Genomic DNA, 57,671 nt, shown 5'->3' with positions numbered 1-57,671 from the left:
CTTTGTAGCAACATTGCAAAGGTTTGTTAACACTTTGTAATTATGTTGCATAAATTCGGCTTTTGCGCGCCAATCAGAAATTATTTTTATGCTAATGCACGTATATTTCGTTTATCATCCTGCATTTGCTATCGAAGCCTGCTTGGCTTCGTCAATACTATGCAACTAAGGCTGCATCACAACATGATGAATTCACAGATTTTTGAACGCGAAATAGCGATTGCAAACAACTATTCAGCAACACCAAATGAACTCGACGGGAAAGTCATTTTGATCACCGGTGCTGGCGATGGAATTGGAAAAGCCTTGGCGACTACCTATTCCGCGCTTGGTGCAACTTGCATTTTATTAGGTAAAACTGTCAGCAAACTCGAGGCAGTTTATGATGAGATTGTGGCCAGTGGTGGTCCCGAGCCGGCGATTGTCCCTTTAGATTTAAAAGGGGCTACTCCGCAGCATTACACCCAAATGGGTAGCACTATCATTGACCAATTTGGTCACTTAGACGGTGTGGTGCTCAATGCCAGTATTCTAGGCGCGTTGTGTCCGTTCTCAGAAATTTCAGCAGAGGAATACAATGATGTTATGCAAGTTAATGTCAATTCTTCCTTTGCACTAATGCAAGGCGTATTACCCGCTTTAAAGTTAAGTGATTTAGGCGCTTCAGTAATTTTTACAACGTCATCAGTTGGCCGTAAAGGACGCAAGTTTTGGGGTACTTACAGTATTTCTAAATTCGCGACTGAAGGGATGATGGAGGTTTTGGCCAACGAGTACTCCCCCAGCCGGATCCGCTTTAATTGTGTTAATCCGGGTGGCACTCGCACAGCAATGCGAGCCAAGGCATTTCCAGCAGAGGACCCGTCACAGTTAAAAACACCTGACGATATTATGCCAACCTACTGCTATTTAATGAGTAGCAAAAGTGCACAGGTCAGCGGGTTAGTATTTGATTGCCAACCGAAATAGCGACGCGTTAGCCAACGCCGAACACACAAACGCAATGCATAAAAAAGCCAGCACATAGCTGGCTTTTTTATGCATATAAATATGCGGCATCTAGTTACCGCCTTCAGAATTACTCCATGTATCGCGTAATCCGACAGTACGATTGAACACCAAACGCTCTGACGTCGAGTCATTATCAACACAAAAATAACCTGTGCGTTCAAACTGAAAAGCTTGTAAAGCCGTCGCAGTTGCCAGTGAGTGCTCAGCGAATCCTTGCACTACCGCTAGTGATTCGGGATTGATAGTGTCAACAAAGTTTTCTGCACTTGCAGGGTTTGCTTGATTAAACAAACGATCATACAAGTTGAATGTTGCTGGAATGCCGGTTTTAGCGTCAACCCAGTGAATAACACCTTTAACTTTACGTCCATCAGCAGGGTCTTTACCTAATGTATCTTTATCATAGGTACAATAGATAGTAGTCACTTTACCATCAGGAGCAGTGTCAAAACGCTCTGCTTTAATCACATATGCATTGCGCAAACGCACTTCTTTACCCAGTACCAAACGTTTAAACTTTTTATTGGCGGATTCGCGGAAATCTTCAGCTTCAATCCATAGTTCTTTGCTAAACGGAACAGCACGCGTCCCCATAGACTCATCACTTGGATGATTTGGGGCATTTAGCATTTCACCGTCACCGTGGTAATTTTCAATCACGACTTTAATTGGATCTAAAACTGCCATTGCGCGTGGAGCGTTTACGTTAAGATCATCGCGAATACACGCTTCCAACATGCCCATTTCAACCAAGTTATCCATCTTGGTAACGCCAATACGTAAACAAAACTCACGAATAGAAGCAGGCGTGTAACCACGACGACGCAGTCCAGCGATGGTTGGCATCCGAGGATCATCCCAACCATTCACGTGCTTTTCATCCACTAGTTGGATCAGTTTACGCTTACTTAATACTGTGTATTCTAAGTTAAGGCGTGAAAACTCATACTGACGGGGTACCGCTGGAGCGCTTATATTTTCAATCACCCAATCGTACAAGCGGCGATTATCCTGAAACTCCAAAGTACACAATGAATGCGTGATTTGCTCAATAGCATCCGAGATACAGTGAGTAAAGTCATACATTGGGTAAATACACCACGAGTCACCCGTTTGGTGGTGATGAGCGAATTTTATCCGATATAGCACAGGATCGCGCATACACATAAATGAAGAAGACATATCTATCTTTGCACGGAGGCAACATTCCCCTTCCTTGTATTTACCCGCGCGCATCGCTTCAAAATGAGCTAGATTCTCTGCAACGCCAGTCTCTCGATATGGGCTGTTGGTTCCTGGAGCCGTTAAAGTTCCGCGCATCTCACGAATGGTATCCTGCGATGAGAAATCAACATAAGCCAAGCCTTTCTCAATTAACTCAATCGCAAACCCATATAAGGCATCAAAATAGTCTGAGGAGTACCGCTCTTTGCCATCCCACTCAAAGCCTAACCAATGCACATCATTTTTAATCGCGTTTACATAATCGATGTTTTCTTTTTCTGGATTAGTATCGTCAAACCGCAAATTACAGCTGCCTTGATAATCTTGCGCTAAACCGAAATTCAGACAAATCGATTTAGCATGTCCAATGTGCAAAAATCCATTGGGTTCAGGCGGAAAACGCGTTCTTATTGTTTGATGCAAACCTGATTGCAGGTCCTTATCAATGATTTGACGTACAAAATTGGTCGGACGATGCTCAGTCTCGGCCATTTAGGCAATCCTCAAAGTGAAATGGTTAGTTCTCGACCGCGCAGTATACCATCGCTCAGCGTTTACGATAGCGATTTATAACATTTCTATCAAAGTCGTTGCGCTAATGAATTGTGCTGTTGTATAAAAAAAGGAATCGATGGTTAGTACAGGCAGTTATTTTGGCAGTTAAAGACAAAGCCACTTCATTCGACATCGCGCACAAGGCTGGAGTTTCTCAGTCTACGGTTTCCCGCGCCTTGAGCAATAGCCCCTTGGTCAATCAAGAAACCCGTGAACGCGTACAGCGCATTGCTCGCGAAATGAATTACAAGGTCGACAAAAACGCCAGCAACCTGCGTAAACAGCGCAGTTCAACAATTGCACTACTACTGTTTGAAGATCCCTCGCCGGATGACTCACTAATCAATCCTTTTTTCATGTCGATGTTGGCAAGTATCACCCGTGCTTGCGCTGCAATTAATTACGATTTGTTGGTGTCGTTTCAAAATATGAACAGTGACTGGCATGCCGAATATGAAGACACCAATAAAGCCGATGGCCTCATTTTGTTGGGCTATGGCGATTATTTAGATTACCGCGATCGATTAAATCAATTGCAAGAACAAGGCACACACTTTGTACGCTGGGGTGCGCATGATAGCGAGTATCCAGGCATTTCGGTTGGCTGTGACAATTATCAGGGCGGCGCTTTGGTCACTCAACATTTGCTAGATCAAGGTGCAAAGTCGTTTGCTTTCATTGGTACCGCGGGTCAGAGAGCACCAGAATTTATGGCGCGCTTTCAAGGCCACATAGATACCCTTGCAGCAGCCAATTTACTTGCCACAGAGGCGGTTCAATATAATGCAGTTTCAACCGAAGAAGCTGGCTTCTCTGCCACTGAGAAAATGCTAAAAGCTGGGATCAAACCCGATGCACTTGTTTGTGCGAGCGATTTAATCGCGGTCGGAGTAATAAAATGCCTCAAATACCATGGTATCCAAGTACCCAAAGATATGCTGGTGAGTGGGTATGATAATATTCCAATTTCAGCCTTTACTACGCCTACCCTAACGACTGTTCAACAAGACACCAAACGGGCTGGAGAACTCCTGGTGAATCACTTAGTAGAGCTAATTAACAATCGCGAAGTTGCCGATTATTTAATGCCAGCTGATCTGGTAATACGTCAATCCACTATCCGCGATTAGCGACCGATTATTCGGCCGCGTGCAAGTCGCATTAAGTTGCTGAGGTTTCCTGTCCTTCGCGCACAAGAAATACTGACGCAGCGGCCAATAGCATAGCAACTCCGGCCAGAATGATGATGTATTTGGCCTCGTTTTCAAACACGGAACTTAAAATCCAACCAGACAACAAACCCGACACGATTTGAGGTGCCGCAATCGTGAAGTTAAAGATCCCCATGTAAACACCCGTTTTATTGGCGGGTAACGATCCTGCCAATATGGCATAAGGCATGGCCAAAATTGCAGCCCATGCGATCCCAACACCAATCATTGGTAACAGCAGGTTTACCGCGCCCGCTGGCACTTCAACTTGGGTAATCAAAAGGTTAACTTGGACAGGGGTTAAATCTTGGAAAAACATAAAGCTAATATAGCTGATACCGCCTAGCGCGAGTGAGCCTGCGTAAACGGTCTTACGCCCTAGTTTATCCGCGAGCTTTGCGAGAAATACTGAAAAAACAGCTGCGAATAATGAATAAGCAGCAAACATTATCCCAACCCAATCTCCCGCTGCGCCTTTCGCTTCTACAATATAATCAGGCACTACAGAGACCGATTTAAGGTAGGCGGGGTCGAACCATTGGGTTTCTACGCCCCATATGTGCTGCGTAATCGCTGGCATGGTATAGACCCACATAATAAACAAAGCAAACCATGAGAAAAACTGCACCACGGCTAACTGCTTCATGGTCGTTGGCATGGTTAGCATTAGCTGCCAGAAATTAGCCAACTTCTGACCTAATGAAGTTTTAACCGCGAGTTCTTTTTCAATCTCAGCATGGTCCATGCCTTTGTAACGGTAATAATCTTCAGGTGCATATTCCTTGGTGCGGACCACAGTCCAAATAACCGAGCCCAATAATACTGTTGCGCCAATATAGAACGCCCAGACCACAGATGGAGCTACCTCGCCCGCTTGAGCGGTGTTTTCCAAGCCAACAACATTGGTCAGAACAAAAGGTAAAATCGAACCCACAACGGCGCCAATATTAATCAATAACGATTGTACCGAATAACCAATATTGCGCTGCTTAGCTGGCACCATATCGGAAACGAGCGCACGAAACGGTTGAAAACACACATTAAACGAAGCATCCATTAGTGCTAGCATCAGAGCACCAAAAATCATAGGCGCCATAAAAGCAACAAATAGCGGAGCGTTTGGCATTAAAAACATACCAATCGCAGCGGCTATTGCCCCAGCTAAAATAAATGGCCGACGACGACCAAGGCGATTCCATGTACGGTCAGATGCTGCACCGACGATGGGTTGCACGATCAAGCCCATAATTGGCGCGACCAACCAAAACAAACTTAAAGAATGCAAGTCTGCACCTAAATCAGACAAGATCCGACTGACGTTAGCGTTTTGCAAAGCAAAACCAAACTGCACGCCTAAGAAACCAAAACTGACATTCCATACCTGCCAAAATGAAAGCTGCGGCTGGTTCGATTGATTCATGCTGTATACCTATTATTATTTCGCTTCTTGTTGATGCGAATTGTGTCCCGTGGAATGTGCCATAATCTTTAACACCAAATTAACAATGCAGTCTAACCATGTCGCCGTAAAAATACTATTCAGCTGCATACGTATTCAATTGCAAACCGTATTCGCAATTTATCTGGCGCACGGTTACATTAGCTTTAATCGCATTTAAAAAGGTTTTTCAGTGAGTATTAGGAAACCCTCGTTATTAGTCGTTGGCGGTGGCACAGCCGGTTGGATGACAGCGGCTCTGCTTCAGCATCACCTGGCCCCAGCGGGTTTTACTATCACTTTGGTTGAGTCACCCGACGTTGGTATCATTGGAGTTGGTGAAGGTTCTACGCCACAATTAAGAAATTTTTTTAATTTGCTGGGAATTGCGGAAAGCGCTTGGATGCCTGCATGTGATGCCACATTCAAAAATGGCATACGCTTTAACCAATGGATTGCTAAACCGCAAAGCACTTATTTCCATCCCTTCCCTTCACTCACTGACAAATTCACGGCTGGCGCGTTTTTGCTCAATTGTCATCAACGCCAAAATGGCATAACCAGTTATACCCAACCCGATGATTTCTTTCTTGCGGCGTATTTATCGGCGCAGGGAATGAGCCCCAAATCGACGGATCCAAAAAGGGCACCGGCGATTAATTACGCCTATCATTTTGATGCGATTAAGGTAGGCCAATTTATTCGTCAGCACTGCGTAAACGCGGGTGTCCAGCACATTACTGCGCATGTTGATAGCTGTCGAAAATTCCCCAACGGTTCAATCCAAAGCGTTATTTTAGCCGATGGCGATGAGCTGAGTGCAGATTGGTTCTTCGACTGCACAGGCTTTCGCGGACTACTGATCCAAGAAACATTAAAAACCCCGTTTATCTCTTTTAAAGACAATCTATTTAACGACCGTGCAGTTGCCATTGGTTCCCAGCGCTGTACCCAACTCTTACCCCAAACCACGGCAACAGCATTAACTCATGGGTGGGCTTGGCGCATTCCCTTAACTACCCGCACCGGAAATGGCTATGTGTATAGCAGTGATTTTTGCGCGCCAGAAACCGCTGAACAGGAATTGCGCCAACATTTAGGTCTCCTCGATGGTGAGGTAGACGTCCGCCATCTCACGATGCGGGTCGGTCGTTGTACAAATACCTGGGTTAACAATTGTATTGCAGTAGGCTTGTCACAAGGGTTTATTGAACCTTTAGAAGCCACAGCCCTGCACATCGTGCAAGAAACCGTCGAAAATTTTATTAGTGCGTTTAGCGCCGGAGACTATGGCGCTCAACATCGCGAACAATACAACCAAGTCATTAATGCCCGCATTGATGGAATTAGGGACTATATTGTCTGTCATTACCAAGCCAGTAACCGCGCAGATAGCGATTATTGGCAAGCCAATACGCACAATACCCAACGCTCTGACTCACTTAACGCAATTCTTGATGTATGGTTTCAAGGCGGCGACCTAACTGCAGAAATCAATCGACAACAAATTGCGCATTACTATCCCGCCGTTTCATGGCATTGCTTACTTGCCGGTTATGACTGTTTTAAATCTAACCAGCACGCAGTCCCCAATGCTAAGGATGAGGCAGTTTTTCAGCGTATAGCCGAACTAGGGAGAGCATTTCTGCCACATCAGTCCAGTGTAATGGAAACCTGATCGCGCAAAGAAAGTTGCACGTGCAGCTCAGCTGTTTCACTGTGCCATTGCACCTCTTCACCGTGCGTAATCGAATAGGCTTTTTCATTGATACTTACACGCTGTGGAGACTGCTGAAGGCCATGCACAATCACTTTAATAGCGCGCTTCTCAGGTTGCCCTGCATACTCGCCAGTGACATTTAAGGTTAACTTCAGTTGCGGCGAATAAGTCGCTTGCATGTGGATAGATTGATAATTCATGCGGGTAACATTGCTAGGATCTGTGCCGTCGTCATCATACAACATGTATTCTGATGCTTGTTGCGCAGGATCAACGTAGAAATGCACATCCATAGTCTCGGTCGAATAATTATCTAATGAGTCAACCGGCGCAACCATTGGTATAAAGGCTCCGGCTTTAACAAAAACCGGTATCTGATCCAATGGTGTAGCTATGCTATGCGTTTTACCGCCTGCTAGTGCAGTGCCATGCCAAAAATGATACCAATGCCCCTTTGGCAGCTCAACATCGACGAGCTCAACTCCAGCATGGGTGATGGGTTGTATTAGCATCGATTCACCAAACAAGTATTGCCGGGTATTCTCAAGCGCGGCTTCAGCATGGTGTAACATGACGGGTCGCATAAAGGGTAAGCCTGTAAGGCTATTTTCATAGGCCAATGAGTAGATATAGGGCATGAGTCGATAGCGCAGTTTCACAAACTCGCGCACATGACTTTTCACCGGTTCGGGATGAAACACCGGTTCTGGCGCAATATGATCTTGCGCGTGAGGGCGATAGACAGGGGTAAATACGCCAAATTGCATCCAGCGGGTGTACAATTCAGCATCAAAGCGTTCACCGCCAGCAAAACCGCCGAGATCCGAGTGGGTATAGGCAAGACCAAACAAACCCATTTGCAACGCAAGCTCGACTTGCGATTGCAACCCACCCCACTCACGACTTACATCGCCTGTCCAAGGGATCATGCCATATCGTTGAGAACCGACAAATCCAGAACGCATCATAACAAAGGGACGCTGTGTTGGTTCTAGAGCTAATTGACGCTCATACACCATTTTAGCCCATTGGTGACCGTAAGCATTGTGCAGCTCGTCGCCTGTCGCCGGTTCACCATTAAGCCGATGAATACTATCAGCAGGATGCACTTCGGGCTCACCCAAGTCGCCCCACCAACCAGCAACGCCTTGTCGTGCTAGTCGTTCATAGTAGGTCCAGAACCAATCTTGTGCTGCCGGATCAAATACATCAACCAATCCGGTGTTGCCAAAATAAAAATCAAATCGTCGCGGCGCTCCAGCCAAATTTCTAGCCAACGCATCATGCTCTACAGCACTATCCCACTGACTGGAAGAACGCAGAATAAATGGCTCAGTAATAACAATGGTTTTGACCCCCTGCTCACGCAAAGTTGCTATCATCTTCTCTGGTTCAGGCCAAGCGTTACGATCCCAAGTCAAATTACCCATATGACCTTTGATGTCCGGGCCAAACCAATAGAGGTCAAGCACCACTGCATCAACGGGAATATCCTGGCTGCGAAATAAATTAATGGTGTCTAGAGTTTCCTGTGCATTGCGATAACCAAACCGAGAAGCAAAATTACCCAGTGCCCAGCGTGGTGGTAAGGGTTGACGACCGGTAATCTGAGTCACTTCGGAGATCAAACCAGCATAATCGGCGGCGGCTGCCACGATGTATGCAGTGCGCCCAGCCACAGCTTCAAACTGTAGTACATCGCTTTCGGTATGCCCGATATCCACAAAACCATTGGCCGAATTATCAAATATGAGCGCATATTTTTTAGACGACATCACGGCGGACAAGCTGTAGTACATTTGTGTCGACTCAGTGGTATACCCGTAGTGCGCGCGGTTGTATAAAGGTAAGCGATGACCACGACGGTCCATCCCCAATACACGTTGCCCTGCGCCCATAATTTGCTCATCATCGCTCAGCGCAAAACGAAACCCTTTGATCGTCTCTTGATTAATTAAACCACTTTCTTCGGAGAGTAATAGTTGCCCTTTACGCCAATAACTCAACTTAAACGGCTGACGCTGGATGTGTACTGTTAGATCGGATAAATGCCATAACCAACCATCGGAAGCCTCTTCGAGTTTATTTTTCACCCGAACATCGAGTTCAGGATCTAAGGCAAACGATGGCAATTGACGTACATTTTGGGGCTGATACCAAACCGCTACGGCACCATCAGTTAATGCCTGCAATTCGACTTTATCTTTGCCCAGCTGTATCTGCAGGGATTGTTCATTATGCGAGATAGCAGTGGCGACATTAGCTTGCGCTAAAACACACCAGCCTAGATAAAACGCGAAGAATAATCCGCCGGTTCGGCACCATTGCCGAAATGAAAAACCCTGCATATCTGTTACTCGTAGTTAAATAAAAAATTCAAAGCAGTTTCAAACTGCGCTGACCAAAGTGCCTCATTGTGCTCACCATCGGGCACTAACACGGCCCTGATTTGATTCGGATGAATCGCTTGTTGGGCATACACCGACTGCATCCGTTGCCAACCGAGAAGCATTGAATCCCCTTCTTTGGCACCCATGATGGTAAATACGCGTTGCTTAGGATTTAATTTTTGCTGCTGAACTAGGCTAAAAGCCTCCTCGGCATACCAAAATGACGGTGAAAAAACACCTGCCTTGGAAAATACATCAGGGTACTGATGGATCGCGTAGTGGGACATAAGACCGCCCATTGAGCTGCCCATGATGGCGGTATTATCAGCCCCGATTAAAACCGGATAATTGGACTCAATGTAGGGTTTGACTACCGATAGAATAAAAGCCAGATAGTCATTGCCGAGGGCGCTGCCATATTGTTCGTGGTCCCACGAGCTTAATTCACGTATTCGATTTTCGCCTCCATGGTCAATCGCAACGACCATAGGCACTGGCAAACCTAACTGTACGCGATTATCCAATATTTCATCAACGCGCCACTCTTCGACATACGCAGTGGCCTTATCGAACACATTTTGTCCATCATGCAGGTATAAAACCGGTACCGGATTAGCAGCACTGGCAGTCTGCGGCAAATATATCCGTACTTTCCTTATTTGGTCGTTATACGGCATCCGTAATGTGTTAATCACAGAGACCCGATTTGATGCCGTTGACTGTATTTGATCTGCCGCCTGGGAGACGTTGCTCCCTAACTGGCTTGCTAACCAAGCGATAACGAAAAAGTGGGTAAATTTACTCATTACGCGACTTTAATTAAAATTCCAGCACGCGCGAGCCTAATGCTCCCAGCGAAATCTGTACCTGCGCATTCCCCTCCGCAGCTACGACTAGCGTGAAATCATCACCACTTAAATGGTCCTGCATTGGGTATTCCCCTGCAGACAAGCCCCAACGACTAACCAACTCGGCTGGAATATTTAACAAAAACGCTTTGCTATCCTCAGTAAACTGGCTGATCACTAACAAACGTTTTTCATCCGTCCAGCGCGCAAAAGCCAGTGTTTTATCATCATAGTCAGATGCTTGGTTGATGTTTGCGGCATGCAGGCTTTGATATTCACCCTGCATGGTCGGATGTTCAGCAGATAAGCGCATCACCTTGATATAAAACTCGCGCAATTCAAGCTCTGCGCTAGACAGCGCCCCGCCATCGAACTTTCCACCGTTCATCCAACGTTGATGTGCCGGAACACCTGCATAGTCAAAAATGGTGGTGCGTGTTGGGTCGCCAAAACCAGTCTCTTCGCTGCCATCTTCACCCACGTCCTGACCGAAATATAGCATCGTGGGTGAACGGCTGATTAATGCTGATACAACCAGCGCGGGTTTACCTTTTTGAGAGTCTCCAGCAAAGTCTGGGCTGGCAATGCGTTGTTCATCATGGTTCTCTAAAAAGTGCAGCATATGCGCTTCAATATCGGCTAAACGCTCTTGCGTTTCCACCAAGGTTTGCGTATCACCGTGCCCCTGCATCACAGCCTTGAGGCTGTCGTAAAACTCAACTTTGTCATACAGATAATCCATCTTCCCCAAGTGTAGATAATCCCGATAAAGATGCGGTTGATAAACCTCAGCCAAGAGAAAGGCGTTGGGATTTTTCATTTTGATGGAAGAGTTTAGAAAAGACCAAAATTCAACCGGTACCATTTCCGCCATGTCATAGCGGAAACCGTCGACGCCTTTATCCAACCAGTAATGCACAATATCGTGAAACTTATACCAGCTATCAGGCAATGACTTGTCTTGCCAAAATGCATAATGGGCGGTGTAATCTAACGCTTTATACTCTTCAGGCAAGCGAGGAAAATCATAAGTTCCATCAGGACGAACGCCATAATTAACTTTAACCGTCTCATACCAATCATTCGCATCAGGTTGCGCTGCACGCGCTCCATTGCCGGTCCATTTTGCTGGCGATTCAGTAAACGCTCCGTCAGCCAATGGGTGCGGGTCTCCGCCTAGTGGCTGATAGCCTTCGGCCGCTGGCACTTTGAAATCTTCGCCGACCACATAATAAAAGTTATTATCGCGGGCATATTCGACACTGGTGTCATCATTGGCACCGAAATCGGCAATGCCCTCTGGCGCAGACAACGATTCATATGCACGTGCCACATGGTTTGGCACGATATCGATGATGACTCGCATACCATGAGCATGCGTGCGTGCAATCAGCGCTTCAAATTCAGCTAGTCGATTAGCAGGATCATCTGCCAGATCGGGATTAACATTGTAATAATCTTTAACCGCATAAGGAGAGCCCGCACGGCCTTTAACCACATCAGGGTCGTCAAGAGAAATGCCGTACGCAGTATAATCGTTGATCACGGCATGGTGTGGAACACCGGTATACCAAAGGTGAGTCGTACCCAGTGCCTTGATCCCAAGCAAGGCTTCATCAGTAAAATCACTGAACTTGCCAACTCCGTTGGTTTCAATCGTGCCCCACGGTTGGTTGGTGGTATTGGTATTGCCAAAAAGTCGGGGGAATACTTGATACACCACAGGTTTGCCCTGCACGGAATGGGTTTCCATCACTTTCGGCTCCTCGACAACTAACGTTGACTCAGACTGCTGTTGTGCCGGAGTGCAACCGAGCAAAATAGATGCCCCCATGATGACACTCCCAACAACAAGATTGAGTCGCTGCTTACTTGATCCTACGCCACTGCCAGTTGGAATTTTTCTTATCACCATGGGTTGCTCATGAGTTGCTCAACAGAAATTGGCAAGTAGCATACCCGTTAATGAATTGTTAACTCAATCTGCATACGTATGTAGAAAGTAATTTAGTCTGATTTTGACATTGAGCGTAGAGAGAACTCTTTAAATTAGCATTAAAAGAGCGTGTAGATAAACGCTGCCAGTGAAGACTGTTGAGTGGCAATGACCACTGCCCCTAATAACGCCATGATGACAACGATCGGAAGTAACCACATTTTTTTACGTACTCGTAAAAATGCCCACAGGTCCTGAAAAAACTCCAACATTGCTTAAAATGGCTCCTCTAAGTTAGCGGCTTTCGGCGGCTTGTCGCGCTTTAGCCAATAGCTCTCGGCTTGCTCGACAGGCTTGGTCTGGTAGGTTAGTTTGCCAAACAATCGCAGTACCAATCCTAGAGGCATGATAAGCACAAAAAAGATGAGTGCAAGGATCAATTGCGTATTCATCCAACCAAGAATACTGGCTATGACTATCCATACCACGTAACAGGGATATAATAATACGGGCACAAGCAAAGCCGAGCTTAACAATATTCCACTAACAACCAATGGCCATAACGGCATGACATGCCCAAGCAGCCATGGGATGATTAAACAAAAGAATAAAGGAAACGCAATCGCCATTTGCCACGCAAATTGACGCAAGGCCTTGCGATCATCAGCCGCAGCCATCGGTAAGCGAATCGACATAAACCAATTTTTCATGTTTTAGTCCTTTTCAAACGTTACGGCTTTCGCTTTGTCTATCTCAGCTTGAGGCTGTGCTGATTTTGCCAAAACCCAATTCCCCATGACCAAATAATCCATATCGGTGGCGAGAAAACACCGGATGGCATCAGCAGGCGAGCACACAGGAGGCTCGCCTCTAACATTAAATGATGTATTAATGAGTACCGCTGTGCCCGTCGCTTGCTCAAACGCTGTCAGAAGTCGATGCAAACGTGCATTCTGCGTTGCCTCAACGGTCTGCAGACGCGCCGAGTAATCGATATGAGTAATCGCAGGCAACGTTGAACGGACCTCGTTTACCTTATCGAGACCAGTTTTCTTAGCAGTTGCTTGCTGCGCGCGGTGCAAATCTTCTTTTACTTGCGCCGTTAGCAGCATATACGGGCTAATCCCCTTAAAATCAAAATACTCGTCAGCTTTTTCAGCCAAAACGATAGGCGCAAACGGGCGAAATGATTCGCGCTGCTTGATTTTAACGTTCATCTGCCGCTGCATAGAGGTGCTTCGTGCATCCCCCAGGATTGAACGATTCCCTAACGCTCTAGGGCCAAATTCCATGCGACCTTGAAACCATCCAACGACCTTATCTGAAGACAACCAGTTTACCGCCTGCGTAAACAGTTCATCATCATCTAAATGCTCTGCAGGTAAAGACAAATGATTAATCGCGGCCGCTATTTGCTCATCGTCAAACTCTGGACCAAGATATGCTCCCTGCATGGAATCCCGCAATGCCTCTTCGTCGCTGTCGCGGGGGTTATCAAAATAGGAATACCAAGCCTCTAGAGCTGCTCCCAATGCTCCGCCTGCATCACCAGCAGCAGGCTGGATCCATATATCATCAAAGCCTGCATGCGCCAGAACTTTAGCATTTGCCACGCAATTTAACGCCACGCCGCCCGCTAAACAAAGTTGTTTCGCGCCGGTTAAATGTTTCGCGTGCTGGGCAATTTTGATCACAACCTCTTCCGTGACCACTTGAATGGAACGCGCCAAGTCACAATGTTTTTGAGTGGGTGTTGAATCTGCGGCTAAAGGCTCAGCCCCAAAGAGTTCATGAAAGTGACGATTGGTCATTACCTTGCCGACCGCATAATCAAAATAACGCATATTCAGGCGAAAACTGCCGTCAGGTTTAACGTCAATCAGATGTGCGTATATTTGCTCGACGTATGAAGGCTCTCCGTAGGGCGCTAGCCCCATAAGCTTGTATTCGCCCGCATTGACACGAAATCCACAATAATAAGTAAAGGCTGAGTACAGTAATCCCAGCGAGTGAGGAAAATGGATCTCTTCCAGCAACGTTAATTCGGCTCCTCGGCCGTGCCAAACCGACGTTGTGGCCCACTCGCCGACGCCGTCTAAACATACAACTGCTGCGTCTTGAAACGGACTCGGGTAAAAAGCCGAAGCTGCGTGACTTTGATGATGTTCGGTAAAAAGTAACTTAGGTAATGGTGACTTGGGATCTGACACGATCGAGCGCAACTCTCTGCGCAATAAACTTTTTAAATATAGCTTTTCTTTTAGCCAGATCGGCATCGCTTTGGTAAAGCTCAAAAAGCCTTTTGGCGCATGTGCCAGATAAGTTTCCAGCAAACGCTCAAACTTCAATAGAGGTTTATCGTAAAACACCACGGCATCAAGTTGTTGAATATCCATGTCAGCTGCAGCCAAACAATATTCAATCGCAAGACGTGGAAAACGTGGATCGTGTTTTTTGCGTGAAAATCGCTCTTCTTGCGCCGCTGCGATTATATTCCCATCAACCACGATACAGGCTGCGCTGTCGTGATAGTAGGCCGAAATACCGAGGATTTTCGCCATCTAGATTCATTTACAAACACAATACTTGCGACGCATAATGACCGATAAGATATTGTTATTCAATCCTATCCCGACTAACCTCGGTGTTTTTAATTACCTTTAAGTAGTTTGATTGTGGCAAATAACCAACGCGCTACCCGTCCTGTGTATTATCTGATCATGTTGGCGCTACCAGCGTTGGTCTTACTCGGTGCAGAAGGCGCTTTGCGGTTATTCGGTTTCGGCCAGCACTATCCATTATTTATTCCCACGACGCATTCACCAGGATTACTGCAACCCAATCCGGCAATTATCCAGCGCTATTTTCACCACCCAGCAGCAGCTCCTAATGTAGCGCCAGACACCTTTATTTTCACTGCACAAAAACCTAAAGATACACTTCGCTTAGTCGTCATGGGAGGTTCGACGGCAGCAGGATTTCCTTATGGTCGTTTCGGCTCACCTACGGGTATGCTGCAACATCAACTGAAACAGCTATACCCCGAGCGTGACATAGAGGTTATTTCAGTTGCTATGGCCAGCATCAACAGTTACGCGTTACGCGATTTTAGTGCCGAGGTTGCCGCGCTAGAGCCCGACGCGGTGCTGATCTATGCGGGTCACAATGAATACTTAGGGGTTATGGGCGTAGGCTCGGTGTATGCGGGTGCGGGTGGCCACTTAAGTAACTTAATGTTGCTCAATTTAAAATCATCGCGCTTATTTCAATTGTTGCAATCGTTGCTCTACCCAGCGCCGAATAAAACGGCAATACAAACGGGCAGAACCGTAATGGCGACAGTCGCAAAAGACACCCATATCCCCCTAAATTCCGAACTGTACAACGCTGGAATAGCCCAGTTTCGCAATAATATGCAGGCGGTTATTAAGACCTTTCAAGAACACGGAATTCCGGTCTATCTGAGTAATCTGGTTTCTAATGAACAACACCAGCCCCCTTTTGAAAGTCTGCCTGAAAGCGCGGGGTTATCGGCCTCTGCTAGGTTAAATTTTAGTGTTGCGAATGAACGCTTTAACGCAGGCGAAGTGAAACAAGCTCACCAGTTTTTTCAAACTGCCCGAGACCTCGATTTGTTGCGCTTTCGAGCACCTAGCCAGATCAATACAGAAATAGCCCGTCTTACCGAAGCAGACGGAGTGTATTTAGTTAACAGTGAGCAGATAGTACGTGACGACACAACGCACGGAATTATTGGCAAAGTACATATGCTGGAACACCTGCATCCTACAGCGCGAGGTTACTTTAAACTGGCTTATGCATTCCTACTGAGTCTGCAACGGCATGAATTATTGCCTTCCGTCTCTGATTTTTCACCCGAGTCGCTGTGGCAAACAATTCCCTTAACCGAGGTGGACCATCAATTTGCTGAATTGAAAGTTCAACAACTGATTTCAGACTACCCTTTCCAAGCTGCTCCTGTGCCATTTAGCTTACCTGTACCAGACAATGATATTACCCGCTTTGCTATTGCCCGTTTTAATGGACAGGCATGGTTGGAACAACAAAGCGCCCTTTTAACCTATTATCAAGAGCAACAAAACCCACTTCGGGCTGCTACCGTAGCAAGTGTCATGGCAGATGCCCTGCACGCCAACCATCAAGCAGAGAACGCTGCGAGCCAACTGTACCGTCAAGCCAATCAATTGACTCTAAGTCAATATCATGCGCGCCGCGCGGTTAACTTGGTACCTACATCGTTTGCGTATCGTATGCACTACGCGCAGGTCCTATATTTAGGCAACAATCTGAGTGCAGCGCGTTTGCAATTGCGCAAGGCGTTAGAGATTGAGCCTGTGAATCCGCAGGCAAAGCACTATTTGCAGCAAATTAACCAGCAAATGGCAGGACAATAATGCAAGTGAACTCTAAAGTTTGGCTGTTCAGAGCGATCATGTTGTGCATTCCCTTCCTGTTTTTTATTCTGTTTGAATTGAGTTTGCGTCTGCTTTCTATCACGCCGCCTACCCCGTTATTTATTGATAATCCTGCACATGCGGATTACCAACTGCCACGCCCGGATGTCTTAACACGCTATTTTCCACCTCAGAGCGGTGCGCCAAATGTAACCTTAGAAGCCAATTTTTTGCTCAAGCAAAAGCCTGCCAATGGTTTTCGAATCTTTGTGCAGGGAGGCTCAACGGCTGCGGGTTACCCTTATGGATTAGGGGCATCGCTAGCGGGCATGCTTGATCACCGACTCAAAGCCAGTTTACCCGGGCGCTATGTAGAGGTGATAAATACCGCATTATCTGCAGTAAACTCGCACACGCTATTGGACTTAGCGGATGAGATTATTGCTCAACAACCTGACGCAGTCGTCATCTATGCGGGGCACAATGAATACCTTGGCGTACTTGGCGTGGGTTCTAATTTCACCTTGGGCGAACAATACTGGTTAACCCGTGCCATGCTGTGGTTAAAGGATTTGCACACTTACCAATTACTACAACGCGTTATTTACGCACTTAATCCACCAACAAACCAATCCTCGAATGAACAATCGCGACGAACGGTTATGTCGCAAGTCGCTAAGCACCAAAGTATCGAGAAGGATTCAGCACTTTATGCAGCCGGGCTTGAGCAGTTTTCAAGCAATATGCAGCGCCTTATTGCTCGGTATCAAGCGGCTGGGATCCCTGTTTTTATCAGTACAATTGCCAGTAATCTTCGCGATCAGGCGCCCTTTGCCAGTCAACCAGTCCCCAATGAGTTTTCCCAAGTCAAGGCAACAGTGACTGCACCCCAAGCGCTAATTACGCTGGCGACTCAATGGCAAGATTCAACGTCTGCGGATCTACACTATCAGCTAGCCAAAGCGTTTGAGGCCACAGCTGACATGCAACGCGCTAAACATCATTACTTATTGGCCAAAGAGCACGACTTATTGCGTTTTAGAGCACCCGAAGCAATCAACGCTATTATAAAATCCTTGGCGCAGGAATCTGGCGTGTATTTGGTTGACGCATTAGCGGCATTGGAGCAACGCAGCAAAGACCAGATCATCGGGCGCAATTTAATGCTCGAACATTTACATCCCAACGTACCTGGCTATTTTGTGATTGCAGATGCCGTGTATCAAAGCATGTCGCAGTCTGGTCTATTTCGCCCCTGGCAAACAATTGATACCACTACAGCATGGCAACGGCGCCCTCTCCTGCCTGCTGAAGAATATTTCGGGTTCGCAAGCATAATAACCCTGATGGCAGACTATCCATTTACCGATTCGCCAAAGCCCGTCGCATTACCCCCACCGAATGATTGGCAGCAGACTTTAGGTTTACAGCAGTTTCGTAAACAAATTAGTTGGCTGACCATGGCGCAGCAATCGGCTCAGCGTTATCAAGCTGAGACCAATCTAAACATGTTGGTCAAAACCTCACAATTAATCGCTGATGCACTACCGCACGACCCAATAGCGAATGCTAAAGCGGCTGAACTACTTGTTCAGCAGCAACGCACAACAGAAGCGCTTTTCTATGCACTACGGGCTCAACGCGCTGGCGATGTCAGTCCCTCTACGCTCAGGTTAATTGAAACACTTAGCAACTGAATGGTGCATTAGTGGTGAGAATAGAACATAAAACGGACAGGCCTATGCCACACTATTAAAATTGAGCTCCGATTGATTAACCCTACCTAAATTAGTGTTATTCATCCTTATTAATCACATTAAAACAAGTATTTAGAACTAACGTAAAGCTGCATTTCTTAGACAAGATAACAGTAGTCTTTTCGTTTGCTACACTGATACACTCAGCAAAACAATTTGGAAATTGATTATGCGAATAGCTGTTCTTTCACGGAACCCAAAACTTTACTCAACCAGACGCTTAGTAGAAGCTGGCCAGGCTCGTGGTCATCAGGTTGATGTAGTAGACACTATGCATTGTTACATGGACATAACCAGTAACCGCCCATCAGTGCGCTATAAAGGTAAACCATTACCCAAATACGATGCCGTGATCCCGCGCATCGGCGCATCGGTGACTTTTTACGGCACATCGGTTGTGCGTCAGTTTGAAATGATGGGCACATTTTCTATCAACGAATCAGTCGCAATCAGTCGTTCGCGTGATAAATTACGTTCATTGCAACTGCTCTCGCGCAAAGGAATTGGGATGCCGCGTACCGGCTTTGCTAATCACCCTGACCGCATTGATGACTTGATCAAAAACGTTGGTGGGGCACCCGTTGTCATCAAGTTGTTAGAGGGAACGCAAGGGATTGGTGTGGTACTGGCAGATACCGCCAAGGCGGCCGAAGCTATCATCGAAGCCTTTATGGGGATCGGCGCCAACATTCTGGTGCAGGAGTACATCAAAGAAGCTGGCGGTGCGGATATTCGTTGCTTGGTTGTAGGCGGTAAAGTCATCGCTGCAATGAAACGTCAAGCTGCGCCAGGTGAGTTTCGTTCTAACCTGCATAGAGGGGGTTCAGCGAGTATTGTGCGCTTGTCTCCGGCAGAGCGCAAAACCGCTGTTGATGCCGCCAAAACCATGGGTTTAAACATGGCTGGTGTGGATATTTTACGTTCGAAAAACGGTCCGGTTGTGATGGAAGTTAATTCGTCACCGGGCTTAGAAGGGATTGAAACCGCAACTGGGAAAGACGTTGCCGGTATGCTGATCACTCACATCGAGAGTAAGATCAGTACGAAGACTAGCACCAAGACTCGTGGAAAAGGGTAATAAATGAGTGCTTTAGTCATCAATGGTCAATCCATCAAGCCAGGGGAAACCAAGCGCCTAGAGCTTCCCTTACCGCCGTTATACACGGACACACACATGTCAATTCCGGTGCATGTGCAGCGCGGGAAACGGCCAGGACCAACCCTGTTCGTTAGCTCAGCCATTCACGGTGACGAGCTCAATGGTATTGAAATCGTTGGGCGACTGCTTAAATCACGCAGTATTAAAAATCTACGCGGCACGCTGATCGCTGTCCCTATGGTTAATGTGTATGGCGTGCTCAATCAAAGTCGTTATCTACCCGATAGACGTGACCTAAATCGAAGTTTTCCGGGCAGCAAAAAAGGCTCGCTGGCCGGGCGCATTGCCAACTTATTTTTAAAAGAAATTATCAAGCAATCAGATTACGGAATTGATCTGCATACCGGCGCCATCCATCGCAGCAACCTCCCTCAGATCAGGGCCGATCTGGATGATGAAGAAACCTTTGCCATTGCCAGTGCGTTTGGAGTACCGGTCATGCTCAATGCCGATATTCGAGATGGGTCGTTACGTCAAGCCGCCGGTGACGTTGGAGTAAAAGTGATCTTGTATGAAGCGGGTCAAGCATTACGCTACGACGAATTTTCGATTCGCGCAGGTGTAAAAGGCATCGTTAATGTCATGCGCGAAATTGGCATGCTGAATAAACGTAAAGCGAAAGGCCGAGATATCAAGCGCTTTATTGCGCGCGAGAGTGGCTGGGTAAGAGCCACAGAAAGTGGTTTTGTGCATCATATCGCGCAATTAGGCGATCATGTATCTAAGGGCGATACACTTGCACGTATTTCTGACCCCTACGGCACAGACTTAGATTTAGTGACCAGTCCAGCAGAGGGTATCGTCATCGGCAAACAAAATATTCCATTAACGCAAGAAGGTGAAGCGATGTATCACATTGCGTACTTCTCCAAACCAGATAGTGTGGCTGAGCACGTTGAATTACTGCAAGGTAATTTAAGTGTCGAAGCGCCAACACTCGTATATTAGTTGAGATAATTGCATGAGAATGGTTAATAACAAACACATTGTTGGTTCTTTAGAGCTCTGCAACCTACCAGAGCTAACCATAGAAAACCTTAACATTCGCGTGGATACCGGAGCTGCGACCTCTTCATTACATGTCGATAACCTAGAAGAATTTCAACGTGATGGTGAGGAATGGGTCAGTTTTGACATCCACCCTAATATCCATAATGTTGATGAAATTGTGCGTCGTGAAGCTAAGGTGAGTGCGGTTAAAAATATTAAAAGCTCAACCGCCACCCGTGAACGACGTTATGTTATTGAAACCGATATTGTGATTGCCGGAATGCGCTGGCAAATCCAATTGACCTTAACCGACCGCTCGGAAATGACTTATTTAATGTTGCTTGGGCGTGAAGCCATGAGCGGGCGTTTGGTGGTTGATCCAGAACACGAGTATCTGTTAACCCAACCTGAATAAACGCCTTTTTAAAACCGTTTTATTCTGGCATTTGAATGACCTTGATCACATCCTGAATATGCGTCTGTTGCGCTTGTTTTAAATAGCAAGCGTAGACCTTCAAAGTTGCTGTTGATACCTGGTGTTGTTTTGGCTCAAATCCCCATTGCGCTACGCTGGTCGTCATCGGCAAAACTACTGCACAATTTTGCTTATACGCTAAGCTACCCGCTAATCGCAGTGAGTTGGTTTTAAACAAACTGTGACGACATTGCACAAATTCGATTTGCAGTGCATCTAATAATTTAGATGGATAATTAACTTGAACACAGGCATTCAGCTCCCCTGACTCTGCTTCACTATTGAATAAGGCGAGCGGTACCTCTAACACGCACACTGATTCAATATCATCAGATTTTAACGGTTCAGTTAAGATACCAATATTTAACAAACGCTCATGCAATTGGCGTGAAATCACATCTGCAGTTTCTGTGTTTATACTAATGACCTGCTGTGGTATTCGTTGTTGCACATACGTACCTAACTGTTCAGATAAGAGCTCTGCAACTAACTCATTAACGCCAATCGCAAACGTTTCAGGTGATATCTCTGCAACAGAACTACGACTTTGCGCCAACAATTCAACCACATGTTTTGCATATGGCAATAAACGCTCACCGGCTAATGTCGGTTTGATATGGTTTCGCGTGCGTTCAACAAGTTCTACCTTGTAGTATTCTTCCAATGAACGAATACGCGCACTGACCGCGGCTTGGGTAATGAAGAGGTTTTCGGCAGCACGGCCGAAGTGGCGAGTGTTACAAACTTCGATAAAAGTGGAAAGAAAACGAGTATCCAAAACAATACAAATTAAGTCATTCGTACTGTCAGTATCTACGTTCAAACATATTCAAGCAAGGGTATCTCGATAAAAAGATACCCTAGTTACTCACGACGCTCGACTATTGCGCGTATTCTGGATAATCACCACCATGTCGCTTCTGCTCCCGATGGAAGCGCCCGCGCTTAGATTCCTTTTTTTTGCCTTTACCCAAATCTTCGTAATCGTCTTCGTACTCGTCGTCGAATCGCTTATGTTTCTTGTTCATCTCTTTATGTAATAGCTTTATCCACGTTGGATACGCTCAAGATAGCGCTTTGCATCGCAAATTAAAGCAAATTGTTTTATTCGTTATGATAAATATTTTTTATCGAAAAAGAATGCATTGCTAGTCTAACACTAGCGTCCGTTGCACAATTTTACACCCCAACGATTCTAAGTTCTGCTATTGATTTGCGGTCTCGCCACTGAGTAAGTTGTTCCCAGGCTAACTGCAAAAGCACGCTAAGTAATTGGTGTCTTCACATTGGTGACTAATTGAATACACAAAAAAAAGGCTGCAGTTGCAGCCTTTTTTATTCTCAAAGCACGTTACTGCTGAGTCACGGTCACTTGAGGTGAACCGCGCTCAGGGCCAGTTACCTTAAACTCAAAGGTCGCTGTCTCTGTGTCAATTCGCAAGTTATTGTTGCTGGTCGCCATATTAAATGGCACTCCAACTGACACTTCGTTGCTCTCACCATCCGGTGCACCAAGATTCACTGTAGACCAGTCATCACTGGCTACTTTGAATTCAACTGCGCCACCGCCAAGTGAGATATCAACCGAATAAACACCATCGCCTTGATAGACCAACTCATTGTCAGTTCCCCAACCATTCATGCCACCGCGCACGAATACTGGCGTACTACCAAAGAATTGCTCTTTGAATACCCGCAACAATGGATTTTCTGGTGCAGCATTATCCCATGCAAATACATAGGAGTCAGCTTCAGTAATCTCGATGTACAAGTTGTCATTTGATGGTGCTAGTTGTGCGGCTTCACCCAAGTCAACGCGCTTGTCAGCGTCATCACCGCTGGTGGCACCTAAATTGACTGTCGCCCAATCGTCAGTCGCCACCTTAAACTCATAAGTAGCAACGTCTAAATCAGCCGCAACGGTGTACAATCCATCTCCTTTAAAGGTAAACGGATTATCTGTTCCCCAGCCGTTCATGCCGCCACGCAAGAACACCGTGTTGTCGAAATACGGGTCTGCTTTGCTGACTGTCAGTAAAATTTCACTGGTATCAGATGCGTCCATCGTGAACTTATAGCTGGTTGTAGTTACCGGCGTGAAGGCTAAGTTATTATTGCTAGTTGCAATCACCTTAGTTTCATCTTCCGTCACTGCTGTAGGTTCACCGTCTGGTGCGCCTAGGTTAACCGTCGCCCAGTCATCCGAAGCCACTTTAAACTGAACTTCTTCACCGGCTGTTAGGTTTACTTCAACGCTGTAGATGCCATCACCTTGGTAGACCATTGCATCATCTGTTCCCCAACCGTTCATACCTCCACGTAGGTACACCACGGTATCACCGAACGGAACTACATCTGGAGCGCCTGCAGTCGCGTAAGCAGACAAACCATAGCCTTGTGCACCCATTTGTGGCTTAACAAATACCGCCATGGTTAATGCTGGGATAGTAAAGGTACCACTGCCCTCATCACCTTCTGCAAAGCTAGCACTGCGGACCATAGGATCAACTGAACTAGCATGAATCGAATGTAGTTCGAAACCAGTTGCCGTATTAACAGTGATTGATTTTTCCTCATAACCACTGTTTACCGCTACCACAATCGCATCATGCATCGGATCGATATCAGTCAACATGATATCGCTATCCGGCGTAATACCATCATCAAGGCTCATGAGGATGAGGCCTTGCTGTTGACGGCTGCCAATATTGTGGAAGCCTAGACGCTGAATAATGTCTTGCGCTGTAGTTAGGCGGAACAACGAGCTGCTCTTACGGATCTGTAGTAATTCTTTAAATACCACAGAGGCAAACTCAATATCTGTCATGCCTGCTGCACGCTCAGGTGCATAAATGAATGTTGCCATTTCATTCCAGCGCCCCTGATTATCTTGGGCTAGCGGCAAGCCAACATTCCAGTTATTAGTCTGTTGCGTAAAGTCTACATAGTTAAACCAATCGCCCGAATCATAGGTGTTCCGATCCATAGATTTAGAGCGCAGCATGTCTCCGCCCATCTGTAAGAATGGAATACCTTGCGCCATAATGGGCAGGCCGATACCGATATTTTGCGCGCGGATCCGTTCCTCAAGGCTAAGATCTGCTGGCAAAGTATAGTTAAATTGATCCCACAGGGTTTCATTATCGTGTTTAGATACATAATTAATAATGTCTGCTGGATCAAGTGCATAACCACCCAGTGAACTTGTCGTTGTCGCCACGCCTGCGGATGTTTCAAGAATGTATTCAGACAGAGTTCCGGCTAAACCAGACTTAACTCGGTCTTGTGCCGATAGGGCTGCCCCATCTTCTTCGCGCATGAATATTGCGCCCTGACGGATCGCTTCACGAATACGGTCATTGAAGGTACCAATCTCTGTACCCGCCATATTCAACTGATTGGCTTGTTCATAGCCACGATCGATTTTGGTCCAACCTTCACCATAGAAATAGTTATCTGGATCGATGGCTTGGACCGCATCACGTAAAGCTACCATGGTGTCTTTAGTTGCCTGACTCATGATGTCAAAACGGAAAGAATCGAACTTATACTGTTCGGCCCATAACACGAGGGAATCGTGCATCAGCTTTTCCATCATAATATTGCGTGGCTCGGTATCGTCACAGCAGGTCTCGCGCACAATGGCACCAGAATCCACTTCATAACGATGATAGTAGCCAGGGACAACCTTATCTAAGACTGATTTAGGGAATACTCCAGAAGCATTGGTATGGTTATAGACCACATCAAGTGCTACGCGCAGACCTAAACCATGTAATGCTTGATTCATGGCGCGCATTTCAATGATCCGCTCTACCCCTTCAGGACTCGATGCATAGCTACCTTCCGGTGCATTAAAATGATGCGGATCATAACCCCAGTTAAACTGGTCATGATTGCGCATATCATTTGCGAGAGCTTGCGCTTTGGTCGGCTCTTGCACTGCGTCATAGCTAGCAAATAAATCTCCAAGTGTCATCGATGCATCGGCGTCTTCACAAACCGAAGCGTTCGGATTAAGTAGACATAGCTGTGCGACTGTACTATCAAAATCGACAGTTCTTGAAACATCTTCTTCAATGGTGGCGATATCGTTTGCAGGCAACATGTGGAAGTGAGTAACTCCCGCTTCTGCCATACCACGCAGATATTCAACCGGCGCACTACCGTCTTCAGTAAAGGCCAGATACTTACCGCGATTCTGTGCCGAAACACTCTCATCACGGATACTAAAGTCACGAATGTGACCTTCATAAATCACGATGTCTTCAGGATTCGCAACCACTGGGATCTCGTGCGTATCCCAACCTTCCGGTTTAAGATCGTCATCATTCAAGTTGACGAAGCGTGAGAAGCGACCGTTGGTAGACAGTGACACTGAATACGGATCAGTCACTTCTAACGTTTCAACCTTACCTGTCACCGGGTGATAAACCGTGACTTCGTATCGGTATAACGTACGATCCAATGACATGTCACCAGAATAACGCCAAACCCCACTGGCAGGATCTTCAGTCATATTAATCGCACTGGCTAGAGTTTTATTGTCGTTGTAGGACAACAACCGCACGTTGCGAGCCGTTGGCGCCCAAACCGCAGCAGTAATACCACTGTCAGTATACACTGGGCCTAATGCAGCTTCATTCGCATCTTCTTCACCGGTTGTGTACAACTGGTCAAGAGCATTGGCAATTTGGATACCTGTTGCTGCAACAAGCGTACCTTCAGCATCATATCCAGCTAACACTGCTTGAGTTTTTAATACGGATTTCGCCTCTTCGGCAGTCCATGCACCTTGGAACGCCGGCAAATCAGCCAAATGCGGTGCTATCGCTGCTTGCTCTTCGGTTAGCGTGACCGGTTCCAAGTCAACCGCTGTGCCATTTAAGCCATTCTCCAATGTCGCTTCAAGATCCGCTGCTGCAGAATAATGTAGCTTCATTGACTCTATGCCTTCCATGTCAAGCGCCGAAACCAAGGTATTAGCATCCAACCAATGTGCTGCCATTCCCTCTATTGATACTGGCTGAGGACCTAACGAAATGATTGGAAACTCGAATACAGTAGTTTCACCTGAAAGAACAAAGTTCATTCGAGCAAAACGAGCATCATCTTGATCCAAGGGGCCTTTTTGGTCTGGACCCGGATCTTTACCCGCATCATCAGTACCGATATGTACGATAAAGTTGTGACATGAGCCTGCAGTACCGGCATATCCAGGTTTTAGGTTAAGGATCCAATAAGCACCATAATTAGGGTCAACACCATCATGCTCACGGCCTGCAGCCCAATCGGTATCTGGATCAGCATAGGCATCACACGCATCATTGCTCCATGTGTGCAGCTTATAACCGGTATAGGCTGGGTCATTCGCAGAGTTGTCCGCATCGACCGCCGCTCGGTTGTAATACAACACGGCTTGGTCATCACCAGGGAAGAACACTGGGTCAGGCAAGGTTGGGTCAGCGCCAACGACACAAGCATCATTGGTTTCATTTGGTACCGTAGGTGGTGTGCACTGAATAGGCGGAGGTGGCACACAGGTAGTGCCAGTTCCGTCAGGTACATTTGGGGCATCACAAGTCAGCAGATTGTTGGTTCCGCTTTCAATATCAGAACCGCCACAGCCTGACAAGATCAGCGCGGAAAGCATTAGTAGCATAGCTCCTAATGCGCGTGAACGATTAAACATAGGTATTTGCTCCAATGTTACGCTTAAGTTTTTGGTGACAGTTTCACTGCTATTTTTTAGTCGATTTATCATAGTGAATACGTCAACCCTAAGAAGTACTGCGTTCCAAAGAACTGAATAGTTCCGGTCTGTTCTGGCGAGCTGAAGTAACTTTTTGTCGGTTCGTCAGTCAGGTTATTGATTTGGAATAGCACGCTCATATTTTCATTGATTTCATAAGACGCTTGATAATCAACCACCATTTCAGAATCAAAATTAACGGTTTGGTCATTTACCGCTACCTGCTCTGACACAAACTGGTCACGGTAACGCCCACTGATGCGTGTCTCAAACCCTTCGTATTCCCAGAATAAGGTGACTTGTGCCACATTCTCGGAAAGTCCCGGTAGACTGCTCGCGAAAACGCCATTGCCCGTAGTTAAAGAGATCTCACTTTCAGTAAATGAGTAACTTGCGTTCATGCCTAAACCAGACCACAGACCCGGTAACATGCTATAGATTTGCGTATACGCAAATTCTAAACCTCGGATATATCCACCCTCCGCGTTGTTTACCGCGGTTTCATAGCGACCATTTTCGGTTGGCACAGTTACAAATACAGGATCACCGTTCGCATCACGAGCAAGCTCTGGTTCTTGGCCATCAAATTCAGGCTCTAAGAAAACCGGTACTTGTATTGAGTCTGGAACAATAAATCCGTTACCTTCAAAGTCGTACGGCTCGGTTGCAATGTTTTCGATGAATGATTCAATATCCTTGTAGAACGCTGCTGCGATAAACGCGCCGTCAGTATCCTGGAAGTAATATTCATACGAGATGTCATATTGTGTCGCGTAGAACGGTTCAAGGTATGGGCTGTTTCGAGCAGAACCATTGATCCGTGCCGTAGGAGTAGAAATTGTCACCTCGCCACTATCGCGATCTTGCACTGCGGTAACCGTTTCTACCGACGTAGAGGCATTCGCTGCGAAACGGTTAATCGGCGCTCTACCCATCACTTTCGCTGCTGCAACCCGCAATTGCGATGAATCAGTCAGTGCGAAATTCAAGTTGATGCTTGGTAGCAGATCCGAGTACTCGTGCGAGATAACTGCAGGACGATAGAAGTTATTAATCAAGCCTGCCTCATCGGTGATGTTTTGCGCACCTTGAGTCGGATCGCTCACTTCTACCGAAGTACCTGAAACTGGATCTTCGATAAATCGAGTCGCACGTTGCAGCGTGGTCGATGCCTGTTTAGAACGAACATAACGAACACCGACGTTACCTGTGACTGGAATATCGCCAATTTCAGTATCGATATTCGCCATTAAATAGGCAGCATTTACGGTTTCAAATACATCGCCGCTTTCTTGTACTGACCATGCCGTTGAAGGGCCAGTACCTGGACCGTTGATCACGCCCGCAGCACCCGGCCCCCAGGTTTGTTGAGGTTGTGGAATGCCACCCGGGAACCACGCGTTTAATGCCGCATCCAAATCAATCGCTAAATAATTAGGGAAATAACCAAAATCCCCCTGCCAATTCACAATTTCAACCATATCTTGCGTCAAGCGCAATGGTGGTTGGCTCGCAGAAAATGCTGAATCATTCCCATATTCAAACACACTGCGATCATTGCTGTATTCTCTATCAGAGTAACGCGCACCAAATTCAATGCTTGAAAAAGGAAGATCATTAAGTGCGTACTGGAAGTCTAGCCGGTAGGCATCCAATTCATCATCGTTTTGAAATGGGTAAATACCATATTTACTGACCATTACACGATCTAAATCAGTAAATAATGGCGCTTGATTAAACGCTAAATCAGGTAAATTTAAGCCATTCAATTGATAAGAAATCGAGATATTTTCATCAAATCGAGGGTTAGCGGCATTCGCATCCTCACCAACCAGAGACCATAGCAAACCGTTTCTAAAATTACTTTCTGCCTTAGATAGCGAAATATCGAATTGCGCTGACCAATCGTCATTGATGTCCCAATCAAGATTTATTCCGTAGCTTTCTACTTGATCAAAGTCTTGGTTATCATCATTAACTAATTCAACGCGAGTAAAGCTATCGGCTGTGCGGGTAAAAGTACCACCGACAACGCTGCGATTGACAACCACTGGATTGGTAATTGACGAATTTACTCCCCCAAGCTTGACGCGGAAGCCGCGTGCAAACGCTTCTGAATCGAACTTCGATACGAAAGCATCAGCCTTTAGGGTGAAATTATCTACTGGTGCCCACTCGATGGCAGCAACGTAACCATCACGGGTTTCTTCACCACCTTTATGCTGCATTTCGAAGCCTTCTGAAATGAGCTCACACTCCGGTGCAATATCATCTTGTGCACACTCAGAGTTTGAATATATGCCGTCCACATCGGTTACGGCATTGTAGGCTAAACCAATAAACTGAGTTGAAACACTGGGTTGATACAAACGTGCGTAACCTAATGCAACGCCCAAAGTATCATCCATAAACTTGCCCTGATAGGAGAAGCTCAAACGATGACCAAACTCTTCCCCATCAGGAATTTCATCCGCACGGTCGTTGTACATACCACGCAAATTAGCATTGAATTTGTGTTGCTCTTCAATTGACAAAGGATTCGCGGTACGCAGTTCAACAGTACCGGCAACACCACCTTCAACCAAAGAAGCTTTTGGCGATTTATAAACCGCAGCTGAATTAATCAGCTCAGAAGGGTATTGATCAAACTCAATCGAACGCGTACCACTGGTAGATACCTGTTCACGACCATTTAAGGTAGAAAATACAAAACCACCAGAAAGACCACGTATGTTGATCTCAGCCGCTTGTCCCCCCGTTCGCACTGCGGATATTCCGGGTAGGCGCGTCAAAGCGTCTGCCATCGACACATCAGGCAATCCGCCAAGGTCGTCGGCAGATAACTGTTCAGAAACAGTATCGCCAAAGCGTTTTTGGTTAAGTGACTGGATCAAACTGGTACTGAAGCCGCGGACTTCAATACGTTCGATGGTCTCTTCTTCTGGCACCTCTGGGCTTTCAGCTTCCTGTGCATATAGCGGTTGGCTGGCAAACGCTAATCCACTGGCAACAAGCGCTGCGGTGATCAAACTGGGTTTGAATTTTTGCATGTGTTGTCCCATTGCAGTTGTGTAATAGGTCGCTATCTGCGTTTAACTGCACCACATAGACGCTGACCTAATTATAGTAATCAACTTAATAGTACCCCTCCCCCAATGGTCAAACAATGAACTGCATACGTATTCAATCACTCTTGTTTACAATTTTTTCACACACAGCTCAGCGCCCTCAAATACGCTAAACCACTGTTTTTATTAGTGGTTAAGCGCTTGCATTGAGATGGTAAATTTAAATTTGTTGAAGGAAAGTTGGTGAATCGAAGTGATTCATTGATAGATGTTAACAGCTTGAAAACGGAACTTAATGGGAGAAACTCAAAGCTCAGTTAGCGTTATCTGGCAAGTGCTTTGGCGTGTGAAGGGAAATTTAATGCGCAGCCCTCTAGCAGCCTCTCAACGTCTTTTTCAATATACAGATCGCCTTTACCTGGCTGCTTTGCCGCCAGTGGTGGATAAGCACCATATCCAGACAGCAAACAATGCCAAGATACCGAACCAAAGTGACTGTCTAACTGTTGACGCTGGATCTCCTCACGCAAATCCCCGCGTTTAAACCACACATCTAAAATATGCCCGAGTGAATCTGAAAACTGCATATTCGCTTGATTAGCTCGCCAATAGTCGCTGTCATCCCGTGTAGTTAATTTATAGTGAGCAACAATGTAATCACGCACCCGTTCAAATCGCTCATTCATCAACTGATTAAAATCTTTTTGATATTGATTACTGAACTGGCCTTCCCGCCACTTATCAATAAACATCTCAACGCACACTTGCACCAGATGCAAGGCCGTAGCTTCCAAAGGCTCAATAAATCCCTGCGCTAAGCCAAGGCCAAGGCAATTGTGGGCCCAATGCTGCTCGAGCTGTCCAACACGCATTTTTAAATGCCGAGCAGCGACATTGTCAGCGACATTTAAATGTTGACGAAGCTCTTTTTCCGCAGAATCAGCAGAGATAAATTCATCACTAAACACATAACCATTTCCTGTTCGATTGGTTAGTGGGATCGACCAACACCAGCCATTCGTAAGTGCTGTTGACGTAGTTTCAACAGGAATAGTCTCTGCAGCTTCAGTCGCTAGAACAACCGCAGCATTATTAAATAAATTATCGCCAAACGACTTAAACGGCACTTTCAGCGTCTTTTGCATTAAAATCGCGGCGAATCCGCTGCAGTCAACAAACAAATCACCGTCAATTACTCTACCATCATTCAGCCGCAGCCCAGCAATAGCACCATTGGGGTGAGAATCAACGAATTCTACATCCGCAACAATATGAGTAACGCCTCTGGCTTTAGCCTTTTCACGTAAAAATTGCCCTAGTAAATAAGCGTCAAAGTGATAGCCGTATTCCATTCGAAAGGGAAAATTCGGAGGTGTTATTGGCGCTTTGTTCTGTGCTGCAAGCACCCCATTGAGCAGGAATTTTTCTGGACTCGTTGTCGTATTTAGCCCTAATCGCCGCGTCCGGCAATTCACTTCAAATGCCCGTTCCGTAAAGGTATCCACCTGACTGATAAAGGGGTGACTATAACTAGCATTGCCAGAACGTGGGCTCCATCCCTCAAAGCGAATATTGACTTTGTAAGTCGCATTACAACACGGCATCCATTCCCGTTCAGGAATATCGCAAATGTCGAAAAAGCGCTTTAACGTCGGCGTTGAACCTTCACCAACCCCAACAATGCCTATAGTATCGGATTCAATGAGTGTTACCTTCGCTTCTGGTAGCTGGCGCACAAACAAGTGCGCTGCCATCCATCCGGCAGTGCCACCACCGACTATAACAACCGATTTAGTCATTCTTCAAAACCTTAATTACGCTCACATAAATTACTTAGATAATCATCATGTAGCGGTAATTTTGCTAACGGGTCCCGTTTGATTTGGCGTACAGACTCGAGCATGGAAATAAGTTGCTGTTCTGACATATTATTTGCCATCGGGTGATAGTCTTTGGGCATAATCCCCTGCCCAAGCATGACTTGCAACCAAGAACTTTCCAGAAACAAGTCGTTAGCTTCGCGAAATAACTTGCCTGTTTGTGCGAACAAATTCATTTTTTGTTGCAGCGAACTTGGGATCTCCAATTGTCGCATTGTGTCCCAAAACGACTCGCCCTGACGGTTGTTTAACACATAATGTAAGACTAAAAAGTCTCTTATCTGGTTAAATTCTAATTCCGATTGTTGGTTATACTCAGCCACCGCCGACGCGGCGACTTGCTGATGGGGAAACAACTGTACAAAACGCACAATCGCAGATTGGATCAAATGAATACTGGTCGATTCCAACGGCTCTAAAAAGCCACTGGATAAACCCACCGCAAGAACATTTTTATGCCACTGCTTTCGCCGCCGCCCCGTGGTAAAGTTGATGAGCTTGGGCTCTCCCAACGGCGCAGTATCGAGGTTAGACATCAACACATGAGTTGCTTCATCTACCGACATAAACCGGCTACAGAAAACATGCCCATTACCATTTCGGTGTTGCAATGGAATACGCCATTGCCAACCCGCTTGATGAGCTATCGAGCGCGTATAGGGTACCGTACGTTCATGACGCTCTGACGGCACGGCCAATGCACTGTCACAGGGTAACAGGTGACTCCAATCATCGTAACCCACACCCAACGTTTGCTGAATTAAAAGCCCTTTGAAGCCGGAACAATCGATGAAAAAATCGGCTTCGATATGCTCGCCACTATTTAGTTGCAGTGCAGATACATCACCATTATCAGCAGTGATTACCTTATCAACCAAGCCTTCCTGACGCCGAACGCCCATTTTTTCACTTAGTTTTCGCAGGTACTGTGCATACAAACCTGCATCGAAATGATAAGCGAACGGCAATTCTATGATCGGATCTTTACTGTTTATTTGAGCAAACCTACCCGCCTCCGCGGCTAGGTAGTTTAAATCGTATTCCCAAAGGTTAGTTTGGTGCCCTAATTGATTAGCACGTTGCCAGAAATGGTGAAAATGACAAAACGCCATGCTCTTACCCGGCGCACCAAACGTGTGGTAGTAGTGCTCGCCTTGATTGAACCAATTTTCAAAACGAATCGCTAATTTACATGTCGCTTTGGTTTCTCTAACGAAATCTTGCTCTTGGATACCTAGAATTTGATTGACTAGACGAATGGGAGGAATAGTGGCTTCACCAACGCCAACAGTGCCTATGGTATCGGACTCTATGAGCACAATGTCGACGGCAGGGCCAATGATCTTCTTGATCAGCGCTGCTGACATCCAGCCGGCAGTGCCACCACCCAGAATCACTAGTTTTTTAATTGGCTGCATTTTTCACTCTATAAAAAAACCACTTATTACTAAGTGGTTTTATCCAAATTAAAGAAAAATCGCAACCCGCGGAAACACGGTACGGGTTGCGTTCTTCGTCCAGGGTTAGAACGTGTAATTAAATCCTAACAAGAAGTTGCGACCAAAAGACTGATAGCGCGTCACTTCTCTTGCATCAGAGTTTGTTTGCAAAGTGTCTTCATCCGTTAAGTTCTGACCTTGTAAGGTAATGCGTAAGCCATCAAGCACGTCAATACCTGACTCACTGAAGTCATAGGCAATTTGCGCATCCCACAACTCACCACCTTGGTCGAAGGTTTCTACCAGTGACAAACTTAAACCGCGGGTTTCGGTATTGAATTCTGAACGTTTACGACCCGATACTCGGAACTCAAAACCAGCTTTTTCATAAAACGCGGTTAACTGATAACCTTCATCAGAAAGACCAGGGATATTGGTACCGTCATTTAAGTGACCATTCATGAACGTCGCACTGGCAAACATACCAAAACCTTCAAGGCTTTCATGGAACACATCAAATGGAACGCTGGCTTGGATTTCCCAACCTTGCACCGTACCGGTTAAACCGTCTTCTTTGGCGCTAACTAAACCCTGGAAGGTCGCCGGCGTTTGACCTTCAGAACCTTGGTGGAAACCAGGAATGTACACTGACTCAAAATCCGCCAACAAGCTTGAATCACGGTGCCAGTTACGCAAATCTTTAAGGAAGAAAGCAACGGCAAAGAAACCTGATTCAGCAAAATAATTTTCATAGCTTAAATCAAACTGGTTTGCCGCCAACGGACGCAAACCTGGGTTACCTGCACTACCGCTCCAAGGACCATTTTGCGGATCTGAATTGGTAATTTGGTTATCATTAAAGGCAAAGCTTACCTGTGCATTTGGACGCATATCATCCATACGCGGGCGACTTTCTACGCGGCTCATGGCCATACGTACGAACTGTTGATCAGCAACTTCCAAACTTAAGTTTAAGCTCGGTAGTACGCTGGTGTAGTCTGCGCCCCCTTCAACAGCAACTGCCTCAGTAAAGCCATTCGCGTTTGTAGTGGTACTAAAGCCCGAGCTGCTTTGGTCTACATCAACAATCTGTACGCCGAAGTTACCGCGTAAATAGGTATCACCAATTTCAGCCTCAAGATCGAACTTTGTGTAAACTGTTAGTAACTCTTCTTCCACTTTATAGGTATCACCCAAGCGGTCGTTTTGCACTAAACCGGCGTCGTTTGAAATGTAATAACCACTGTTAAACAGGCCTAACGCATCATACGCCAAGACGCCGTTGATGCCGATGAAATCAAGATTAGCAACACCCAATACATTTGGAATTGGACCATCTGCTGGGTATTCTGGCGCCGTCAAATAAGCACCGTTATTGATTTTGGTTTTGCTGCGGTCAGAATAAATCACCCCAGCTTCAACCCCTGTGATAACGCCGTATTCAACGTAACCGTCAAGTTGAGCGCGGAATGAGTCTAATGACTCATCAAATACAGGTTGGTTAACGAAACCGTCTTGTGAATCACTACCAAATAACGGATTGCCCCAAGCTTGTGGTCCAGCTAAGCGGATCAAACTTGGATCGGTGTAGTCTAATGTCGGCAATGATGGATGGTCGCCATAAACAGCACCCTGAGGTGTCATTGTCCATGAACGAGCAATTGCTGGGCGTCCGTCGATGCCTGCGCGACCAACACCTGAATAACTTTCTATATTAGTGATGGTTTTCTCAACATCGCCTGTAGAGAAATCAAACTCGGCAACCCAGTTTTCATCGATGACATACTCAACATTTAAGCCGAAAGTCGTCAATTCAGCTTCTTTACTTTCAGCATCGTTACGAATAACTGAGAAGAAGTCCGCAAATGTACCTGCGGTAACAAAGCCATCTTGTACTTCTGTAATAGTGTAGTTCTGAGTGCCCCACTCTGCGCCACCTTCTTCAATTCCACGGAAGACTTTGTCTTCTTGGAAGTCAATGTACAAAGCATCTAGTTTAACTGTTAGCTCGTCACTTGGCGCCCACTCAATAACACCAGCCAATGAGTTTCTTTCCATCATGGCAGAACGTACGAATGAATCGTGACCACCTAGAATTTGTGTACCTTCTGGTACTGTTACACCTGGTGCAGCTTTGTCAGGATTCGCGTTGGTGTATCCCCAACCGCGGAATTGATCTTCCTGACTTGGCGATTCCATCGATGCAATCGTAAGCGCCACGCCTAAAGTGTCATCATTAAAACTGTCTACATAATTAAGAGAGAAACGGTGACCTTGGTCGTCAAAGTCTGGGTTCGCTGAGTCCTTACCATTTTGCTCCAACAAACCGTTAAATGTGATCGTACGGTCTTTACCTAATGGGTTTACTGTTTGTAAATCGACCGTACCACCAATACCTTGCGCTTGTAATGATGCATCTGGCGTTTTGTAAACTAGAACGTTAGCGATAATTTCAGATGGATATAAGTCAAACTCCACACCGCGGTTGTCACCCATACCGAGTAATTCTCGGCCATTTAACGAGGTACCAATATAGTTTTCGTTAAAACCACGCACCGATAGACCACTGGTGCGCCCGTCACGACGTTCACCAGCTAAACCCGGCAAACGAGCAAGTGACTCGGCAATACTCGTATCTGGCAATTTACCAATATCTTCTGCAGACAATGCTTCAACGATTGACGTATTGTCCATTTTGATGGCTTGTGCGCGCTGCAAACTACCACGAATACCTGAAACCTGAATGACTTCGTAGTCCGGTTGTTCTGCTTGCGTTTGTTCTTCCTGAGCAATCGCCTGCCCAGCGCCGAATGCAAAGCCGCTCGAAATCAAAGCGACCTTGATTAAATTTGGTTTGAAATGCGTCATGTGTGTCCCGTTCCTGTTTGTGAATTAGCTGAAAAGTAGTTATCCGCTAGTGAATGGTTATTGCGGCTACTATTTCACCTATTAAAATTCAGGGGGGATGTTATGAATAAATTGTTAACACCACAATTGTATGCATACGTATTCAGTGAAATTTTATTACAAAAAGTTAACAGGTTTTTTTTTGTTCTTTATTATCAATAGCTTAATGGCATGCATAAATTATGGCCACCCCGTCCAGAGTTAACACATAACAATTTTATGCATAAATCACCGCTCAATTTGATGAAGTTCGAATAGCCTATTTAGGTCGTAAACTTCTAATTTTAGTGAACGAGGCAAGCAGTTATCAGTGGGTATTATGAGTAAAATCTAAGCCTTATTTACTACCGACTTACCGCATTTGGACAATAAAAAAGCCCGCAAATGCGGGCTTTTTAAATTAGCAAAAATCGTTTTTACCAACCGGTTGCTTCACGCAATGCTGCACCAATTTCAGCCAGTGAACGTACCGTTTTCACACCGGCTGCTTCAAGCGCTGCGAATTTCTCGTCCGCTGTACCCTTGCCGCCAGCAATGATTGCACCCGCGTGTCCCATACGTTTACCTGGAGGTGCAGTAACACCGGCAATATATGAAACAACTGGCTTGGTAACATTGTCTTTGATGAAGGCTGCAGCTTCTTCTTCTGCAGTACCGCCAATTTCCCCGATCATAACTATCGCTTCAGTTTGAGGGTCATCTTGGAACAACTTTAGGATGTCGATAAAGTTTGAGCCTGGGATTGGATCACCACCAATACCAACACAAGTAGATTGACCAAAGCCCTCGTCAGTGGTTTGTTTAACCGCTTCATAAGTCAATGTACCTGAACGCGATACGATACCGACTTTACCAGGCTTGTGGATATGACCAGGCATGATACCGATCTTACACTCACCCGGAGTAATAACTCCTGGGCAGTTTGGACCGATCATACGCACGCCTTTTGACTCAACGTATTCTTTCACATACAGCATATCCAACGTAGGAATACCTTCTGTGATACATACGATTAACTCGATACCTGCGTCTGCAGCTTCAACAATTGAGTCTTTACAGAATGGTGCTGGAACGTAGATAACGGTTGCCGTTGCGCCAGTTGCCTCTACTGCTTCACGTACTGTATTAAATACGGGAAGACCTAGGTGCTCTGTTCCACCTTTACCTGGAGTTACCCCACCGACCATTTGCGTTCCATACGCAATAGCTTGCTCTGAGTGGAACGTACCTTGTCCACCAGTGAAACCTTGGCAGATAACTTTAGTATCTTTATTAATTAAAACTGACATTATTTGCCCTCCGCTGCAGCAACAACCTTCTGAGCAGCATCTGTTAGCGACTCAGCAGCGATGATGTCTAGATCTGAGCTCGCAAGTACTTCGCGACCCAATTCTGCATTTGTACCTTCAAGACGCACAACAACTGGCACTTCAACGCCAACTTCTTTCACTGCGCCAATGATACCTTCAGCAATCATGTCACAACGTACGATACCACCGAAGATGTTTACCAATACGGCTTTTACATTGTCATCTGACAAGATGATTTTGAATGCCTCAGCAACACGTTCTTTCGTCGCGCCACCACCAACATCCAAGAAGTTAGCCGGTTGGCCACCGTGTAAGTTAACGATGTCCATAGTACCCATTGCAAGGCCTGCACCGTTAACCATGCAACCTACATTGCCATCTAGTGCAACGTAATTCAGCTCCCACTGAGCTGCATGGGCTTCACGTGCATCTTCTTGCGATGGATCGTGCATTTCTTTAACTTTAGGCTGACGATATAGCGCGTTGCTATCGATACCCACCTTTGCATCAAGACAATGCAAGTTGCCGTCGTCTTTGATCACTAGCGGGTTGATTTCGATAAGTGCTACGTCAAGCTCTTCGAACATTTTCGCAAGACCTAAGAAGATTTGCGTAAATTGTTTAATCTGTGCGCCCTTCAAACCCAATTTAAACGCCATTTCACGCGCTTGATATGGTTGAGGACCAACGATTGGATCTATTTCTGCCTTCAAAATCTTCTCAGGCGTTTCTTCAGCAACCGTTTCAATTTCAACACCACCTTCGGTAGATGCCATGAACACAACGCGACGTGTGGTGCGGTCAACAACTGCACCTAAATACAATTCGTTGTCGATATTAGTGCACGATTCCACCAAAATTTTACTAACAGGCTGACCGTTTTCGTCAGTTTGAAAAGTTACTAATTTCTTTCCTAACCACTGCTCTGCAAAAGCACGAATCTCGTCTTTAGTTTTAACTAGTTTTACGCCGCCGGCTTTACCGCGACCGCCAGCATGTACCTGACACTTTACAACCCACTCTGATCCACCAATACGGTCGGCAGCTTCAACAGCGCCTTGTGGTGTATCGGCAGCGTACCCTTCAGATACCGGTAAACCGTATTCTCTGAATAATTGTTTACCCTGATATTCATGCAAATTCATGGTGTTTTATCCGATGTTTTATTTAAAAGAAAAGCCGCTTCGCGCGACCTATTTTTTAGGCGCCCGTATTATAGTCAAATTGCGGGCGATGTGACAGGTGATAGCTAAAAAAGTATCACCTGTCTGGTCATGTTTTATACTAAAGTCTTACACATCCAATAATAGACGTGTTGGATCTTCCAACATTTCCTTCACAGTAACCAAGAATCCAACCGACTCCTTCCCATCAATGATACGGTGATCATATGAAAGGGCGAGGTACATCATTGGTAGAATTTCTACTTTACCGTTCACCGCCATTGGACGATCTTGGATTTTATGCATCCCCAAGATTGCACTTTGCGGAGGATTTATAATAGGCGTTGACATCAATGACCCGAATACACCACCGTTAGTAATAGTAAAATTACCACCCTGTAGTTCCGCCATTGACAACTTGCCATCACGGCCTTTAAGTGCAAGTTCTTTAATGCCCTTTTCAACACCGGCCATACCTAGCATATCGGTATCTTTTAATACCGGCGTTACCAAGCCGCGCGGCGTTGACACTGCAATCGAAATATCGAAGTAGTTATGATAAACAATATCATCACCATCAATTGAGGCATTAACTTCAGGGAAGCGCTTAAGTGCTTCGGTAACCGCCTTGACATAAAACGACATGAAGCCCAAACGAATGCCATGACGCTTTTCAAAGCTATCCTGATATTGTTTGCGCAAGTCCATAATTGGCTTCATATTGACTTCATTAAACGTAGTCAACATTGCAGTTGAGTTTTTCGCTTCCAACAGGCGATTAGCAATCGTTTTGCGTAATCGAGTCATCGGTACGCGCTTCTCTGTACGCTCACCCATCGGTGCTGCCGATGCAGCTGCTGTTTCAGATTTAGCTGGAGCGGCTGAATCACCTGATTTCAAATATTGTTCAACATCTTCTTTGGTGATACGACCGCCTTTACCGGTACCTTTCACTTTTGCTGCATCGATACCTTTTTCAGCGAGCAAACGGCGAACTGAAGGACTGAGTACATCACTGTCGCTATCATCAGATTCGACTGAGGCTGGAGCTTCAGACTTGCTACTGCCGCTCGAAGCAGCCCCTTCACTGAATTTCGCGATAACTTCTTCAGCGGTAACGGTTGCGCCCTCTTCAGCAAAAATTTCCGTGAGTACACCATCATTTGGTGCAACAACTTCTAGCACCACTTTGTCGGTTTCGATATCGACCAAGTTCTGGTCACGCGATACCGTATCGCCCGCTTTTGCGTGCCAGGTTGCTACGGTCGCGTCTGCGACTGACTCAGGTAATACTGGAACTTTAATTTCGACCTCTTTGCCAGCGCCTGAAGGCGCTGCGTCGGCTTTCTTTTCGGCTTTCTCAGCTGAGTCATCAGCACTAGATTTAGCCGCGCCGCCCGCACCTTTTTCTAGCTTTGCAATCACTTGCTCGCCGAGAACAGTGGCACCTTCTTCATTTAGGATTTCACCAATGACGCCGTCTTCTGGCGCGACAACTTCTAACACAACCTTATCGGTTTCAATATCTACCAAATTCTGGTCGCGCTTAACTGACTCGCCAGCTTTTACGTGCCAGGTGGCAATCGTCGCGTCGGCAACCGACTCTGGTAATACTGGAACTTTTATCTCGATTGTCATTTGGGGTTCCTTTACTTAATTGTAAGAGCGTCATCAACCAAGGCTTTTTGTTGTTGGTTGTGAACTGAAACATAACCTACCGCTGGAGACGCAGACGCCTCACGACCGGCATAACGTAATTTTGCACCATCAGGGATCGCCTGCCAGAAATGATGTTGGCTACTATACCATGCACCTTGGTTCTGTGGCTCTTCCTGGCACCATACCCAGTCTTTAACATGTTTAAAGTCTGCAAGTACTTCTGCACACTCTTCAGCCGGGAATGGGTAAAGTTGTTCTAAGCGAACGATGGCAACGTCCGTTTGTTCATTCTTGCGACGTTGGTCAAGTAGGTCATAATAAACCTTGCCTGAGCACATCACCACACGCTTGACTTTCTTCGCGTCGATGTCATCAATCTCACCAATGACATTATGGAAGATGCCATCGCTCAATTCTTCAAGAGAAGAAATAGCTTGTGGGTGACGCAACAATGATTTTGGCGACATTACAATCAATGGCTTACGCATTGGTCGAATTGCTTGACGACGCAACATATTAAATACTTGCGCTGGCGTCGACGGAATGCAAACTTGCCAGTTATGGTCTGCACACAATTGCAGGAACCGTTCAAGACGAGCTGAACTATGCTCAGGTCCCTGTCCTTCATAACCATGTGGCAACAGGACAGTTAAACCGCACAACCTGCCCCATTTCGCTTCACCGGATGACAAGAACTGATCGAATACGACCTGGGCGCCATTGGCAAAATCACCAAACTGAGCTTCCCATATCGTCAGACATGCCGGTTCTGCTGTTGCATAACCATACTCAAAGGCCATCACGGCCTCTTCAGACAGTACCGAATCATAAATGTCGATCTTCCCTTGTCCATCACGAATGTTCTTCAATGGCATATAGGTCGACGCATCTTTCTGATTGTGCAGTACTGCATGGCGATGGAAGAACGTTCCTCGACCAGAATCTTGGCCGGTAATGCGTATATCAGTGCCCATATCTACAATCGAAGCATAGGCTAAATTTTCTGCCATCCCCCAATCGAGCGGCTTTTCACCTGCGGCCATAAGCGCACGATCTTGATACAATTTATTAACCCGCGACTGCAATTTCACGTCATCAGGCACGGCAACCAACCGTTCAGCCAATTCCATCAGCTTGCTCTTACTGATTTCCTTGTCGTAAGGAACCGTCCAGTCGTGACCTAAATAAGGTCGCCAATCCACTGAATGCTCTGTCATCGGACGCCATTCTTCAACCACACAGGCGCCGTGATCCAAAGCTGCACGATATTCGTCGATAAGTTTTTCGACTTCGTGCTCTTTAACACTGCCTTCTGCTGTGAGCTGATCCGCATAGATCTGGCGCGGTACCGGATGCTTCTTGATTTTTTGATACATCAACGGTTGTGTGGCATTCGGCTCGTCCGCTTCATTATGACCATGACGGCGATAACAAACGAGATCAATCATCACATCTCGTTTAAATTTATTGCGATATTCCAAGGCTAACTTGGTAACAAACAGTACGGCTTCTGGATCGTCTGAATTAACGTGAAAAATAGGTGCCTGCACCATCTTCGCGATATCCGTACAGTACTGCGTTGAGCGAGTATCTTCCGTTTTCGATGTAGTAAATCCAACTTGGTTATTGACCACAATACGAACGGTACCACCCACTGCGAAACCACGGGTTTGCGACATGTTAAAGGTTTCTTGCACAACCCCTTGCCCAGCAATTGCAGAGTCACCATGGATAGTAACTGGCAAAACAGCTGAACCGTCAGTGCTTCCCCGACGTTCCAGACGCGCGCGCACGGACCCCATAACCACTGGATTAACAATTTCCAAATGCGAAGGGTTAAATGCGAGTGCTAAATGGACATTGCCACCCGGTGTTGCGAAATCAGAAGAGAAACCGGCATGATATTTAACATCACCTGCGCCGAGAGAATCGTCGTGTTTACCCGAAAATTCATCGAACAACACCGAAGGGTTCTTGCCCAGAACATTAACCAGCACATTCAAGCGACCACGGTGAGCCATACCAATGACTACTTCTTTCGTACCAGATGCTCCGGCTTCGGTGATCAATCCCTTCAACATAGGAATCAGGCTATCACCACCTTCCAATGAAAAGCGCTTTGCGCCCGGGAACTTGGCACCAAGATATTTTTCCATACCATCGGCAGCAACCAAGCCTTTCAGAATACCGATCTTTTGCTCACGGCTAATTTCTGGTTTAGCTTGTACAGATTCTATTTTCTGCTGTAACCAACGCTTTTGCTCAGTATCGGTAATATGCATATACTCAGCGCCGATGGAGCCGCAGTATGTGCGGTTAAGGGACTTAAACAGCTCCCCTAAACTCATCGACTCTTTACCTATAGCAAAAGAACCAACATTAAAGACAGTATCGAAGTCGGCTTCCGTTAATCCATGATGCGACAGCTCAAGATCTCGCACCCGAGGCTGTTTCCATAATGACAATGGGTCAAGATTGGCATGCTGATGCCCTCTGAATCGATACGCATTGATCAATTGCAGAACTCGCACTTGTTTTTCATCGCCGCCAGAACTTGCAACAGGAGCCGCGGCAACTTTACCCGCTGGGCCTAAGGCCGCTAGCGATTTAAATTGTTCACGGATTTGACTGTGACTGACGTCTATTTCAACGCCATCTACTTTGGGTAACCCGTCGAACAGCTGTTTCCACTCATCAGAAACACTATTGGGGTCATCCAGGTAGGCTTCGTACATCTCTTCAACGTACGCGGTATTGCCTCCAGCAAAGTGAGAAGAATCCCACCACGCTTGCATTACGCTTTCTTGCATTGTTATGCCTTACCTTTCGTTAAGAACCTGTAATCTAAACGTATTATAGTCAATGAATGGCCGAAGATAACCGGCCTTCACTTTTTTTAAACAAAATAGCCATCCGTATGGATGGCCATTTAATATCAAAGCAATCTGTCACTACAGTGTGTCAGAAAGTCTTACTAAACAGCCCGCTGTAGCAACATCGACTTTATATGTCCAATGGCTTTAGTTGGGTTGAGTCCTTTAGGACACACACTAACGCAGTTCATAATGCCGTGACAACGGAAAACACTGAATGCGTCGTCTAAATCATTCAAACGTTCTTCAGTTGCAGTATCACGACTATCAATCAAGAACCGATAAGCATGCAACAGACCTGCTGGACCAATGAACTTGTCAGGGTTCCACCAGAATGAAGGACATGACGTCGAACAACAGGCGCACAGGATACACTCATACAACCCGTCTAACTTGGCACGCTCTTCTGGAGACTGCAGATGTTCACGCGCAGGCGGCTTCTTACCTTCGTTGATCAAGAATGGCTTGATCTTTTCATATTGGGTATAGAACTGCGTCATATCAACCACCAAGTCACGAACTACAGGCAAACCTGGCAGCGGACGTACAGTTATTTTGCCTTTACCTAACGCAGAAAGCGGGGTGATACAGGCCAAACCATTCTTACCGTTCATATTCATTCCATCAGACCCACACACACCTTCGCGGCATGAGCGACGGAACGACAATGTCGGATCTTGTTCTTTTAACGCAATTAGCGCATCAAGAACCATCATATCCTGACCTTCTTCAACATCCAGTGAGTAGTCTTGCATGCGAGGTGCATCGTCAACGTCTGGATTATAACGATATACAGAAAAAGTTAATTGCATTTAAGTCACTCCAAATTAGTACGAACGGACTTTTGGCGGGAATGCTTCACGCAATTTCGGCGCCATATTCACGTCACGTTTAATCATTGTTTCAGAACCCGGCAAATAAATACTGTGACACAACCAGTTTTCATCATCACGATCCGGGTAGTCAAAGCGGCTATGCGCTCCACGACTCTCTGTTCTGAAGTTGGCAGCGACTGCTGTGCTGTACGCAGTTTCCATCAAGTTATCTAATTCTAGGCATTCGATACGCATGGTATTGAAGTCACTACTCTTATCATCCAAGCGGGCGTGTTTGAGACGCTCACGGATTTCAGATAACTCTTTAAGGCCTTCGGCCATTGCATCGCCTTCACGGAATACCGAGAAGTTAAGCTGCATGCATTGTTGCATGTCTTTTTTGATTTGAACCGGGTCTTCGCCCTTGCCTTTCTCGGAATTTTCCCAACGGTTGAAACGCGCGAGCGCCTCGTCGATGTCCGTCGCTGACGCGTCACGCGTTGGCGCGATCTCGTCAATCTTTTCACCAAGGTGAAGTCCCGTTGCACGGCCGAATACCACAAGGTCAAGCAAACTGTTACCGCCCAAACGGTTCGCGCCGTGTACAGAAACACAAGCGATCTCACCACAGGCAAACAAGCCCTTCATTGGTGCTTCGTTACCGTTTTCGTCGACCTTAATGACTTGTCCGTCAACATTAGTTGGAATACCACCCATCATGTAGTGACAGGTTGGAATTACTGGAATTGGCTCTTTAACCGGATCAACGTGAGCAAACGTACGTGAAAGCTCTAAAATACCCGGTAAGCGTGATTCAAGTACGTCTTTACCTAAATGGTCAAGTTTCAGTTTAATGTGCGTACCCCATGGGCCCTCACAACCTCGGCCTTCACGAATTTCCGTCATCATCGAACGGGCAACAACATCACGGCCGGCCAAATCCTTCGCATTTGGTGCATAACGTTCCATGAAACGTTCGCCATCTTTATTGAGAAGATAACCACCTTCACCGCGACAACCTTCGGTCACCAGGGTTCCAGCACCGGCGATACCGGTTGGGTGAAACTGCCACATTTCCATATCTTGCACTGGTGCACCTGCACGTAGAGCCATGCCTACGCCATCGCCAGTATTGATATGGGCGTTAGTGGTTGAAGCATAAATACGCCCTGCACCACCGGTTGCCAGCACAACTGCTTTGCTCTTGAAGTATACGACCTCACCAGTTTCGATATCGATTGCAGTACAACCGACAACGTCTCCGTCTTGGTTTTTAACCAAATCTAATGCGTACCACTCGCTAAAGACCTTAGTCTTGTTTTTAACGTTTTGTTGGTACAACAGGTGTAACAATGCGTGGCCGGTACGGTCAGCTGCTGCCGCTGTGCGCGCTGCTTGCTCACCACCGAAATTCTTTGATTGCCCGCCGAATGGACGCTGATAAACCTTACCATTTTCAAAACGAGAAAACGGTAGCCCCATGTTTTCCATTTCAATAATGGCTTCAGGTCCTGTTTTACACATGTATTCAATGGCTTCCTGATCACCGATGTAATCAGATCCTTTAACTGTATCGTACATGTGCCATTCCCAGTTATCTTCGTGGGAATTTCCTAGCGCCACGGTGATACCGCCTTGTGCTGATACCGTGTGTGAGCGTGTAGGGAAAACTTTTGACAACAAAGCGCACGACTTGCCACTTTGTGAAATTTGTAATGCCGCGCGCATACCCGCGCCACCGGCACCGATGACAACCGCATCGTATTCGTGAATTGCTATACTCATACTACACTCCCCACAAAACAAATACGCCAACAGCTACGTATGCGAAGGCAATAAGGTTTAGCAAATACTGCAAAAAGGCGCGTAATCCAGCTGGTTTAATGTAGTCAGTCAACACTTGCCATAGCCCAATACGCACATGGATCATGATCGATACCAACGCTGCTAGCGTGAAAACCTTCATAAAAATGCTTGAGAAAAAGCCAGTCCACACAGCATAAGTAATTGAGTCCGTGGTAATAAAAAACCACGCCAGATAAAAACTGTAGAGCGCAATAATTATTGCAGTGGCACGTAATGACACGTAGTCCTGTACACCATTACGTTTAATCGACGCTTGGTTTGTTACCATAATACAACTCCCATAACCACAGTAAGCACTACCCATAAACCAATCGTTACTTTAGCGCTGGTGTTACCTGATTCAAGTTCTTCCCAATAGCCCAAGTCCATGATGCCGTGGCGAATACCACCCAGAATGTGGTAAGTCAAAGCTGACAATGTGCCGATAGCGATAATCTTACCGAATACCCCATCAAGAAGAGATTGTACGTAATTGAAGTCTTCAGCTGAGCCTAAAGAAACGGCCCAAGCCCAAATGACAAACAATAACGCAAAAAACATAGCTACCCCTGTCACTCTATGCAGAATTGAGGTGATAGCGGACGGCGGAAATTTAATTGTATTAAGATCTAAATTTACTGGTCGTTGCTTTTTCACAATATTTTTGCCCGTAAGGTCTGTAATCAACACGGCGACGGTGTCCCACTGCGTGTTTGGTTATAATAGTTAAAAGCCTCATCCGCTGAGATGTTAACTGTTTGTGAATTTTGTGACACTTGGTTCACAGACTATTTATGCTGTGAATCAAAGACCCAAAGAGTATATCCAGCAGCCACTATAAATACAATTTTTTGTTCTATTTTAAGACTTTAGTCGTAAACATCTGGCAACTGCTATTTGGGACTGGAATATAACCCTCAACAATCTAGAATATTTATTGAGCAAATACGCATTAAAATTGACTTATTGCCACTTTATCAGTACAAATAGCGCCACTTTTCCAGTCGCTTCGCGCAAAAACGCGTTTCACAGCGACCAAACGAACCAGTCTGAGGAGAGCATTTATGGCCGACCAAAAAGCCATTCTAAAAGCCGGTGACAAAGAAATTGAATTACCTATATTAAGCGGAACTGCAGGTCACGATGTAATTGACATTCGAGCCTTGGGTGCGCATGGATATTTCACCTTCGACCCTGGCTTCATGGCTACCGGATCGTGCGAATCTTCGATCACTTATATCGATGGCGCCAAAGGTGAATTGTTGCACCGCGGGTTTGATATTGAATCGTTGGCCAGAGATGCCGATTATCTTGAGGTTTGCTACATGCTGTTGCACGGTGATGCACCAACATCTGAGCAGTATCAAGAATTTAAAGAAACGATTACTCGCCATACCATGGTACACGAACAGATTAATATGTTTTTCCATGGTTTCCGCAACGATGCCCATCCTATGGCAATGCTATGCGGTACTGTTGGGGCAATGTCATCTTTCTATCACAGCGATTTAGATGTAAATAATGCCGAACAGCGTGTACGCAGTGCACATCGTTTGATCGCAAAGATGCCTACCCTAGTGGCAATGTGCTACAAGTACAACATCGGTCAGCCATTTGTATATCCGCGCAATGATTTAAGCTACGCCGCTAACTTCCTGAATATGATGTTCTCTGTGCCGGCTGAAGATTATCAAATTTCTCCAGCGGTTGAACGTGCTATGGACCGCATCTTCATTCTACACGCCGATCACGAACAAAACGCCTCTACATCAACGGTACGTTTAGCGGGTTCATCTGGTGCTAACCCTTACGCATGTATCGCTGCTGGCGTTGCTTCTCTCTGGGGTCCTGCTCACGGTGGTGCCAACGAAGCTTGCTTGAACATGCTAGAAGAAATTGGCTCCGTTGACCGGATCCCTGAATTTATTGCACGTGCGAAAGATAAGTCTGATCCTTTCCGTTTAATGGGTTTTGGTCACCGCGTGTATAAAAATCATGACCCTCGCGCTACGGTAATGCGTGAAAGCTGCCATGAAGTTTTAAGCGAGTTGAAAATTAACGACCCATTACTTGATGTGGCGATGGAACTTGAACGTATTGCATTGAGTGATGACTATTTCGCTGAGAAGAAATTATTCCCGAACGTGGATTTTTATTCTGGCATCATCCTCAAAGCAATTGGTATTCCAACCAACATGTTTACCTGTATCTTTGCGCTATCGCGCACTGTGGGTTGGATTTCACACTGGCACGAAATGTTGTCGCAACCTGGACAAAAGATCGGTCGTCCACGTCAGTTATATACCGGCGAAGCACGCCGCGAATACAAGCCAATTAAAAAGTAATTGTTGCTAATTCGGTTTATTCGATAGACTTAAATAGCGCCTCATCAGGCGCTATTTTTTTGGAGATTATTCATGCCTAATAACGCTAAACTACTAGGATATTTAGGGCTCATCCCATTTCTAATAATCCCTTTGGCGATCATTATGGAAACCCTAAGTTACGCCCAAGGTTTCGCCTTTTTTACCCAATATTCAGCGATAATATTATCGTTCTTAGGTGGGATACATTGGTATGCAGCAGTCACTGAAAATCGCTATTGGCACCAGATCTATGTCGCCATGCTACCCAGTATCGTTGGCTGGTTAGCGTTAATTTTATTTCCTGATGCGCGCGCGCTCGGCGTATTGTCTTTGAGCTTTATTGGTATGGTGTTCTACGATAAGTTTACCTTACAAATGACACCATCAATGATCATTGATTACACCCGCTTACGGGTCATCTTAACCACCATTGTAGTTGCTGCCCATGCCGTTATGATTTTTGTGGTTTAGAGATAAATATTCTTTTTATTGATACGACTTCATAATATTCGTTCAGAGCGGCTTAATCTCAACTTAGTTGCGATTGACTCTTCGGTAGGTACAGGTAGGCAGAATGGAACCAGCAGGTCTCATTCTGCTCTGATGAGCGTTAAAAGTTCAGCCGTTTTGGCTTCCATTAGCGCTATATCACCTTTTGCTTCAACATTTAAGCGGATCACCGGTTCGGTGTTCGACTGACGCAAATTAAAGCGCCAAGATCCAAACTCCATTCCTACCCCATCCGTATCATCAATAAATGTAGCCTGAGCCTGATAGTGCTCGACCACTCGAGCAAGAGCTGCATCAGCGTCTTGTAATTTACTGTTGATTTCGCCAGAAGACGGATAGGCTTCAATACGAGCTGCTACTTGTTGCGACAAGGAAAGACCTTTAGTTGCTATAAGTTCTGCTACCAATAACCATGGGATCATTCCCGAATCGCAATAAGCAAAATCACGGAAATAGTGATGCGCACTCATTTCGCCGCCATATACGGCGTCCTCTTTACGCATCCGCTCTTTGATAAACGCATGACCCGTTTTGCTTTTAATCGGCACGCCGCCAGCGTTCGTCACTATATCTTCAGTATTCCAATAGACTCTGGGATCATAAATGATCTTGGCGCCCGCTTGTTTAGCTAGAAATGCTTCAGCCAAAAGACCGACAATATAATAACCTTCGATAAAGTTGCCATTTTCGTCAAACAAAAAACACCGGTCGAAATCGCCATCCCAGGCAATGCCCATATTGGCCTTATGTGCCCTTACAGCGTCGGCAGTATCGGCCCGACTTTCTGGCAATAAAGGATTGGGTATACCATTAGGAAAGGTGCCATCGGGCTGGTGATGGACCTTTGTAAAGGTTATGTTGACGCCCCGCTGATGCAAATAAGCTTCAATTGCGTCAAGAGTTGGACCTGCTGCACCATTGCCGGCGTTCACCACCAAAGTTTGCCCTGCCAACTTATTGATATCAACGTAACTACACACATGGGTAACGTAGGCGTCACGATGGTCAAGCGTTTGATAATTGCCTGACGCAATTAGATTGGCCTCGCTCACCAGACTTTTGCCAGAAACAAATTTAGCTGGTTCAACAACGGTATAATTGTCTGCAACATGCTTTGCGAGTTGCAATAACACCCATTCATCTGAGTAACTCTCAGCGCGTGCCTGAATATCATGCAAACCACTATCACCACTGATTGGCACTGCGCCTGCTTTCACAATCTTCATGCCGTTATAATCAATCGGGTTGTGGCTTGCTGTAACTTCAATGCCCGCATCGACCGGCAGCTCCTTGGCAGCGAAATAAATCTCTTCGGTGCCAACCGTGCCGATATCAATCACTCTCGCTCCAGCATCTATTGCGCCAGCGCTTAGCGCCAGTTTTAGAGGAATTGAAGTTAATCGAATATCACTGCCTACAACAAGACTCTGTGCAGATAAAACTTCCACCAAAGCATAGCCTATCCGGTAGGCGATGTTTTCATCCAGTTGGAGATTAAGTTGACCGCGAATATCATAGGCTTTAAAGCAGCTTATCTTGCGTGTCATTATTTGGCTTCCTGAGGCGTGCGCCCATAACGATCGGAAAAACGAACGATATCATCTTCACCTAAATAAGAGCCTGATTGCACTTCTATTAGCTCAAGGGGGATTTTACCAGGATTCTCCAATGCATGGACTGCCCCAATTGGAATATAAATGGACTGGTTTTCGGTCAAAATAGTGAGTTTGTCATCTATCGTTACGTTGGCTGTTCCTGACACGACGATCCAATGTTCTGCGCGATGATGATGCATCTGCACACTTAACTTTTCACCCGGTTTAACCGTAATCCGTTTAACCTGGAAACGCTCTCCGGTATCGATTGAGTCGTACTTACCCCAAGGACGATAAACTTCACGATGAAATTCATATTCAGGCCGATGTTGATTTTGTAGTTCAGACACGATCGCTTTGATATCCTGAACTTTAGATTTCTCAGCCACCAGCACAGCATCTTTAGTTTCGACAATCACCAAATCTTTCACGCCAACAGCAGCAACCAAACGGTTTTCCGCATTAATGTACGTTGCTTCTACGTTTTCTAGAAGTACATCACCAACAATGACATTGTCTCGTTCATCTTTGGTTTTTGCCGTTTCCCATAGGGATGACCAACTACCCACATCACTCCAACCGGCATCAAGTGTCACCATGGCAGCTAATTGAGTTTTTTCCATCACCGCGTAATCTATTGAATCGCTTGGAGACTCTTTAAATACATCAGCATCAACGCGAATAAAATCTAAATCCGGCGTTTCTGTTGCAATCGCGCGCTGACACACCGAAAGGATTTCCGGGGCATATTTTTCGAGTTCATCGATAAATGTTTGCGCTTGAAACATAAACATGCCGCTGTTCCAAAAATACTCACCGCTCGCGACATATTCAGCGGCAGTTGCTAAATCTGGTTTTTCAACAAATTCTGAAACTGTGAAACCAACGCCTAACTCACTACCCGAACGAATATACCCATAACCGGTGTGGGCTTTATCAGGTACGATACCAAACGTAACCAACTTACCTTGAGAAGCTAAAGATTCGGCTTTGCGGATTGCTGTTTGAAACGCGGCAACGTCTTGAATTAGGTGATCGGCTGCTAAAATCAGCAAAATTGCCTGCGCATCGGACTTTAATGCGTGCAAAGCAGCTAGAGCAATCGCTGGTGCAGTATTTCGCCCTTCCGGCTCAAGAATAATACCACCATGCTCAACGCTGGCTTGACGCAATTGCTCAGCAACCAAAAAACGATGTGCATCGTTACAGATGACAATTGGGGCGTCACACGCCCCTTCAGGCAAGCGTGCCAGGGTATCTTGCAGCATTGTTTTATCTGAGGTAAGAGAAAGAAACTGTTTTGGTAGCGCTTGACGCGATTTGGGCCACAAGCGGCTGCCGGATCCACCAGCTAAAACAACGGGTTGCATAGATTTTCCTATCAATTATCTACAAATCCGTCCTATAGTAGTGAACCCAACAGATAGACGCAACGCTTAGTTCTGCTAGCGTGCTATCTTGCTGCCGTTAGTTGATTGTTTTGATAGTCCCAAAGTGCTTGTTGGATTTCTTGCTGGGTGTTCATCACAAACGGGCCGTACTGAACAATTGGCTCAAGCAGCGGCTGCCCTCCAATTAGCAAAAACGATGCGCCTTCGGAACCTGAGCCAATCTGTAACAATCCCGCTTTTGTTAACACCCCCAACTCTCCTTTTTTCAACGGCGTCTGACTGATCGATACATCGCCTTCGAAGACATACACAAAATATTGATAATCCGGATTAAGTGGAATATCGGTGTTGTGTTCGATGGTCGTTCTAAAGTCGGCAAAAAATGGCACTGCCATGTCTTCGCTTAACGTTTTTACAGGCCCAATGCGTCCGTCCATGTTGCCACTCAGCAGACGCACACTAACCACGTCATCTCGCTGCCAGCACGGCACATCAACAGCCGGTATATCTTGATAATCCGGCGCTGACATTTTGTTTTTCGCAGGTAAATTTACCCACAATTGAAATCCGCGCAATAACCCCTCTTGCTGCTCTGGCATCTCTTCGTGGATGATCCCTCTACCCGCATTCATCCATTGGATACCGCCACTTTCGATGACGCCATCGTTACCGACAGAGTCACGATGCCGCATTTTCCCCGTCAGCATGTACGTCACAGTTTGGAAGCCGCGGTGCGGATGTGGTGGAAAGCCTGGCAAATAATCTGCACTGCTGTCTGAGCCAAACTCATCGAGCATCAAAAACGGATCAAGATTTTGCAGACCGGGCTGCCCAATAATCCGTTTCAGTTTAACCCCAGCGCCGTCTTGCGCTGCCATGCCATAGACGGTTTTAGAGACTGTCGCAACGCTCATTACATCCCCTCCCGCCCATGTGGCTGAGTAAAATCAATATCTGGCCCCAACGGGATAACGCGGGTTGGGTTAATCATGTCATGACTGTAATAGTAATGGCGCTTGATATGTTGTTGATCCACTGTTTCTGCAATGCCTGGTTGGGTGTACAAATCACGTAAGTAGCCCCACAAATTGGGATAATCAACGATCCGTTTTAAATTGCATTTAAAATGCCCCACATACACAGTGTCAAAGCGCACTAGCGTTGTGAAAAGACGCCAATCTGCTTCAGTAATCTGGCTACCCACCAAGTAACGCTGTGTGGCCAGGCGCTGTTCAAGAGTTTCAAGCGCTTCAAATAAAGCAATCACGGCTTCTTGATACGCATCTTGTGTGGTTGCAAACCCTGCTTTGTACACACCATTATTTACATTGTGATAAACGAAATCATTGACCTTATCTATTTCATCCTGAAGCTCTTCAGGATAAAAGTCAGCGTTATTACCAGTAAGATGATCAAAGGCGTGATTAAAGATACGGATAATCTCAGCGGATTCATTATTAACAATTGATTCGGTCTTTTTATCCCAAAGCACTGGAACGGTGACTCGTGTGGTGATCGATGGGTCGACTTTGGTATACAGTTGATGCATATAGTCAAAGTCATACAGCGTATCACCTGTCGCTCCAGGAAATTCATCGAAAGTCCAACCGTGTTCCAGCATATTGGGGTGCACGACCGAAACACTGATATGTGCCTGTAAATCTTTTAGGTGTCTGAAAATAAGCGTCCGATGTGCCCAAGGGCATGCGAGCGATACATACAGATGATAACGTCCCGACTCTGGTCGAAATTTTCCGTCTTCGCGACTTATTGTGCTCCTAAATTTAGACGCCTGTCGTTCAAACTTCCCTTTACTTGAGTCTGTGTCATACCATTTATCTTGCCACTTCCCATCTACCAGTAATCCCATTGTTGTCCCACCTAAAGTTAATGCTGAATTTTAATTTAGTATCTAAATAAGCAAATTTAAATCGCAATATTATGGCCTTTTCATTCTAAATTTTAGAACGTTAGACATGCACGTTTAACGTAGTTGCGACACCGCTTGGTGTTTAGCTACATCGCAATGTCACGTGTGCTAGAGCTTTTTAACGATAGTTTGCGCGATAGGGATCGCTGAAGTCGCAGCAGGTGAAGGTGCATTGCCTATATGCAAGCACCGTTCTGTTTCTACGAAAATAAAATCATGGGCAAGATTACCTTCTTGATCTACCGCTTGGGCTCTTATCCCAGCTCGATACGGCAACAGATCCTGTAATTCGATATGTTCGCAATAGCGTCGCACACGCTTTAGATAGCCACGCTTAGACATTGAATCTCGCAATTCAGCCAATCCAGGGCGCAAATATTTGCCCAGCAACCTCCAAGTGCCGCTATAGCTGGCTATGCTCCAGCAATCAGCCAAATCAAATTGGCTATTGCTGTATGCTTGCTTACCGGGCGCCAATACAGCATTGGGCCCTACCGTTAGATAACCACCGATCATGGGGGTTAAGTGTACCCCTAGGAAAGGCATCCTCGGATCGGGCACAGGGTAAATCAGTTTGTCGACAAGCTGATTATGCCGAGAGTGTAAGCGATAATACTCTCCGCGAAATGGAATTAGCTTAAAACTTAAGTCCTGCCCACTGCGCCGGATCAATTCATCAGCATGTATTCCAGCACAATTAACTAACTGTTGGGCACGCCATTTTCGCTGTGGTGTTTTATGACAGTGCAGGATTACAGCAGACTGGGTTTCTTCGATATCATCCACTGCATGTTGATAATAAACCTCAACGCCCTGTTGTTTTGCGAGTGCCAGCATTTGCTCAGTTATCTGGCCATAATCAGTGATCCCAGAATGTTTGACCCAAACGGCGCTAAGGCCTTTAATGTTAGGTGCATGAGAGGCTATCTCAGCACTATTCATCCATTGCGGCGAAAGGTCATTATTAACGCAATTATCAAACAGCGTTTGCAGGCGTGTTTCTTCCTCTTTCTCAGTGGCTACAATCAGTTTGCCACATTGTTGATAAGGGACCCCATATTGCTGACAAAAACCGATGGTAGTCTCCAATCCCTGTCGACAAAACTTAGCTTTCATACTTCCTTGCGGATAATAAACGCCGGCATGAATAACACCTGAGTTACGCCCAGTTTGATGGGTGGCAGGGCCTGATTCTCGTTCGAGTACAGCAACCCGCCTATGCGGGTATTTTTTACTATAATGATAAGCAGTGGCAGCACCTACGATACCTGCACCGACGATAATCAAATCATAATCTTGTGACAAAACAGAAGAACCAATTGAAATTTAATCGACTTACCCCGATATTACCCAACCTTACGATGATGAGCGAATAGTATTGGCATGACAGAAAAACAACGCTTTGGTGGGATTTCCCGGTTGTATGGTGAGCAACAGTTACAGATCCTAACACAGGCGCACATGTGTGTTGTTGGCATCGGCGGCGTTGGCAGCTGGAGTGTTGAAGCACTGGCCCGCTCAGGCGTCGGGCAGATTACCATTATTGATTTGGATGATATTTGCACGACTAATACTAATCGTCAGATCCATGCATTGTCAGACACCGTCGGGCAGGCGAAAGTAGATGTTATGGCCGACCGAGTCAGAGCCATTAGCCCGAGTATTATCATCAACACCATTGAAGACTTTGTTACCCCGGATAATGTTTCAAGTCTTATTGATAAGCGCTTCGATATTGTCATTGATGCGACTGACAGTATTAAAGCGAAGGCCGCTATTATTGCGCATTGCAAGCGCCTTAAAGTGCCCGTAATCACTGTTGGTGGCGCTGGTGGTCAGATTGACCCGCGCTTAGTGACCAGTGGTGACTTGGCTAAAACCATCCAGGACCCTTTATCCGCCAAACTGCGCTCTGAACTACGTCGTTTCTATGGTTTTAGTAAGAATCCACAGCGTCGTTTTGGCGTTGAATGTGTTTACTCCACCGAACAATTACGCTATCCGCAGCCTGATGGCACTGTCGCGGCAAATAAATCCCACTTTCAGGGAGCAACACGCCTTGACTGCAGTGCCGGATTCGGTGCGTGTACCATGGTAACTGCGACCTTTGGTATGGTTGCGGCTGCCCGCGCGGTGGATAAATACTTACGCAAGTGCGCGTGATCGATGCTTGCGCACGTCTAGAACAATTGCGACCAATAACCAAGTAGCAAGAACGCTCAATACCACCCAGCCGTTTTCAGCAAGCAGCATCACTTCTTCACTTAACACCGCAGTTGCTGTTATCAATAACAGGTAATAGGGCAAATTAAGTAAACCTGCTAACCAAACTACCCGTATTGGACGATGATTCGCTCCCTGAGCAAACATAAAAAATGCCAAAGAATTCATATGGATCATTGCAAGTAATAAGTGTTTTAGTTGGGTCGGCTTTGGGGTGTCATAACGATCAGAGTTTAACCGCCCTAATTGATAATTGATCAGCGAACCCAAGGTTGCTGAAAAAACCATTGCACCGGTCAGGTATAAGATATCCTGCCATGTAGGTTGTGCCGAAATCACCAGTACAACAGCGAAAAACTGACCCGGAAAATAAAACCCAACATAAACAATGGATTCGAGTAAGATAATCAACCCAATTAACCAATAAAAACCATCCGACATAATCGTTTGCAACTGTTCTAGAAGAACGGCTCCGCCAGGGATAATGTCAAATAAAATCAGCATCGACATGACGCTGAATACAGTTAACGCGGTCAGCGGCAAGGTTGAATAATATTTCATGAACAGTCCTTGGTTTTAAAGTTGAGTACGATCTCCGTGTCTACTTTGCTCACTTTAAAGCCCGAATATAACCTTATTTTTTTGTCATGTTGATTCCCAAAGCCACTTCATTCACTATTAGTTTTGGTTAACGCATAGAGTTTATTAGCCATGTATCGGCATAAAACGACCTTGGAGCAATGGCGGATATTACAAGCTGTCGTCGATCACGGCGGCTACGCACATGCCGCAGAAAAGCTGAATAAAAGTCAATCATCACTCAACCACGCAGTGGCAAAATTACAACGCCAACTTGGCGTTGATTTATTGCATGTGAAAGGCCGCAAAGCCCACTTAACCGAAGCTGGTGAAGTCATGTTGCGCCGCTCGCGATACATTACCCAGAATGCTGAAGAATTAGAGGCACTTGCAAGCAATATACAACAAGCATGGGAGCCGGAAATAACACTGGCAGTGGAACTGGCTTTCCCGCGAGAAATTGTGTTTGATTGCTTAGCTGAATTTTTACCACTGTCACGTGGCAGTCGAGTGAAAATTATCGATAGTGTGCTAACGGGAACCGAAGAAATTATTACTCACAAACAAGCTGACATAGTGATCAGTTCAACAGTGCCCAAGGGCTTTCTTGGGGAACCCTTAGCTATGATCGACTTTATCGCTGTATGCGCGCCTCAACATACTCTCGCACAATTGCCTAGCCCAATTGACCCCAATGAATTACAACAACATTTACAGATCGTCATCAAAGATACCGCCAATCTACCCATCGAAAACCAAGGTTGGCTCAAATCTGAACAACGCTGGACGGTGAGTCAATTTGATAGTGCTGTTGGATTACTGTTACAAGGGCTAGGGTTTTGTTGGCTTCCCAAGCATGTGGTTTGTGAACATCTTACAATGGGAAGTTTGTGCCAACTCAATATTGCGGGTAGCTCTTTTAAGCGTGTATCGGCCTTTATAGTAATACCGGCTCCAGATAACATTGGCCCTGGCTCACAATTACTGGCGTCGCTTATTACCCAACATCGACAAATCGAATCATCTCAAGCAGAATAGGCTAAAAAAAGGCAAAAACACGACATGGAACAACACGAACTCGACTCGCTAATGGCTGATAGTGCACAGAATGCTATCGAAAGTACCCAAAATGAATTTGGTATCGCGTTATCCTACACCTCAGAATCGGTTAAGCAAATTGATAACGTATTACTCAGTTTTTTAGATAAGTATCAAGACAGCGCGTTAGAGGATCAGG

At 45.9% G+C, this 57,671-nt stretch carries 42 protein-coding genes (1 of these 42 cut by a window edge); 13 read left to right on the top strand and 29 right to left on the bottom strand.

Translation table 11 applies throughout. The features are described from left to right. Positions 1-183 precede the first annotated feature (183 nt). Positions 184-969: a YciK family oxidoreductase gene (locus tag CSH92_RS08540; protein WP_420807500.1), complete on the top strand. Its 786-nt coding sequence runs from the start codon at positions 184-186 to the stop codon at positions 967-969. Positions 970-1,059: 90 nt separating this feature from the next. On the opposite strand, the gene glnS is transcribed toward CSH92_RS08540, so the two are convergent. Continuing rightward, positions 1,060-2,727 carry a glutamine--tRNA ligase gene (gene glnS / locus CSH92_RS08535; RefSeq protein ID WP_100657182.1) on the bottom strand — a complete coding sequence of 556 codons (1,668 nt, stop codon included), beginning with the start codon at positions 2,725-2,727 and terminating at the stop codon, positions 1,060-1,062. Between the two features lie 158 nt (positions 2,728-2,885). Between glnS and CSH92_RS08530 the strand changes: the two genes are divergently transcribed. Further along, positions 2,886-3,920, top strand: coding sequence for a LacI family DNA-binding transcriptional regulator (locus CSH92_RS08530; protein ID WP_100657491.1), 1,035 nt, complete (start codon positions 2,886-2,888; stop codon positions 3,918-3,920). Positions 3,921-3,951: 31 nt separating this feature from the next. Here the strand turns inward: CSH92_RS08530 and CSH92_RS08525 are convergent, their stop codons facing one another. Continuing rightward, the gene (locus CSH92_RS08525; RefSeq protein WP_100657181.1) at positions 3,952-5,421 is read right to left on the bottom strand and encodes an MFS transporter; all 1,470 of its coding nucleotides are present in this window, start codon (positions 5,419-5,421) and stop codon (positions 3,952-3,954) included. 211 nt (positions 5,422-5,632) lie between these two features. Here CSH92_RS08525 and CSH92_RS08520 point away from each other — a divergent pair, with 211 nt between their 5' ends. Next, positions 5,633-7,117, top strand: coding sequence for a tryptophan halogenase family protein (locus CSH92_RS08520; protein ID WP_124916941.1), 1,485 nt, complete (start codon positions 5,633-5,635; stop codon positions 7,115-7,117). On the opposite strand, the gene CSH92_RS08515 is transcribed toward CSH92_RS08520, so the two are convergent. From CSH92_RS08515 to CSH92_RS08495, 6 genes are all read right to left on the bottom strand, one after another. After that, positions 7,093-9,507 (bottom strand): glycoside hydrolase family 31 protein, encoded by a 2,415-nt coding sequence (locus CSH92_RS08515; protein WP_100657179.1) that lies wholly within the window; start codon positions 9,505-9,507, stop codon positions 7,093-7,095. The genes CSH92_RS08520 and CSH92_RS08515 overlap by 25 nt on opposite strands. 5 nt (positions 9,508-9,512) lie before the next feature. Beyond that, on the bottom strand, positions 9,513-10,355 hold the full coding sequence (locus CSH92_RS08510) for an alpha/beta hydrolase (protein ID WP_100657178.1): 843 nt from the start codon (positions 10,353-10,355) through the stop codon (positions 9,513-9,515). Between the two features lie 13 nt (positions 10,356-10,368). Further along, positions 10,369-12,312 (bottom strand): alpha-amylase family protein, encoded by a 1,944-nt coding sequence (locus CSH92_RS08505; RefSeq protein ID WP_205662142.1) that lies wholly within the window; start codon positions 12,310-12,312, stop codon positions 10,369-10,371. A gap of 140 nt (positions 12,313-12,452) precedes the next feature. Continuing rightward, entirely contained in the window at positions 12,453-12,605 is a 153-nt protein-coding gene (locus CSH92_RS17110; RefSeq protein WP_164084696.1) for a DUF5989 family protein, read from the bottom strand. 3 nt (positions 12,606-12,608) lie between these two features. Further along, on the bottom strand, positions 12,609-13,043 hold the full coding sequence (locus CSH92_RS08500) for an SxtJ family membrane protein (protein ID WP_240612764.1): 435 nt from the start codon (positions 13,041-13,043) through the stop codon (positions 12,609-12,611). 3 nt (positions 13,044-13,046) lie between these two features. Further along, positions 13,047-14,894 carry a carbamoyltransferase family protein gene (locus CSH92_RS08495; RefSeq protein WP_100657177.1) on the bottom strand — a complete coding sequence of 616 codons (1,848 nt, stop codon included), beginning with the start codon at positions 14,892-14,894 and terminating at the stop codon, positions 13,047-13,049. 114 nt (positions 14,895-15,008) lie between these two features. On the opposite strand from CSH92_RS08495, the gene CSH92_RS08490 reads away from it, so the two are divergent. The 5 genes from CSH92_RS08490 to CSH92_RS08470 all read left to right on the top strand — a co-directional run bounded on the left by CSH92_RS08490 (position 15,009) and on the right by CSH92_RS08470 (position 21,069). Continuing rightward, a complete protein-coding gene (locus CSH92_RS08490; RefSeq protein WP_100657176.1) occupies positions 15,009-16,748 on the top strand; it encodes an SGNH/GDSL hydrolase family protein in 1,740 nt (579 codons plus the stop codon). Further along, positions 16,748-18,445 carry an SGNH/GDSL hydrolase family protein gene (locus CSH92_RS08485; protein ID WP_100657175.1) on the top strand — a complete coding sequence of 566 codons (1,698 nt, stop codon included), beginning with the start codon at positions 16,748-16,750 and terminating at the stop codon, positions 18,443-18,445. The genes CSH92_RS08490 and CSH92_RS08485 overlap by 1 nt, the downstream gene beginning before the upstream one ends. Positions 18,446-18,674: 229 nt before the next feature. After that, the gene (gene rimK, locus CSH92_RS08480) at positions 18,675-19,583 is read left to right on the top strand and encodes a 30S ribosomal protein S6--L-glutamate ligase (protein WP_100657174.1); all 909 of its coding nucleotides are present in this window, start codon (positions 18,675-18,677) and stop codon (positions 19,581-19,583) included. A 3-nt stretch (positions 19,584-19,586) separates the two neighbouring features. Then, entirely contained in the window at positions 19,587-20,612 is a 1,026-nt protein-coding gene (locus CSH92_RS08475; protein ID WP_100657173.1) for a succinylglutamate desuccinylase/aspartoacylase family protein, read from the top strand. Between the two features lie 13 nt (positions 20,613-20,625). Continuing rightward, positions 20,626-21,069: an ATP-dependent zinc protease family protein gene (locus CSH92_RS08470; protein ID WP_100657172.1), complete on the top strand. Its 444-nt coding sequence runs from the start codon at positions 20,626-20,628 to the stop codon at positions 21,067-21,069. 19 nt (positions 21,070-21,088) lie between these two features. On the opposite strand, the gene CSH92_RS08465 is transcribed toward CSH92_RS08470, so the two are convergent. The 15 genes from CSH92_RS08465 to sdhC all read right to left on the bottom strand — a co-directional run bounded on the left by CSH92_RS08465 (position 21,089) and on the right by sdhC (position 46,497). Further along, positions 21,089-21,952: a LysR family transcriptional regulator gene (locus CSH92_RS08465; RefSeq protein WP_164084695.1), complete on the bottom strand. Its 864-nt coding sequence runs from the start codon at positions 21,950-21,952 to the stop codon at positions 21,089-21,091. 58 nt (positions 21,953-22,010) lie between these two features. Further along, on the bottom strand, positions 22,011-22,157 hold the full coding sequence (locus tag CSH92_RS17105; RefSeq protein WP_164084694.1) for a hypothetical protein: 147 nt from the start codon (positions 22,155-22,157) through the stop codon (positions 22,011-22,013). 323 nt (positions 22,158-22,480) lie between these two features. Beyond that, complete coding sequence (gene pulA / locus CSH92_RS08460) at positions 22,481-26,821, bottom strand: pullulanase-type alpha-1,6-glucosidase (RefSeq protein WP_100657488.1); 4,341 nt, start codon at positions 26,819-26,821, stop codon at positions 22,481-22,483. A 68-nt stretch (positions 26,822-26,889) separates the two neighbouring features. Next, complete coding sequence (locus CSH92_RS08455; RefSeq protein WP_100657170.1) at positions 26,890-29,931, bottom strand: TonB-dependent receptor; 3,042 nt, start codon at positions 29,929-29,931, stop codon at positions 26,890-26,892. A gap of 341 nt (positions 29,932-30,272) precedes the next feature. Beyond that, a complete protein-coding gene (locus CSH92_RS08450; protein WP_100657169.1) occupies positions 30,273-31,748 on the bottom strand; it encodes a tryptophan halogenase family protein in 1,476 nt (491 codons plus the stop codon). Positions 31,749-31,759: 11 nt separating this feature from the next. Further along, entirely contained in the window at positions 31,760-33,247 is a 1,488-nt protein-coding gene (locus tag CSH92_RS08445) for a tryptophan halogenase family protein (RefSeq protein WP_100657168.1), read from the bottom strand. Positions 33,248-33,352: 105 nt separating this feature from the next. Next, a complete protein-coding gene (locus CSH92_RS08440) occupies positions 33,353-36,136 on the bottom strand; it encodes a TonB-dependent receptor (RefSeq protein WP_100657167.1) in 2,784 nt (927 codons plus the stop codon). Between the two features lie 455 nt (positions 36,137-36,591). Then, the gene (gene sucD, locus CSH92_RS08435; protein ID WP_100657166.1) at positions 36,592-37,464 is read right to left on the bottom strand and encodes a succinate--CoA ligase subunit alpha; all 873 of its coding nucleotides are present in this window, start codon (positions 37,462-37,464) and stop codon (positions 36,592-36,594) included. Then, on the bottom strand, positions 37,464-38,630 hold the full coding sequence (sucC, locus tag CSH92_RS08430) for an ADP-forming succinate--CoA ligase subunit beta (RefSeq protein ID WP_100657165.1): 1,167 nt from the start codon (positions 38,628-38,630) through the stop codon (positions 37,464-37,466). The genes sucD and sucC overlap by 1 nt, the downstream gene beginning before the upstream one ends. A gap of 147 nt (positions 38,631-38,777) precedes the next feature. Then, on the bottom strand, positions 38,778-40,286 hold the full coding sequence (odhB, locus tag CSH92_RS08425; RefSeq protein ID WP_100657164.1) for a 2-oxoglutarate dehydrogenase complex dihydrolipoyllysine-residue succinyltransferase: 1,509 nt from the start codon (positions 40,284-40,286) through the stop codon (positions 38,778-38,780). A gap of 11 nt (positions 40,287-40,297) precedes the next feature. After that, positions 40,298-43,117, bottom strand: coding sequence for a 2-oxoglutarate dehydrogenase E1 component (locus CSH92_RS08420; RefSeq protein WP_100657163.1), 2,820 nt, complete (start codon positions 43,115-43,117; stop codon positions 40,298-40,300). Positions 43,118-43,281: 164 nt separating this feature from the next. Next, on the bottom strand, positions 43,282-43,992 hold the full coding sequence (locus CSH92_RS08415; RefSeq protein ID WP_100657162.1) for a succinate dehydrogenase iron-sulfur subunit: 711 nt from the start codon (positions 43,990-43,992) through the stop codon (positions 43,282-43,284). 15 nt (positions 43,993-44,007) lie between these two features. Further along, on the bottom strand, positions 44,008-45,780 hold the full coding sequence (gene sdhA / locus CSH92_RS08410) for a succinate dehydrogenase flavoprotein subunit (protein WP_100657161.1): 1,773 nt from the start codon (positions 45,778-45,780) through the stop codon (positions 44,008-44,010). 1 nt (position 45,781) lies between these two features. Next, on the bottom strand, positions 45,782-46,129 hold the full coding sequence (gene sdhD, locus CSH92_RS08405) for a succinate dehydrogenase, hydrophobic membrane anchor protein (protein WP_100657160.1): 348 nt from the start codon (positions 46,127-46,129) through the stop codon (positions 45,782-45,784). Then, complete coding sequence (gene sdhC, locus CSH92_RS08400) at positions 46,123-46,497, bottom strand: succinate dehydrogenase, cytochrome b556 subunit (RefSeq protein WP_100657487.1); 375 nt, start codon at positions 46,495-46,497, stop codon at positions 46,123-46,125. Before sdhC ends, sdhD begins: the two co-directional genes overlap by 7 nt. Positions 46,498-46,904: 407 nt before the next feature. On the opposite strand from sdhC, the gene CSH92_RS08395 reads away from it, so the two are divergent. Together CSH92_RS08395 and CSH92_RS08390 are read left to right on the top strand one after the other, a co-directional pair. Then, a complete protein-coding gene (locus tag CSH92_RS08395) occupies positions 46,905-48,185 on the top strand; it encodes a citrate synthase (protein WP_100657159.1) in 1,281 nt (426 codons plus the stop codon). A gap of 72 nt (positions 48,186-48,257) precedes the next feature. Next, positions 48,258-48,677 (top strand): DUF3429 domain-containing protein, encoded by a 420-nt coding sequence (locus CSH92_RS08390; RefSeq protein WP_100657158.1) that lies wholly within the window; start codon positions 48,258-48,260, stop codon positions 48,675-48,677. A 119-nt stretch (positions 48,678-48,796) separates the two neighbouring features. Here the strand turns inward: CSH92_RS08390 and CSH92_RS08385 are convergent, their stop codons facing one another. From CSH92_RS08385 to lhgO, 5 genes are all read right to left on the bottom strand, one after another. Further along, positions 48,797-50,263, bottom strand: coding sequence for a phosphohexomutase domain-containing protein (locus CSH92_RS08385; RefSeq protein ID WP_100657157.1), 1,467 nt, complete (start codon positions 50,261-50,263; stop codon positions 48,797-48,799). Continuing rightward, positions 50,263-51,681, bottom strand: a complete 1,419-nt coding sequence (locus CSH92_RS08380) for a mannose-1-phosphate guanylyltransferase/mannose-6-phosphate isomerase (RefSeq protein ID WP_100657156.1) — start codon at positions 51,679-51,681, stop codon at positions 50,263-50,265. The genes CSH92_RS08385 and CSH92_RS08380 overlap by 1 nt, the downstream gene beginning before the upstream one ends. An 83-nt stretch (positions 51,682-51,764) precedes the next feature. Further along, a complete protein-coding gene (locus tag CSH92_RS08375; RefSeq protein WP_100657155.1) occupies positions 51,765-52,616 on the bottom strand; it encodes a pirin family protein in 852 nt (283 codons plus the stop codon). Further along, entirely contained in the window at positions 52,616-53,572 is a 957-nt protein-coding gene (locus tag CSH92_RS08370) for a glutathione S-transferase family protein (protein WP_100657154.1), read from the bottom strand. Before CSH92_RS08370 ends, CSH92_RS08375 begins: the two co-directional genes overlap by 1 nt. A gap of 168 nt (positions 53,573-53,740) precedes the next feature. Next, the gene (gene lhgO / locus CSH92_RS08365; protein ID WP_164084693.1) at positions 53,741-54,937 is read right to left on the bottom strand and encodes an L-2-hydroxyglutarate oxidase; all 1,197 of its coding nucleotides are present in this window, start codon (positions 54,935-54,937) and stop codon (positions 53,741-53,743) included. A gap of 78 nt (positions 54,938-55,015) precedes the next feature. Between lhgO and tcdA the strand changes: the two genes are divergently transcribed. After that, on the top strand, positions 55,016-55,795 hold the full coding sequence (gene tcdA, locus CSH92_RS08360; protein WP_100657152.1) for a tRNA cyclic N6-threonylcarbamoyladenosine(37) synthase TcdA: 780 nt from the start codon (positions 55,016-55,018) through the stop codon (positions 55,793-55,795). Here tcdA and CSH92_RS08355 read toward each other — a convergent pair. Continuing rightward, the gene (locus tag CSH92_RS08355; RefSeq protein ID WP_100657151.1) at positions 55,778-56,416 is read right to left on the bottom strand and encodes a hypothetical protein; all 639 of its coding nucleotides are present in this window, start codon (positions 56,414-56,416) and stop codon (positions 55,778-55,780) included. The genes tcdA and CSH92_RS08355 overlap by 18 nt on opposite strands. 150 nt (positions 56,417-56,566) lie before the next feature. Between CSH92_RS08355 and CSH92_RS08350 the strand changes: the two genes are divergently transcribed. Together CSH92_RS08350 and CSH92_RS08345 are read left to right on the top strand one after the other, a co-directional pair. Continuing rightward, positions 56,567-57,472 carry a LysR family transcriptional regulator gene (locus CSH92_RS08350; protein ID WP_100657150.1) on the top strand — a complete coding sequence of 302 codons (906 nt, stop codon included), beginning with the start codon at positions 56,567-56,569 and terminating at the stop codon, positions 57,470-57,472. Between the two features lie 24 nt (positions 57,473-57,496). Continuing rightward, positions 57,497-57,671, top strand: partial view of a hypothetical protein gene (locus CSH92_RS08345; RefSeq protein ID WP_100657149.1) — the beginning only. 233 nt of this gene lie beyond the right edge of the window; 175 of the gene's 408 nt are visible here — the first part of the coding sequence; it begins with the start codon at positions 57,497-57,499; the stop codon falls past the right edge of the window.

Origin of the sequence: Neoalteromonas flava (assembly GCF_002807685.1) — a bacterium.
GTDB classification, from domain to species: Bacteria; Pseudomonadota; Gammaproteobacteria; order Enterobacterales; family Alteromonadaceae; genus Alteromonas_E; species Alteromonas_E flava.
The sequence above is the reverse complement of the archived record's forward strand: the minus strand, read 5'-3'. Positions and strand labels throughout refer to the sequence as shown.

Bases quoted from the DNA above. Each gene is read 5' to 3' on its own strand.
- CSH92_RS17105 (WP_164084694.1), bottom strand. From the start codon at position 22,157: ATGAACAAGAAACATAAGCGATTCGACGACGAGTACGAAGACGATTAC.
- CSH92_RS08420 (WP_100657163.1), bottom strand. From the start codon at position 43,117: ATGCAAGAAAGCGTAATGCAAGCGTGGTGGGATTCTTCTCACTTTGCT.
- CSH92_RS08475 (WP_100657173.1), top strand. From the start codon at position 19,587: ATGAGTGCTTTAGTCATCAATGGTCAATCCATCAAGCCAGGGGAAACC.
- CSH92_RS08395 (WP_100657159.1), top strand. From the start codon at position 46,905: ATGGCCGACCAAAAAGCCATTCTAAAAGCCGGTGACAAAGAAATTGAA.
- sdhA (WP_100657161.1), bottom strand. From the start codon at position 45,780: ATGAGTATAGCAATTCACGAATACGATGCGGTTGTCATCGGTGCCGGT.
- sucD (WP_100657166.1), bottom strand. From the start codon at position 37,464: ATGTCAGTTTTAATTAATAAAGATACTAAAGTTATCTGCCAAGGTTTC.
- CSH92_RS08510 (WP_100657178.1), bottom strand. From the start codon at position 10,355: ATGAGTAAATTTACCCACTTTTTCGTTATCGCTTGGTTAGCAAGCCAG.
- CSH92_RS08485 (WP_100657175.1), top strand. From the start codon at position 16,748: ATGCAAGTGAACTCTAAAGTTTGGCTGTTCAGAGCGATCATGTTGTGC.
- CSH92_RS08515 (WP_100657179.1), bottom strand. From the start codon at position 9,507: ATGCAGGGTTTTTCATTTCGGCAATGGTGCCGAACCGGCGGATTATTC.
- CSH92_RS08370 (WP_100657154.1), bottom strand. From the start codon at position 53,572: ATGGGATTACTGGTAGATGGGAAGTGGCAAGATAAATGGTATGACACA.
- CSH92_RS08470 (WP_100657172.1), top strand. From the start codon at position 20,626: ATGAGAATGGTTAATAACAAACACATTGTTGGTTCTTTAGAGCTCTGC.
- CSH92_RS08415 (WP_100657162.1), bottom strand. From the start codon at position 43,992: ATGCAATTAACTTTTTCTGTATATCGTTATAATCCAGACGTTGACGAT.
- sdhD (WP_100657160.1), bottom strand. From the start codon at position 46,129: ATGGTAACAAACCAAGCGTCGATTAAACGTAATGGTGTACAGGACTAC.
- CSH92_RS08390 (WP_100657158.1), top strand. From the start codon at position 48,258: ATGCCTAATAACGCTAAACTACTAGGATATTTAGGGCTCATCCCATTT.
- rimK (WP_100657174.1), top strand. From the start codon at position 18,675: ATGCGAATAGCTGTTCTTTCACGGAACCCAAAACTTTACTCAACCAGA.
- CSH92_RS08385 (WP_100657157.1), bottom strand. From the start codon at position 50,263: ATGACACGCAAGATAAGCTGCTTTAAAGCCTATGATATTCGCGGTCAA.
- CSH92_RS08380 (WP_100657156.1), bottom strand. From the start codon at position 51,681: ATGCAACCCGTTGTTTTAGCTGGTGGATCCGGCAGCCGCTTGTGGCCC.
- CSH92_RS08505 (WP_205662142.1), bottom strand. From the start codon at position 12,312: ATGGTGATAAGAAAAATTCCAACTGGCAGTGGCGTAGGATCAAGTAAG.
- CSH92_RS08375 (WP_100657155.1), bottom strand. From the start codon at position 52,616: ATGAGCGTTGCGACAGTCTCTAAAACCGTCTATGGCATGGCAGCGCAA.
- odhB (WP_100657164.1), bottom strand. From the start codon at position 40,286: ATGACAATCGAGATAAAAGTTCCAGTATTACCAGAGTCGGTTGCCGAC.
- CSH92_RS08455 (WP_100657170.1), bottom strand. From the start codon at position 29,931: ATGCAAAAATTCAAACCCAGTTTGATCACCGCAGCGCTTGTTGCCAGT.
- CSH92_RS08350 (WP_100657150.1), top strand. From the start codon at position 56,567: ATGTATCGGCATAAAACGACCTTGGAGCAATGGCGGATATTACAAGCT.
- glnS (WP_100657182.1), bottom strand. From the start codon at position 2,727: ATGGCCGAGACTGAGCATCGTCCGACCAATTTTGTACGTCAAATCATT.
- CSH92_RS08495 (WP_100657177.1), bottom strand. From the start codon at position 14,894: ATGGCGAAAATCCTCGGTATTTCGGCCTACTATCACGACAGCGCAGCC.
- CSH92_RS08445 (WP_100657168.1), bottom strand. From the start codon at position 33,247: ATGCAGCCAATTAAAAAACTAGTGATTCTGGGTGGTGGCACTGCCGGC.
- sucC (WP_100657165.1), bottom strand. From the start codon at position 38,630: ATGAATTTGCATGAATATCAGGGTAAACAATTATTCAGAGAATACGGT.
- pulA (WP_100657488.1), bottom strand. From the start codon at position 26,821: ATGTTTAATCGTTCACGCGCATTAGGAGCTATGCTACTAATGCTTTCC.
- CSH92_RS08450 (WP_100657169.1), bottom strand. From the start codon at position 31,748: ATGACTAAATCGGTTGTTATAGTCGGTGGTGGCACTGCCGGATGGATG.
- tcdA (WP_100657152.1), top strand. From the start codon at position 55,016: ATGACAGAAAAACAACGCTTTGGTGGGATTTCCCGGTTGTATGGTGAG.
- CSH92_RS08355 (WP_100657151.1), bottom strand. From the start codon at position 56,416: ATGAAATATTATTCAACCTTGCCGCTGACCGCGTTAACTGTATTCAGC.
- CSH92_RS08440 (WP_100657167.1), bottom strand. From the start codon at position 36,136: ATGACGCATTTCAAACCAAATTTAATCAAGGTCGCTTTGATTTCGAGC.
- CSH92_RS08500 (WP_240612764.1), bottom strand. From the start codon at position 13,043: ATGAAAAATTGGTTTATGTCGATTCGCTTACCGATGGCTGCGGCTGAT.
- CSH92_RS08525 (WP_100657181.1), bottom strand. From the start codon at position 5,421: ATGAATCAATCGAACCAGCCGCAGCTTTCATTTTGGCAGGTATGGAAT.
- CSH92_RS17110 (WP_164084696.1), bottom strand. From the start codon at position 12,605: ATGTTGGAGTTTTTTCAGGACCTGTGGGCATTTTTACGAGTACGTAAA.
- CSH92_RS08540 (WP_420807500.1), top strand. From the start codon at position 184: ATGATGAATTCACAGATTTTTGAACGCGAAATAGCGATTGCAAACAAC.